General features: G+C 68.4%; 40 protein-coding genes, 3 tRNA genes and 1 pseudogene (1 of these 44 cut by a window edge). 18 read left to right on the top strand and 26 right to left on the bottom strand.

The features are described 5' to 3' along the window. Position 1 precedes the first annotated feature (1 nt). The 5 genes and pseudogenes from tuf to ASC87_RS11570 form a co-directional block, all read right to left on the bottom strand. Positions 2-1,198: an elongation factor Tu gene (gene tuf / locus ASC87_RS11585; protein ID WP_056661182.1), complete on the bottom strand. Its 1,197-nt coding sequence runs from the start codon at positions 1,196-1,198 to the stop codon at positions 2-4. A gap of 7 nt (positions 1,199-1,205) precedes the next feature. Beyond that, a pseudogene (locus ASC87_RS31780) lies at positions 1,206-1,430 on the bottom strand (GTP-binding protein); the annotation flags it as partial. Positions 1,431-1,512: 82 nt separating this feature from the next. Further along, positions 1,513-1,587: transfer RNA gene (locus tag ASC87_RS11580), tRNA-Thr, on the bottom strand. Positions 1,588-1,689: 102 nt separating this feature from the next. Then, positions 1,690-1,763: transfer RNA gene (locus ASC87_RS11575), tRNA-Gly, on the bottom strand. Between the two features lie 74 nt (positions 1,764-1,837). Continuing rightward, positions 1,838-1,923: transfer RNA gene (locus ASC87_RS11570), tRNA-Tyr, on the bottom strand. A gap of 161 nt (positions 1,924-2,084) precedes the next feature. Between ASC87_RS11570 and ASC87_RS11565 the strand changes: the two genes are divergently transcribed. Next, positions 2,085-2,681, top strand: coding sequence for a hypothetical protein (locus ASC87_RS11565; protein ID WP_056661179.1), 597 nt, complete (start codon positions 2,085-2,087; stop codon positions 2,679-2,681). 7 nt (positions 2,682-2,688) lie between these two features. Here the strand turns inward: ASC87_RS11565 and ASC87_RS11560 are convergent, their stop codons facing one another. Genes ASC87_RS11560 through trpE form a run of 5 tightly spaced genes read right to left on the bottom strand, consistent with a single transcriptional unit; the run spans position 2,689 to position 7,332 of the window. Next, complete coding sequence (locus ASC87_RS11560; protein ID WP_369820753.1) at positions 2,689-3,432, bottom strand: uracil-DNA glycosylase; 744 nt, start codon at positions 3,430-3,432, stop codon at positions 2,689-2,691. Beyond that, positions 3,429-4,217, bottom strand: coding sequence for an indole-3-glycerol phosphate synthase TrpC (gene trpC, locus ASC87_RS11555; protein ID WP_056661176.1), 789 nt, complete (start codon positions 4,215-4,217; stop codon positions 3,429-3,431). Before trpC ends, ASC87_RS11560 begins: the two co-directional genes overlap by 4 nt. Then, a complete protein-coding gene (gene trpD, locus ASC87_RS11550) occupies positions 4,214-5,254 on the bottom strand; it encodes an anthranilate phosphoribosyltransferase (protein WP_056661173.1) in 1,041 nt (346 codons plus the stop codon). Before trpD ends, trpC begins: the two co-directional genes overlap by 4 nt. A 1-nt stretch (position 5,255) precedes the next feature. After that, positions 5,256-5,846 carry an aminodeoxychorismate/anthranilate synthase component II gene (locus ASC87_RS11545; protein ID WP_056661170.1) on the bottom strand — a complete coding sequence of 197 codons (591 nt, stop codon included), beginning with the start codon at positions 5,844-5,846 and terminating at the stop codon, positions 5,256-5,258. A 1-nt stretch (position 5,847) separates the two neighbouring features. Continuing rightward, positions 5,848-7,332: an anthranilate synthase component I gene (gene trpE / locus ASC87_RS11540; protein WP_056661167.1), complete on the bottom strand. Its 1,485-nt coding sequence runs from the start codon at positions 7,330-7,332 to the stop codon at positions 5,848-5,850. A gap of 380 nt (positions 7,333-7,712) precedes the next feature. Between trpE and ASC87_RS11535 the strand changes: the two genes are divergently transcribed. Next, complete coding sequence (locus ASC87_RS11535) at positions 7,713-8,297, top strand: chalcone isomerase family protein (RefSeq protein WP_056661164.1); 585 nt, start codon at positions 7,713-7,715, stop codon at positions 8,295-8,297. Positions 8,298-8,300: 3 nt separating this feature from the next. On the opposite strand, the gene gph is transcribed toward ASC87_RS11535, so the two are convergent. The 6 genes from gph to ASC87_RS33715 form a co-directional block, all read right to left on the bottom strand. Next, complete coding sequence (gene gph / locus ASC87_RS11530; RefSeq protein WP_056661161.1) at positions 8,301-8,972, bottom strand: phosphoglycolate phosphatase; 672 nt, start codon at positions 8,970-8,972, stop codon at positions 8,301-8,303. A gap of 118 nt (positions 8,973-9,090) precedes the next feature. After that, positions 9,091-10,437, bottom strand: coding sequence for an adenylosuccinate lyase family protein (locus tag ASC87_RS11525; protein WP_056661158.1), 1,347 nt, complete (start codon positions 10,435-10,437; stop codon positions 9,091-9,093). A 30-nt stretch (positions 10,438-10,467) separates the two neighbouring features. After that, positions 10,468-11,301 (bottom strand): CoA ester lyase, encoded by an 834-nt coding sequence (locus tag ASC87_RS11520; protein ID WP_056661155.1) that lies wholly within the window; start codon positions 11,299-11,301, stop codon positions 10,468-10,470. After that, positions 11,301-12,482, bottom strand: coding sequence for a CaiB/BaiF CoA-transferase family protein (locus tag ASC87_RS11515; RefSeq protein ID WP_056661152.1), 1,182 nt, complete (start codon positions 12,480-12,482; stop codon positions 11,301-11,303). The genes ASC87_RS11520 and ASC87_RS11515 overlap by 1 nt, the downstream gene beginning before the upstream one ends. A gap of 17 nt (positions 12,483-12,499) precedes the next feature. Next, positions 12,500-13,360, bottom strand: coding sequence for a MaoC family dehydratase N-terminal domain-containing protein (locus ASC87_RS11510; protein WP_056661149.1), 861 nt, complete (start codon positions 13,358-13,360; stop codon positions 12,500-12,502). A gap of 13 nt (positions 13,361-13,373) precedes the next feature. After that, complete coding sequence (locus ASC87_RS33715) at positions 13,374-15,434, bottom strand: 4-oxalomesaconate tautomerase (RefSeq protein WP_056661146.1); 2,061 nt, start codon at positions 15,432-15,434, stop codon at positions 13,374-13,376. An 89-nt stretch (positions 15,435-15,523) separates the two neighbouring features. On the opposite strand from ASC87_RS33715, the gene ASC87_RS11500 reads away from it, so the two are divergent. Then, the gene (locus ASC87_RS11500) at positions 15,524-16,489 is read left to right on the top strand and encodes a LysR family transcriptional regulator (RefSeq protein ID WP_056661143.1); all 966 of its coding nucleotides are present in this window, start codon (positions 15,524-15,526) and stop codon (positions 16,487-16,489) included. A 104-nt stretch (positions 16,490-16,593) separates the two neighbouring features. Further along, a complete protein-coding gene (locus tag ASC87_RS11495; protein WP_056661298.1) occupies positions 16,594-17,721 on the top strand; it encodes an NADH:flavin oxidoreductase/NADH oxidase in 1,128 nt (375 codons plus the stop codon). A gap of 46 nt (positions 17,722-17,767) precedes the next feature. Here the strand turns inward: ASC87_RS11495 and ASC87_RS11490 are convergent, their stop codons facing one another. Continuing rightward, the gene (locus ASC87_RS11490) at positions 17,768-18,847 is read right to left on the bottom strand and encodes a hypothetical protein (protein WP_056661140.1); all 1,080 of its coding nucleotides are present in this window, start codon (positions 18,845-18,847) and stop codon (positions 17,768-17,770) included. A 201-nt stretch (positions 18,848-19,048) separates the two neighbouring features. Then, complete coding sequence (rpe, locus tag ASC87_RS11485) at positions 19,049-19,738, bottom strand: ribulose-phosphate 3-epimerase (RefSeq protein ID WP_056661137.1); 690 nt, start codon at positions 19,736-19,738, stop codon at positions 19,049-19,051. 79 nt (positions 19,739-19,817) lie between these two features. Between rpe and apaG the strand changes: the two genes are divergently transcribed. From apaG to ASC87_RS11460, 5 genes are all read left to right on the top strand, one after another. Then, positions 19,818-20,192 (top strand): Co2+/Mg2+ efflux protein ApaG, encoded by a 375-nt coding sequence (gene apaG, locus ASC87_RS11480; RefSeq protein ID WP_056661134.1) that lies wholly within the window; start codon positions 19,818-19,820, stop codon positions 20,190-20,192. After that, positions 20,192-22,228: a site-specific recombinase gene (locus tag ASC87_RS11475; protein WP_056661131.1), complete on the top strand. Its 2,037-nt coding sequence runs from the start codon at positions 20,192-20,194 to the stop codon at positions 22,226-22,228. The genes apaG and ASC87_RS11475 overlap by 1 nt, the downstream gene beginning before the upstream one ends. 114 nt (positions 22,229-22,342) lie before the next feature. Further along, positions 22,343-23,509 (top strand): murein transglycosylase A, encoded by a 1,167-nt coding sequence (locus ASC87_RS11470; protein ID WP_369820756.1) that lies wholly within the window; start codon positions 22,343-22,345, stop codon positions 23,507-23,509. A 61-nt stretch (positions 23,510-23,570) separates the two neighbouring features. Next, entirely contained in the window at positions 23,571-24,587 is a 1,017-nt protein-coding gene (locus ASC87_RS11465) for an HDOD domain-containing protein (protein WP_082568550.1), read from the top strand. A gap of 91 nt (positions 24,588-24,678) precedes the next feature. After that, positions 24,679-25,452 (top strand): sigma-70 family RNA polymerase sigma factor, encoded by a 774-nt coding sequence (locus ASC87_RS11460; RefSeq protein ID WP_056661122.1) that lies wholly within the window; start codon positions 24,679-24,681, stop codon positions 25,450-25,452. 108 nt (positions 25,453-25,560) lie between these two features. On the opposite strand, the gene cynS is transcribed toward ASC87_RS11460, so the two are convergent. The 3 genes from cynS to ASC87_RS11445 form a co-directional block, all read right to left on the bottom strand. Further along, entirely contained in the window at positions 25,561-26,004 is a 444-nt protein-coding gene (cynS, locus tag ASC87_RS11455) for a cyanase (RefSeq protein WP_056661119.1), read from the bottom strand. Positions 26,005-26,134: 130 nt separating this feature from the next. Further along, positions 26,135-27,250, bottom strand: a complete 1,116-nt coding sequence (locus ASC87_RS11450; protein WP_056661116.1) for a GGDEF domain-containing protein — start codon at positions 27,248-27,250, stop codon at positions 26,135-26,137. 109 nt (positions 27,251-27,359) lie between these two features. Continuing rightward, entirely contained in the window at positions 27,360-28,481 is a 1,122-nt protein-coding gene (locus ASC87_RS11445) for a GGDEF domain-containing protein (RefSeq protein WP_235582141.1), read from the bottom strand. A 229-nt stretch (positions 28,482-28,710) separates the two neighbouring features. Between ASC87_RS11445 and ASC87_RS11440 the strand changes: the two genes are divergently transcribed. Then, entirely contained in the window at positions 28,711-32,280 is a 3,570-nt protein-coding gene (locus tag ASC87_RS11440; protein ID WP_056661109.1) for an indolepyruvate ferredoxin oxidoreductase family protein, read from the top strand. Here ASC87_RS11440 and ASC87_RS11435 read toward each other — a convergent pair. Beyond that, positions 32,267-33,361: a phospholipase A gene (locus ASC87_RS11435; protein ID WP_056661106.1), complete on the bottom strand. Its 1,095-nt coding sequence runs from the start codon at positions 33,359-33,361 to the stop codon at positions 32,267-32,269. The two genes, ASC87_RS11440 and ASC87_RS11435, sit on opposite strands and share 14 nt — an antisense overlap. Before the next feature lie 83 nt (positions 33,362-33,444). Beyond that, positions 33,445-34,647, bottom strand: coding sequence for an ABC transporter substrate-binding protein (locus tag ASC87_RS11430; protein ID WP_056661102.1), 1,203 nt, complete (start codon positions 34,645-34,647; stop codon positions 33,445-33,447). Positions 34,648-34,911: 264 nt separating this feature from the next. Between ASC87_RS11430 and ASC87_RS11425 the strand changes: the two genes are divergently transcribed. From ASC87_RS11425 to ASC87_RS11415, 3 genes are all read left to right on the top strand, one after another. Beyond that, a complete protein-coding gene (locus ASC87_RS11425; protein WP_056661099.1) occupies positions 34,912-35,451 on the top strand; it encodes a cytochrome b in 540 nt (179 codons plus the stop codon). Positions 35,452-35,494: 43 nt separating this feature from the next. Then, positions 35,495-36,070, top strand: coding sequence for a YceI family protein (locus tag ASC87_RS11420; protein ID WP_056661096.1), 576 nt, complete (start codon positions 35,495-35,497; stop codon positions 36,068-36,070). An 80-nt stretch (positions 36,071-36,150) separates the two neighbouring features. Next, complete coding sequence (locus tag ASC87_RS11415) at positions 36,151-36,723, top strand: YceI family protein (protein ID WP_056661093.1); 573 nt, start codon at positions 36,151-36,153, stop codon at positions 36,721-36,723. 103 nt (positions 36,724-36,826) lie between these two features. Here ASC87_RS11415 and ASC87_RS11410 read toward each other — a convergent pair whose 3' ends face one another. Next, positions 36,827-38,608 (bottom strand): ATP-binding protein, encoded by a 1,782-nt coding sequence (locus ASC87_RS11410; RefSeq protein ID WP_056661090.1) that lies wholly within the window; start codon positions 38,606-38,608, stop codon positions 36,827-36,829. A gap of 73 nt (positions 38,609-38,681) precedes the next feature. Between ASC87_RS11410 and ASC87_RS11405 the strand changes: the two genes are divergently transcribed. From ASC87_RS11405 to ASC87_RS11385, 5 genes are read left to right on the top strand one after another with little or no spacing between them, the layout of a single operon-like run. Beyond that, positions 38,682-39,260, top strand: coding sequence for a YceI family protein (locus tag ASC87_RS11405; RefSeq protein WP_056661294.1), 579 nt, complete (start codon positions 38,682-38,684; stop codon positions 39,258-39,260). 57 nt (positions 39,261-39,317) lie between these two features. Further along, complete coding sequence (locus ASC87_RS11400; protein ID WP_056661087.1) at positions 39,318-40,598, top strand: glutamate-5-semialdehyde dehydrogenase; 1,281 nt, start codon at positions 39,318-39,320, stop codon at positions 40,596-40,598. Next, the gene (queC, locus tag ASC87_RS11395) at positions 40,595-41,341 is read left to right on the top strand and encodes a 7-cyano-7-deazaguanine synthase QueC (RefSeq protein WP_056661084.1); all 747 of its coding nucleotides are present in this window, start codon (positions 40,595-40,597) and stop codon (positions 41,339-41,341) included. The genes ASC87_RS11400 and queC overlap by 4 nt, the downstream gene beginning before the upstream one ends. Beyond that, positions 41,338-41,916 carry a LemA family protein gene (locus tag ASC87_RS11390; protein WP_056661081.1) on the top strand — a complete coding sequence of 193 codons (579 nt, stop codon included), beginning with the start codon at positions 41,338-41,340 and terminating at the stop codon, positions 41,914-41,916. Before queC ends, ASC87_RS11390 begins: the two co-directional genes overlap by 4 nt. Positions 41,917-41,921: 5 nt before the next feature. Beyond that, entirely contained in the window at positions 41,922-42,737 is an 816-nt protein-coding gene (locus ASC87_RS11385; protein WP_056661078.1) for a hypothetical protein, read from the top strand. Positions 42,738-42,759: 22 nt separating this feature from the next. On the opposite strand, the gene ASC87_RS11380 is transcribed toward ASC87_RS11385, so the two are convergent. Together ASC87_RS11380 and folE are read right to left on the bottom strand one after the other, a co-directional pair. Beyond that, on the bottom strand, positions 42,760-43,185 hold the full coding sequence (locus ASC87_RS11380; RefSeq protein WP_056661076.1) for a BLUF domain-containing protein: 426 nt from the start codon (positions 43,183-43,185) through the stop codon (positions 42,760-42,762). Between the two features lie 19 nt (positions 43,186-43,204). Then, positions 43,205-43,616, bottom strand: the 3' portion of a protein-coding gene (folE, locus tag ASC87_RS11375; RefSeq protein ID WP_056661073.1) for a GTP cyclohydrolase I. The gene runs 317 nt beyond the window's last position; the window shows 412 of its 729 coding nt (coding positions 318-729); the start codon falls outside the window, past its right edge — the gene reads right to left on this strand; its stop codon occupies positions 43,205-43,207.

The raw sequence follows: 43,616 nt of genomic DNA, 5'->3' as shown, positions 1-43,616 counted from the left end.
ATCAGGCGATGATCTTGGCAACCACGCCGGCGCCGACGGTGCGGCCACCTTCACGGATGGCGAAGCGCAGGCCTTCTTCCATCGCGATCGGGTTGATCAGCTTGACCGTGATGCTGACGTTGTCGCCAGGCATCACCATTTCCTTGTCGGCCGGCAGCTCAACAGCGCCCGTCACGTCCGTCGTGCGGAAGTAGAACTGCGGACGGTAGTTGTTGAAGAACGGCGTGTGGCGGCCGCCCTCTTCCTTGCTCAGCACGTAGATTTCGGCCGTGAAGTGCGTGTGCGGCTTCACGCTGCCCGGCTTGCACAGCACTTGGCCACGCTCCACGTCTTCACGCTTCGTGCCGCGCAGCAGAATGCCCACGTTGTCGCCCGCTTGACCTTGGTCCAGCAGCTTGCGGAACATTTCAACGCCCGTGCAGGTCGTCTTTTGCGTGTCGCGGATGCCCACGATTTCGATTTCTTCGCCGACCTTGACGATGCCGCGCTCCACGCGACCCGTCACCACCGTGCCRCGGCCCGAGATCGAGAACACGTCTTCCACCGGCATCAGGAAGGCGCCGTCAACGGCACGTTCCGGCGTCGGGATGTACGTGTCCAGGGCGTCGGCCAGCTTCATGATCGCGCCTTCGCCCAGGTCGCCCTTGTCGCCTTCCAGCGCCAGCTTGGCCGAACCATGGATGATCGGCGTGTCGTCGCCCGGGAAGTCGTACTTGTCCAGGAGCTCGCGCACTTCCATTTCGACCAGCTCGAGCAGCTCGGCGTCGTCGACCATGTCGCACTTGTTCAGGAACACGATGATGTAAGGCACGCCCACTTGGCGGGCCAGCAGGATGTGCTCACGCGTTTGCGGCATCGGGCCGTCAGCGGCCGARCACACCAGGATCGCGCCGTCCATCTGCGCGGCACCCGTGATCATGTTCTTCACATAGTCGGCGTGCCCGGGGCAGTCGACGTGGGCGTAGTGGCGGTTCTTCGTCTCGTATTCGACGTGAGCCGTGTTGATCGTGATGCCACGYGCCTTTTCTTCCGGCGCCGCGTCGATCTGGTCGTAGGCCTTGGCTTCACCGCCGAAGGCCTTGCTCAGCACCGTCGTGATCGCGGCGGTCAGCGTCGTCTTGCCATGGTCCACGTGACCGATGGTGCCCACGTTCACGTGGGGCTTGGTCCGCTCGAATTTTGGATTCAGCGACGCCATCGCCCCNGCGGTTCTTCGTCTCGTATTCGACGTGAGCCGTGTTGATCGTGATGCCACGYGCCTTTTCTTCCGGCGCCGCGTCGATCTGGTCGTAGGCCTTGGCTTCACCGCCGAAGGCCTTGCTCAGCACCGTCGTGATCGCGGCGGTCAGCGTCGTCTTGCCATGGTCCACGTGACCGATGGTGCCCACGTTCACGTGGGGCTTGGTCCGCTCGAATTTGCCTTTTGCCATTTTTTGCTCCTTGCCGTCGACGTCGACCGCCACCCGGGACCGGGCGACACAGTCACAAACAGGTCCACAGGGTCTAACAAATTGGTGCCCATAGCGCGGATCGAACGCGCGACCTCTCCCTTACCAAGGGAGTGCTCTACCACTGAGCCATATGGGCCAAGTATCTCTATCTGAACGATACCGACACAGGCTTGGTGATCACGACCACCAAGCCTGTGCGGGCAAGCGCCACGCCTGACCAAACACCTTCTGCAACCTCTGGAGCGGGAGACGGGAATCGAACCCGCGTCATTAGCTTGGAAGGCTAGGGTTCTACCATTGAACTACTCCCGCCCGGGAGCCTCACGCAAACTGCCTTTCGGGCGGCCTTGCGGGAGTCGAACACCACTCTCTCGAAACTGGCGCTGTGGTGGAGGGGGCTGGATTCGAACCAGCGTACTCGTAAGAGGGCAGATTTACAGTCTGCTGCCATTAACCACTCGGCCACCCCTCCGCAGCGAACTCGGGACTATACATCGTCTGAAGCTGGCTGGCAATCGGTCGACGCGATTCGCGCACCGGCTGGACTTTCCTCACGCGATTTAGAGCCCCTGACGCCCGGTGGGCCTCGATAATCGCAAGCCCGATTCCCTGTCATCACGAAAGCGATTCCCCATGAAAAGAACCATCGCAGTCCTCGGCACCGCCCTCCTGATGGCCGGTGCCGCCCAGGCCCAGAACCAGCGGCCGGGCGCCGACGTGCGGCCGTTCGTCGGCTTCGGCCTCACCTTCGGCGGCGACAAGCTCGAGTCGTTCGACTTCAGCAATGGCACCACCAGCGACGTGCGCGCCAGCGGCCTGGTCGACTTCCGCGGCGGCGTCGACTTCCTCATCTCCGGCCCGTTCTCGGGGCAGGCGAGCGTGGGCTACCACTTCGACTCGGCCAACGGCACCAATGGTGACTACACGTTCAGCCGAGTGCCGCTCGAACTGATCGGTTACGTGAGCGTGGCCCCGTCGTTCCGCCTGGGCGCCGGGCTGCGCAAGTCGCTCGACGTGCGCGTCGAGTCCGACGGCGCCGTGGGCGGTTTCGACTCCAACTTCAAGTCGAACACCGGCTTCATCCTCGAAGGCGAATACTTCCCGTGGCAGCGCGTCGGGATCAAGCTGCGCTACGTGAACGAGAAGTTCACCGGCAAGGACGGCACGTACCGCGGCCAGAAGTTCGATGGCGCCCACGGCGGCATCTACGGCGTCTACTACTTCTTCTGACCCCGGATCACCCGGCCCAGTCGATGGGCCGGCCGTGGGCCGCAAGGTAACGCGCCGCTTCGCCGAAGTGCCCGTTGCCCAGGAAGGGCACCGGCGGCCGCCGCGCCGACAGCGGCGACGGGTGGTTCGACATCAGCACCAGCGGGGCCGGGCCGCCCTCGGGCACGGCCGCGCGGATCATCCCCTCGAACCGCTGGGCGTGCGCGCCCCACAACAGGTACACGCAGGGCGATGGCCGCGAGGCCACCGCCTGCAGCAACTGCTCCGTGAGCGCTTCCCAGCCCTGGCGGGCGTGGCTTGCGGGCTGGCCGTCTTCCACCGTCAGGCAGGTGTTGAGCAGCAGCACGCCCTGGCGCGCCCACCCCGACAGGTCGTTGCCGGCGGGCGCCGCCCCCAGGTCGCGGCGCAGTTCCACCAGCAGGTTGCGCAGGCTGGGCGGCGTCTTCTGCCCGGCGGGCACCGAAAACGCCAGGCCGTGCGCCTGGCCCGGGCCGTGGTACGGATCCTGGCCTACGATGACCACATTCACGTCCGGCAGCGCGGTCAGTTCCAGCGCACGGAACACCTCGGCGGGGTACACGGTGGCGCCAGCCGCCACCCGCGCGTCCACGTACGCCACCAGCGCCTGGCCAGCCGCCGAGGCCCGCCACCGCGCCACCACCGGGCGCCAGCCGTCGGGCACGCGGTCAAGCAGTGCCGACAGCGGCTCGGCCAGGCGTCCAGCCTCGGGGAACAACGGCAGCGCGTTCAACCGAACAGGTCCGCCAGGGCCTGGCCCGGGTCGGGAGCGCGCATGAATGCCTCGCCCACGAGGAAACCATGCACGTTCGCCTCGCGCATGCGGGTGACGTCGGCACGGCCGAGGATGCCGCTTTCGGTGATCAGCAGCCGGTCGGGCGGCACCCGCGGCAGCAGGCCGACCGTGGTGTCGAGCGTGACCTCGAACGTGCGCAGGTTGCGGTTGTTGATGCCCACGAGTGGTGTCTTGAGCTTCAGCGCGCGGTCGAGTTCGGCCCCGTCGTGCACTTCCACCAGCACCGCCATGCCAAGCGCGTGGGCCTGCGCCTCCAGGTCCGCCATCAGCGCGTCGTCAAGGCAGGCGACGATCAGCAGGATGCAGTCGGCACCCATCGCGCGGGCCTCGAACACCTGGTAGGCGTCGACCATGAAGTCCTTGCGCAGCACCGGCAGCGCACACGCGGCGCGGGCCTGTTCGAGGAAGGCGGCCTGGCCCTGGAAGAACTGCACGTCGGTGAGCACGCTGAGTGCGGCGGCGCCGTGGCGCTCGTAGCTCTGCGCGATGTCGGCCGGCACGAAGTGCTCGCGCAGCACGCCCTTGCTGGGGCTGGCCTTTTTCACCTCGGCGATGACGGCAGCGCGGCCGGCGGCGATCTGGCCGCGCAGGCTGCCCACGAAGTCGCGGGTATCCGTGCGGCCTTCGGCGTCGCGGCGCAGCGACAGCAGGTCGCGGTGGCGGCGGGCGGTGGCGATCTCGTCGCGCTTGACCGCCACGATCTTGTCGAGGATGTCGCTCATGGCTGTTGAGGTTGGAGTTGACGGGTGGCCTGGACGAACTGGGCCAGCTTGGCACGTGCGCGGCCCGACGCCACGGCGTCGCGGGCGCGCTCGATGCCGTCGGCGATGGAGCCGGCCACGTTGGCGCAGTACAGCGCGGCGCCGGCATTGAGCAGCACGATGTCGCGCACCGGGCCAGCTTCGTTGCCGAGGGCCTGCTCGATGCAGCGTACCGAAGCGTCCTTGCCGGCCACCTTGAGCGCCGAGATGTCGGCCGTGGCCATGCCGAACTGGCTCGGGTGCAACGCGTACTCATGCACCTCGCCGCCGCGCAGCTCTCCGATCAGCGTCTCGCCGGAGATCGAGATCTCGTCGAGGCCGTTGACCCCGTGCACGATCATCACGTGGTCGGAACCGAGGCGCTGCAGCACCCGCACCTGGATGCCCACCAGGTCGGGGTGGAACACCCCCATCAACTGGTTGGGCGCCTGGGCCGGGTTGGTGAGCGGGCCGAGGATGTTGAAGAGCGTGCGCACCCCCAGTTCCTTGCGCACCGGTGCGGCGTGTTTCATCGACGCGTGGTGGTTGGGTGCGAACATGAAGCCGATGCCGGTCTCGTCCAGGCAGCGGCTCACGTTTTCGGGCGACAGGTTCACCGTCGCGCCAAGCGCCTCCAGCACATCGGCACTGCCGGTGCTGGACGACACGCTGCGCCCGCCGTGCTTGGCCACCCGCGCGCCAGCCGCGGCGGCCACGAACATGGCCGCGGTGGAGATGTTGAACGTGTGCGCGCCGTCGCCCCCGGTGCCGCACAGGTCGACGAGGTGCGTCTTGTCGGGGATGGCCACGGGCGTGGCGAACTCGCGCATGACCTGCGCGGCCGCCGTGATCTCGCCGATGCTTTCCTTTTTCACGCGCAGGCCCATGGCCAGCGCGGCGATCATCACCGGCGACATCTCGCCCGTCATGATGCGGCGCATCAGCGCCAGCATCTCGTCGTGGAAGATCTCGCGGTGTTCGATGACCCGTTGCAGGGCCTGGGTGTCGGTGATCGCCATCTCAGTGCCCCCGGGTGCTGTTCAGGAAGTTCTTCAACATCGCGTGGCCGTGTTCGGTCAGGATGGACTCGGGGTGGAACTGCACACCTTCGAGCGGGGTGGGCGTGCCGGCAAGTTCGGTGTGGCGCACCCCCATGATCTCGTCGTCCTGGGACGTGGACGTGATCTCCAGCAACGCCGGCAGGCTCGACCGCTCGATCACGAGCGAGTGGTAGCGGATCACCGTGAAGCGCTCGGGCAGGTCGGTGTAGACGCCCTTGCGGTCGGTGGTGATGACGTCGGTCTTGCCGTGCATCTGCTTTTTCGCGCGGATCACGTTGCCGCCCAGCGCGGCACCGATGGCCTGGTGGCCCAGGCACACACCCAGGATGGGCAGCTTGCCGGTGAATTCGCGGATGGCGGACACGCAGATGCCCGCCTCGGCCGGCGAACACGGCCCGGGCGACAGCACCAGCTGGGCGGGCTTCAGGTCGGCGATGCCTTCGAGCGTGATCTCGTCGTTGCGGAACACGCGCACGTCTTCGCCCAGTTCGGCGAAGTACTGCACCAGGTTGAACGTGAAGCTGTCGTAGTTGTCGATCATCAGCAGCATGTCAGAAGCCCTCCTCGACGAGTTCGGCGGCGCGCAGCAGCGCGCGCGCCTTCGCCTCGGTTTCCTTCCATTCCAGCTCCGGCACCGAATCGGCGACGACCCCCGCCGCGGCCTGCACGTACAGCATGCCGTCCTTGACGATGCCGGTGCGGATCGCGATGGCCACGTCCATGTCGCCGGCAAAGCTCAGGTAGCCGCACGCACCGCCGTAGATGCCGCGCTTGACGGGCTCCAGCTCGTCGATGATCTCCATGGCCCGCACCTTCGGCGCACCGGTGAGCGTGCCCGCCGGGAAGGTGGCGCGCAGCACGTCGAGGCTCGTCATGCCGTCCTTCAGCAGCCCTTCCACGTTGCTGACGATGTGCATCACGTGCGAATAACGCTCCACCACGAACGCCTCGGTGACCTTCACGCTGCCGGTCTTCGCGATGCGGCCGATGTCGTTGCGGGCCAGGTCGATCAGCATCACGTGTTCGGCACGTTCCTTCGGATCGGCCTGCAGCTCCACCTCGAGGGCCTTGTCTTCCTCGGGCGTGGCGCCACGCGGGCGGGTGCCGGCGAGCGGCCGGATGATGACCTTGTCGCCCTCGGGCGTGTGTTCCTGGCGCACCAGGATCTCGGGGGATGCGCCCACGATCTGGAAGTCACCCATGTCGTAGAAGTACATGTAGGGCGACGGGTTCAGCGAACGCAGCGCGCGGTACAGGCTGAGCGGCGATTCGGTGAACCGCTTTTCCATGCGCTGGCCCACCTGCACCTGCATCATGTCGCCGGCGGCGATGTAGTCCTTCGCCCGCAGCACGGCGGCGATGTAGTCGTCCTTCGCGAACCCGCGCGTCACCGGCTGCACCGGGCCGCGCTTGACGCTGGGAGCCACCACGCTCTCCTGCAGCTTGTCGGCCAGCTGCGCGAGGCGGCGCTGGGCGTTCGTGTATGCATCGGGCTGGCCCGGGTCGGCGTAGACGATCAGGTGCAGGCGCCCCGACAGGTTGTCGATGACGGCCAGTTCCTCGCACTGCAGCAGCAGGATGTCGGGGGTGCCCAGGCGGTCGGGCAGCCGGCACTGCGCGAGGCGGTGTTCGATGTAGCGCACCGCGTCGTAGCCGAAGTAGCCGGCCAGGCCGCCGCAGAACCGGGGCAGGCCCGGGCGCAGCGCCACCTTGAACCGCTGCTGGTAGCCCGCGATGAAGTCGAGCGGATTGCCTTCGGCGGTTTCCACCACCACACCGTCGGTCACCACCTCGGTCTTGAAGCCCGTGGCCCGCAGCAGCGTGCGCGCCGGCAGGCCGATGAACGAGTAGCGGCCGAACCGCTCGCCGCCCACCACGGATTCGAGCAGGAAGCTGTTCTTGCCACCGCCCGCGCCATAGGCGAGCTTCAGGTACAGCGAGAGGGGGGTTTCCAGGTCCGCGAAGGCTTCGGCCGTCAACGGGATGCGGTTGTAGCCTTCTTCGGCCAGGCGATTGAATTCGGATTGGGTGATCACGGGTCAGGGCCCTCCACGGCCCGGCGGGCGGCCAATGCGCGCCCGCGTGTGATTGATCGGCAAGGGGCAGCCTGTTGGCTGCCGATGACGCCGGAGGGCACCGTGGATCCGCCAAGGGAACCCGAGACGCGCCCGCGGCAAACTCAAACCAGCGTGGTCCGGCCCCGCCAGGGCCAGGCTCCCCGGTCGTGCGACCCTTTGGTTTGCTTGCGCGCGATGAACATCGAAAAAGTGTAGCAGGCTCGGCAGAGTCGCCAGGTTTCGCAGCGCAGGCCCCACAAACCCGGGGGGTGCCGCGGCCCGGCTGCTGTCACAATCGTTTGCACCCTGGCCGCTTTTGGCCGGAGCCGTTCGTTCAACCTGATGGAATTGCCTCCGCGATGCGTCGATTTTTCATTGCCGCCAGCCTGGCCCTGGCCTTCCCGCTGACCAGCCTTGCCGCACCCGTCACGGTGGCCGGCGTCAAGTACGACGACACGGCCCAGGTGGCCAACAGCAAGCTGCAGCTGAACGGCGCGGGCCTGCGGCTCAAGGCCATCTTCAAGGTCTACACGGCCGCGCTGTACCTGCCGGCCAAGGCCACCACGCCCGACGCCGTCATCGCGCAGCCGGGCCCGAAACGCATGCACATCGTGATGCTGCGCGAGATCAACGCCGCCGAACTCGGCAAGCTGTTCGCGCGCGGCATGGAAGACAACGCACCGCGCGACGAGTTCTCGAAGTCGGTGGCGGGTGTGATGGCCATGAGCGACATCTTCTTCCAGTACAAGAAGCTCGGCGCCGGCGACTCGTTCACGGTCGACTGGGTGCCCGGCACCGGCACGGTCATCACCGTGAACGGCAAGGTGGCCGGCCAGCCCATCAAGGAACCCGAGTTCTATTCGGCGCTGCTGAAGATCTGGCTGGGCAAGTCGCCCGCCGACTCGCTGCTCAAGGAAAACCTGCTGGGCCGAACGGCGGACTGACGTTCAGGCGATCGCCACGGCGTCCAGCCGGTCGATCACCCCGTCGCAGTCCACATCGGCCACCGGCTGGCCGTGGTTGTAGCCGTACTGCACCAGCACCACCTCGCAGCCCGCGGCACGCGCGGCCAGCGCGTCGTTCACCGAGTCCCCGATCACGAGCACCCGTGACGGCGCCTCCCCCAGCGCGTCGCAGGTGCGCAGGAGCGGCAGCGGGTCGGGCTTCTTGCGTTCGAAGCTGTCGCCGCCGAAACACACCTGGAAAAACGGGGCGAGGCCCTTCTGTTCGAGCAACGTGCGGGCGAACGCCAACGGCTTGTTCGTCAGGCATGCGAGCTTGAGCCCGCTCGCCTGCAGGCGCACGAGCCCTTCCACCACCCCGTCATACACGTTGGCGTACTTGCCGTTGATGCGCTGGTAATGGTGCTGGTACCGCTCGAACGCTTCATCGAAGCGGCCGGCCGGGGCGCCCACCTCGGCCAGCGTCTGGCGCACCAGGTGCTCGGAGCCCTTGCCGATCGTCTGCTCGATGAACGTGCGGTCGACCCGCTCGGCCCCCAGGTCGGCCAGCGAGGCGTTGAGGGCCACCTGGAAGTCACCGAGGGTGTCGACCATCGTGCCGTCGAGGTCGACGATGGCGGCAGCGAAGCGGGGCTGGTTGGACTGAATGGCGTTCACAACTTCGAAATTGAGTTCACCCCACGACCGCTCGCGAGCAGAGATTGCAAACGCACAGGCTTCGTGACGGCACCTCGCACTTTACTGGAGTCGGTATCGGATGCACATGGCAAGAAGTTCAGCGCAGGGTGGCCAGCACCCGGTCGACCATCACCCCTGACTGACCCAGGTAGTTGGCGGGGTCGCACAGTTTGGCCAGCGCGGCACGATCGAGGTGCGGGCTGATCTCGGGATGCTCGGCGAGCAGGTCGAGCAGCGGACGGCGCTGCTTCACCGTCTCGCGGCAGATGTCGTACACGAGGTCGTGCGCATACTCGCGGCCGATGTAGCGGCCCAGCCCCATCATCACCGCCTCGCTCATCACGAGCCCCTGGGTCATGTCGATGTTGCGGCGCATCGCTTCGGCATCGACCTCCAGGCCTTCGAGCACGAAGCGGGATTGCTTCAGCGCGCCTGCCATGAGGCAGAAGGCCTCGGGAAGCACGATCCATTCGATCTCCCACGGGCCGGTGGAACGCTCGTGGTCGGCGACCATCGCGTCCATCAGCGCTGCCGCATGCTGGCGAACGACCGAGATGGCTGCGTGGATGTAGCAACTGGAGATCGGGTTGCGCTTCTGCGGCATGGTGCTCGAGGACCCGCGGCCATGGGCGAACGGCTCGTAGACCTCGCCCACTTCGGTCTGCATCATGAGCTTCACGTCCATGCTGAGCTTGCCGAGCGTGCCGCCCACCAGGCCGAGGAACGTGCCCACCTCCGCGATGTTGTCGCGGATCGTGTGCCAGGCGATCACCGGCTGCTTCAAGCCGAGCTCGGCGCACAGCCCCGCCTGCGTCTCCATCGCCCCGCTCTCCAGCGAAGCCAACGTGCCGGCAGCCCCGGCGAACTCGCCCACGAGAACCCGCTCACGCAGTTGCGTCAGCCGTTCGCGGTGGCGCTCGATGGCAGAGAGCAATCCTGCCATCTTGTAGCCGAAGGTCACCGGAATGGCCTGCTGCAGGTTGCTGCGGCCGATCATCGGGGTGTCACGGTGCACCTTCGCGTGGCGGGCCAGCGCGGCGGAGATGGCAGCGAGCTCCCGGTCGACGATGTCGAGACCCTCGCGGATCTGCAACACGGTGGCCGTGTCGGTGATGTCCTGGGTCGTGGCGCCCCAGTGGCAGTATTCACCGAGCTTGTCGCGGCACAACGCGTTGAGTTGCGACACCACCCCGAGGATCGGGTAGCCGATGCGTTCGGTCTGCAGGCGCAGCTTCGCCATGTCGATCTGGTCGAGGTGGCAGTGGCTGACGATCTCGTCGGCCGCTTCCTGGGGGATGAGGCGCAGGCGCCCCTGCACCTTGGCCAGCGCGGACTCGATGTCGAGGTACTTCTTCGTGCGGTTCTCGTCGGACCACACGTGACGCATCTCATCGCTGGAGAAGATGCCCTGGAAGATGGCCGAGTCGATGATGGTGGCTGACATGATGGGTTCCTCTGGAGGGTGGTGACGGAATCAGTTCCGGGCAGCGCGCTGCAACGTGCGTTGCGCGAGCAGGACGACGGGACGGTCGATCATTCGGCCGTCGAGTTGCGCGGCCCCTGGCGAGGCGGTTTCTGCCGCGAGCACACGCCCGGCCCAGGCGATCGCCTGCGGGTCCGGTGCCATGGCGCCGTGAAGCGGTGCGATCTGCCTCGGGTGGATGCACAGCTTCGCGCCGAAACCGAACCGGCGCGCCCACGCCCAGTCCGCCAGCAGCCGGGGCTGCTCGTCGAGCTGCGGGGTGACGCCGGCCACCGGCGGCGGAAGATCCGCCACGCGAGAGGCGAGCGCGAGCGCTCCTGCCGCATGCGCGAGGCCATCCGCGCTGTCGGCGATGTCCAGGTCGAGATCCAGCGCGTAGTCCAGCGTGCCGAACGCGAGTCGAACGACACCCGGGGTGCGGGCCAGGGTCTGCACTTGGGCAACGCCCCGCGCCGTCTCGACCAATGCGAGAACGGCTGCCTCCGGGACACCCGACAACACGCACCGGACATGATCCGGCGTTTCCGCCTTCGCCAGCATCAACTGCCCGATGCAGGCCTCTCGCAGCAAGCGAAGATCGTCCGGGAAATGCCGCGAGTCCGCCTCGTTGATGCGGATGAGCACACGTTCCCGGTTCCGCTTGTCCGCCCCACCACACCATCGCGCGATGGCGTCACGTGCGGCGCCCTTGTCGTCTGGCGCCACGGCATCCTCCAGGTCGAACACGACGGCATCGGCACCGCTGTCCAGTGCTTTCGCGAACCGTTCGGGGCGGTTCCCCGGCACGAAGAGGTAGGTGCGTGCATCCGTGAGCGAGGCCGGCATCAGATCGCCTCCGCCGCCCGCAGGCGATTGACCGTACCGGTGTCGAGCCCGAGTTCAGCCAGGATCGCATCCGTGTGCTGGCCGAGCGAGGGCACTGGGTCCATGCGGGGTCCCTCGTTCCACGTGCCCGGCGGCAGCATCGCCGGCACGGCGCCGGCGGGCGTTCCCACGTCTCGCCATCGGCTGCGGGCCTGCAACTGCGGATGCGCCCAGACGTCGTGCATCGTGTTCACCCTTGCGTTGGCGATCTGGGCCGCATCCAGCCGCTCCACCACCTGGGCCGCGCTCAACGTCGAGAACGCGTCGACGATGATGTCCCGCAGCACGCCCCGCTCCGCGACGCGCCTGGCGTTTCCTGCGAAGCGAGGATCTTTCGCGAGTTCCGGACGGCAAAGCACCTTGTCGCAGAAGTTGACCCACTCCCGTTCGTTCTGCAGGCCCAGCATGACACTGCCGCCATCGGCGCCGGAGGGAAACGGGCCGTACGGGTAGATGGTGGCGTGCGCCGCCCCGGTGCGCGGCGGCGGCGGCGCACCGCCGAAGGCGTAGTACAGCGGATAGCTGGTCCATTCGGCCAGGGCCTCCAGCATCGAGATGTCGATGTGCTGGCCGCGTCCTGTCTGCGCGCGCTGCAGCAGCGCCGCCAGGATGTTGGTGTAGGCGTACATGCCTGCGGCGATGTCGGCGATCGACGGGCCGGCCTTGCAGGGCTCGTCGGCCGTTCCGGTGACGGACACGAAACCCGCTTCGCTCTGGATCAGCAGGTCGTAGGCCTTCTTGTCGCGGTACGGTCCGTCCGCACCGTAGCCCGAGATGTCGCACACGATGATCGATGGCTTCCTGGCGGCCAGGGCTTCGTACCCCAAGCCCAGTCGCGCAGCGGCGCCGGGGGCCAGGTTCTGCACCACGACGTCGGCTTTCTCGAGGACCAGGCGTTCGAGCACCTGGGCCGCATCGGCATGCTTGACGTCGAGGGTGAGACTTTCCTTCGAGCGGTTGGTCCACACGAAGTGCGAAGCCAGCCCGCGCACACGGTTGTCGTAGCCTCGGGCGAAATCGCCCACGCCGGGTCGCTCGATCTTGATGACACGGGCACCGAGGTCGGCGAGCTGGCGCGTGGCGAACGGGGCCGCGATGGCGTGCTCCAGCGTGACCACGGTGATGCCCTTGAGGGGTTGCATGGTGAGTTCCCTTGATTTCAGCGCAGCGTCGCCACTGCATCCATCGTGAGCCAGCCCTCATGGTCCTGGGCCCACAGCCGAACGCTCTTGCCATCGCCGCCGACCTGGCCGTTGAGCTGGAACGGATTCAGGTCGAAGGTGGGCCGCACCGCCTTGAAGCGGAACGTCGCGATGTCGGCCTGAGGTGCGTTCCTGCGGACCAGGTCCATCAACAGCGTCGCGATCAGCGGGCCGTGGACGATCAGGCCGGGGTAGCCCTCCACCTGGGTGACGTACTGCCGGTCGTAGTGAATGCGGTGGCCGTTGAACGTGAGCGCGGAATAGCGGAACAGCAACACGTCGTCGGGAACCACCACCCGCTGCCAGGCCGCATCGGTCTCGGCGAGCCGCGGGGGTGGTTCGACGTCGCCGGGCCGCTTGGCCTCGCGGTACACGATGTCGTGGAACTCGACGATGGCAGGCGCGGCCGCGCCATTGCATCGAAGCTCGTGCCGCACCTTCACGAACACCAGCTGCCCGGTGCGGCCGTCCTTCACGGAGACATCGGTGATGGTGGACCGGCGTTCCACCACATCACCCACACGCACCGGTGCATTGAACTCGAACTGGCTGCCCGCCCACATGCGACGCGGCAAGGGCACGGGAGGCAGGAACCCGCCGCGACGCGCGTGGCCATCGGCGCCGATGTCGCTCTGCCGGTGCAATGGCAGGAAGTACAGCCAGTGCCAGAGCGGGTGCAAGGGGGTGCCGCGTTCGATGGCACGCGGCGGGTGGTCCAGCGTGGCATCGAGGGCCTTCACGGGCGTCGGGCTGATCTCGTCGTGCGTGGATTCGCTGCGGCCAACCCAGGCCTGCAGGTCGTCTAGGGACGCGTTCATGGCTCGGCCTCCCTTACTCGACGGTCAGCTTGGCCTGCTGGACGACGGCCTTCCATTTCACGATCTCGCCCTTGACCAACGCCCCGAACTGCTCCGGCGTGCTGCTCTCGACCGTGGCGCCGTGATCCTCCATCCGCTTGACGATGTCCTTTTCGGCAAGGACCTGGTTCAACGCCTTGTTCAGTTGATCGACCACGGCCTTCGGCGTCTTCGCGGGAGCGAAAAAGCCGTACCACTGCTGAACCTCCACGCCGCTCACGCCGGCCTCCTTGAGCGTGGGCACGTCAGGCAACAGCGGCGACCGTGCCGGCCCGGCGATGGCAAAAGCGCGCAGCTTGCCGGACTTGACGTGGGGAAGTGCCGTGAACAGGCTCGGGAACATGAACTGGGTCTGGCCGCCGATCGTGTCGCTGATGGCGGGAGCGGCGCCCTTGTACGGAGCTCCGAGCATCACGACACCGGTGCTCAGCTTGAACAGTTCGGCGGCATAGTGCGGCGCGGTGCCGTTGCCGGCGGAGGCATAGGTGTACTTGTCGGGCTTGGCCTTGAGCTGGGCCACCAGGTCCTTCACATCCTTCACCGGGACCGTGTTGTTGGCCACCATCAGGGTCGGCGAGTAGCCCACCAGCCCGATCGGGGCGAAGTCGGCTACCGGGTCATAGCGGAGCTTCTGCAGGGCGGGGTTCATCGCGTGCGTGCCGATGTACCCGAACACCAGCGTGTGGCCATCGGGCGTGGCCCGCGCCACGTACTCGCAGGCGATGGCGCCGTTGGCCCCCGCGCGGTTGTCGACGATGACCGTCTGGCCGAGCAGGGCGCCGAGGCGCTGCGCGATGGTCCGGGCCATGGCGTCGTTGCCACCCCCGGCCGCGGTAGGAACCACGATGGTGATGGTCTTGTCGGGAAAGGCCATCGCCAGCGGTGCGGAGGCGGCGAGGACGGCGGCAGCGACTGCGGGTGCAATGAGGCGTTTCATGGGGCGGTCTCCTTCAACGTGTCTGGAATAGACATAGGACGGGATATGCAGGTCGCCCTGCAGGATCTTGCGCGCAGTTCTCACGAGTGCGGCACGTTGGACGCTGGCGCCGTCGCCGGTGCCCTCGACCGTGACTTCGACGTCGATGCGTCCTTGGGGATGCAGCACGGAGATGCCCCGCGTGCCGCCGCGGTGCGAGGCACCGCTGATGACCGTTCCCGGCAGGGCGAAGGCGGTCGCGACGCCGATGGCGCCGGTCACCGCATGTGACGCATGACAGCGGCGCGGCGTGAAGTAGCGCGACGTCACGCTGTCGGCATCGTCACCCTCGCTGGCGATCACCGGCTTGGGCACGACGCTGCCTGACACGTCGCCCATGCCCATCGCCTCGCCGGCGGCCAGCCGGATGGATTCGATGCGATCGAGCAAGGCGCGGTCGGCGTCCAGCACGGCCGGCGTCTCACGGCCGGTCAGGCCAAGCTCGCTGGCCCGCAGGATCACGAGCGGCATCGCCGCATCGATGCAGGTCACGGCCAGGCCACCGAAGGTGTCGATGCGCCGGCCCGTGGGAAAGAGCGATCCGGTGACAGCGCCCCAGGCATCGAGGAAGTTGAGCCGGACGGGGGCGGCGGTACCCGCCACGCCGTCGATGCCCGTCTCGCCTTCATACGTCACACGCCCGCCAGGGGTCTGCACCGTGACGTCGATGCGCGACCGTGTGTTGACGTTGAACACGCGCACCACGGTCTCGCCATCTTGCGCACGGACGAGGCCTTGCTCGATGGCGAACGGGGCCACCCCGGACAGCATGTTGCCGCAGTTGGGGCGGGTGTCGACGGACCGCTGGCCCACACCGACCTGCGCGAACAGGTAGTCCACATCGCAGCCCGGCTCTTTCGACTTCGAGACGATCGCGACCTTGCTCGTCAGGGTGCTTCCGCCGCCGACGCCATCCACCTGCAACAGGTCGGATGCACCGATGGCGCCGATCAATGCCTCGTCGCGGGCCACGTCGTCGGCAGGCAACCACTCGCGGAGGAAGAAGGGGCCTCTCGACGTGCCGGCACGCATGAGGACGCAGGGGATGACTTGGTTCATGGACTGAATAGTGGTCGACGGCATTGCAAAAGTGAATTGCATCTTTAAGATCAACTGATCCGCTTTGAACATCAATCGAGGGGTTCACCATGGCCATCAACTTCGACCTCAACGACTTGCTCGCCTTTCGCGCCGTGGCGGAACTGAGCAGCTTTCGCAAGGCGGCGGAATCCGTTCATCTGTCGCAGCCGGCCTTCAGCCGGCGGATCGACAAGCTCGAGCAGGCACTGGGGGTGAGGCTTCTTGAACGCACCACCCGGCGGGTGACGCTCACGGCAGTGGGCCGTGACTTCGAGCGCAAGGTGCGAGAGCTGCTGGACGAGCTCGACGCCACGCTGCTGGGCATCCGCGGCGTGGCCGCGACGCACATGGGCGAAGTGACGGTCGCATGCGTCCCGTCGACCGTCTACTACTACCTGTCAGAGGTGATACGCCGGTATCACGTGCTATGCCCGAAGGTGCGGGTCAAGGTGCTGGATGCGGGCGCGAACGAGGTGCTGGCGGCGGTGGGCCGCGGCGAGGCCGACTTCGGGCTCAACTTCATCGGATCCCAGGAGGGCGAACTGGAGTTCAAGCCGCTGGTGGAAGAGCGCTTTGTTGCGGCCTGCCGGCGCGATCATCCGATGGCGAAGCTGCGCCGCGTGACATGGGCACAACTTGCGGAGTACGACTTCATTTCGGTTGGGCGCGCTTCGGGCAACCGTGTCCTGCTGGATCAGGCGCTGGCCGGCGTGAGCGGCAGACCGCAGGCGATCTACGAAGCGCAGCATGTGACGACGATGATCGGTCTGGTTGAAGCAGGCCTCGGCGTCGCCGCCGTCCCGTCCATGGCCATGCCGGGTCCTGATCACCCGTTGCTCGTCAGCCTTCCTCTTGTCGACCCCGTGGTCACACGCAAGGTGGGGTTGATTCGGCGCCGCGGGCGTTCATTGTCGACCGCCGCCCAACAGCTGTATGACCTGTTCGAGGACGTCAAGCGGCCGGCACGCTCCCCATCGAAGGCGAGGGCGGCGCCACCCACGACACCGAGGGCTGCGGGTTCGAGGCGCACGTGAAGAACCTCGAACGGCTTCGCGAGGTGCTCACCAAAATCCCCCACCGCCCGCGCGGGGCGGAAACACGGCACAGTGCGGTGCATCCCGCCATCCGGAGCCCGCTCGTGTCCCGCCTGTTTTCCCCCCTGCCGCTGGGGTCGCTCACGCTGCCCAACCGCATCGTCATCGCCCCGATGTGCCAGTACGCCGCGGTCGATGGCAACGCCACCGACTGGCACCTGATCCACCTCGGGAGCCTGGCGCTCTCGGGCGCGGGCCTGATGGTGCTCGAGGCCACGGCCGTGTCGCCGGAAGGCCGCATCTCCGCGGCCGACCTGGGACTCTGGAACGACGCGAACGAAACCGCGCTCGCGCTCGTGCTGGCCTCCGTGCGCCGGCACGCTGCGATGCCGCTGGCCATCCAGCTCTCGCACGCCGGCCGCAAAGGCTCCACGCAGGTGCCGTGGGAAGGTGGCTCGCAAGTCCACCCGCACGAACCGGCGGGCTGGCAAACCCTGGGCCCGTCGGCCGTGCCCCACGCAGCCACCGACACCCCGCCGCACGCCCTCGACGCGGACGGCTTGCGCCGTGTGCGCGACGACTTTGCCCGGGCGGCGCGGCGGGCCGCGCGGCTCGGGTTTGACGGCATCGAGCTGCATGCGGCGCACGGCTACCTGCTGCACCAGTTCCTGTCGCCGCTGGCCAACCACCGCACCGATGCCTACGGTGGACCGCTCGAGAACCGCATGCGCTTCCCGCTGGAGGTATTCGAGGCGGTGCGCGAGGCGTTCCCCGCCGGCCGCCCGGTGTGGATCCGCCTGTCGGCCACCGATTGGGTGGAGGGTGGCTGGGACCTCGACGGCACCGTGGCGCTGTCTCACGCATTGAAGGCGCGAGGTTGCGCTGCCATCCATGTGTCGAGCGGCGGGGTGTCCACGGCGCAGGCGATCCCGCTCGCGCCCGGCTACCAGGTGCCACACGCGCGCCGCGTGAAGGCCGAGGTGGGCCTGCCCACGATCGCCGTGGGGCTCATCACCAGCGCGGCCCATGCCGAAGCGGTGATCGCCGACGGCGAGGCCGACGCGGTGGGCCTCGCACGGGCGATGCTCTACGACCCGCGCTGGCCGTGGCACGCCGCCGCCGAACTCGGCGCACGGGTGGCAGCGCCGCCGCAGTACTGGCGATGCCAGCCGCGGGAGGCCAAGGACCTGTTCGACATGACTCGCCAGGGGCCGGGCGGCCGCACCATGTAGCGGGCCTCGTCGCCGTGCGAGGCCAGTTGCCGGCCTCCGACCGCCATCAGCACGCCTGGCGCGCCCCCCGCCGCAACAGCGGCCAGGCCACCAGCGCCAGCAGCCACGCGGCGGGCTCCGGCACCGGCGCGGCCACGGCGCTCAGCACGAAAGCACGCTCCGCACCGCCGAACAGGCCGGTGCCGACGATCTGGCCCGCGTTGTTGATGTCGCTCACCTCCAGCAGCGTCCAACCGGCCCCGGTCGACGGGTCGAGCAGGGTGTTGAGGTCGATCAGGCCCGACGTCGCGCCGGCGATGAAGGCACGCTTTTCCGTGCCGTCACTCGTCGTCCAGAACGCCCCACCGACCAACCCCTGGTCGTTGATGGCTTCGGCCATGCTGTGAAAGAGGCCCGACGGGTCGAGGTCCACGATGCCGCCCGCGTCGGTGTACCGGAAGGCGTGCACCAAGTCGCTGCTCACGCCCGCGTAGCCAACGACATCGCCGCCGTTGTTGATCGCGGTCGACTTGCTGAACCCCCCACCGAGATCGCCCAGGAGCTGCACGCCATCCGCGTCGAGCCGCGCGGCGTGGTCGATGCTGTCGTCGGTGTAGGCGGCGACGCCGGCGACCTGCCCATGGTTGTTGATGTCGGCGACCAGCGAGTACAACCCCGGCAGCAGTTCGATACCAGTGCCCGGCGTGTACCGATAGCCGAACCCGGCCGACCCGTCGTAGCCTTCGCCGATGTACTGGCCCGCGTCGTTGATGCGGCGGACACCGAGGCCGTCGGCCAGGTACTCGGTGCCGATACCGGGGCGATACACGACCGACGACCCGGCCCCCACCGACCCCACGACCTGGCCAAGGCCGTTGATGCCGTACACACTGCTGGTGGCGCCGGCGGGCTGGCCTGCGAGCGTGGCGAAGTCGGTGACGCCCAGGCCCGGCGTGTACACGAACGCGTTGGCGCCGAAAGAACCGATCACCTGGCCGGCATCGTTGATCTGCGCGGCGGTCGAGCTGCCGCTGCCGAGCGCCCCGAGGTCGAACAAGGTGTACTGCGGGGCGGCCTGCAAGGGCAGGCTCGCGAGGGCGAACACGGCCGCCGCCGCGATGGATACGAGCCGGGTAGGTACGCGCATGGGAGCTCCCTGTGGTGGTCGGTCCACGCACGGTACGGGCCATGGCGCGCGCCGGCATCCTCAGGGCAGGGGAAGGACAAGGGGACACAAGGGCCGGGGTCGTGTCGGCGGCTGCCCAACCGCATCGTCATCGCGCCGATGTGCCTGGCCCTCGTCGAGACAACGCGTCAGGCGCCGGGCGGGCGCCCCGGGTCGTGCCGCTCAGGCACGCGCCAGTTCGGCGCGCATCGCGTCGATGGCGGCCTTGTAGTCCTTCTGCGTGAAGATGGCGCTGCCGGCCACGAACGTGTCGGCGCCGGCGGCGGCCACCTCGCGGATGTTCGAGGCCTTGATGCCTCCGTCCACCTCGAGGCGGATGTCGCGCCCGCTCGCGTCGATGAGGCGGCGCGCCTGTTCGATCTTCTTCAGTGCCGACGGGATGAAACTCTGCCCGCCGAAACCCGGGTTGACGCTCATGATCAGCACGAGGTCGACCTTGTCGATCACCCACTCGAGCACGTCGAGCGGCGTGGCCGGGTTGAACACGAGGCCAGCCTGGCAACCTTCGGCCTTGATCAGCTGCAGGGTGCGGTCCACGTGGGTGCTGGCATCGGGGTGGAAACTCACCAGGTCGGCGCCGGCCTTGCAGAAGGCCTGGGCCAGCGCGTCTACCGGCTGCACCATCAGGTGCACGTCGATGGGCACCCGGGCACCCGTTGCGGTGACCGCGTGTTTGCGCAACGCCTCGCAGATCATCGGACCGAAGGTCAGGTTGGGGACGTAGTGGTTGTCCATCACGTCGAAATGGATCCAGTCGGCGCCCGAATCGATGACCTGGCGCACTTCGTCGCCCAGGCGGGCGAAGTCGGCGGACAGGATGCTCGGGGCGATGCGGTAGGTGGTTTGACTCATCCCGGCATTTTAGGATTTCCGACCAGCGCCCTGGGGTCTGCCCGGATGTGACTTTCTTCGCGCTTCTAGAATGGCCTGCATGAGCCAGCCCGAATTCACCTGCAGTGCCACCGTCCGCCACCTCCCCGAACAATCGGAACCGGAGACCGGCCGGCACGCGTTCGCGTACACGATCACCATCCGCAACACCGGTGACATCGCGGCGCAGCTGATCGCGCGGCACTGGGTCATCACCGACGCCCACGGGCACACCGACGAGGTGCGCGGCCTCGCCGTCGTGGGCCAGCAGCCGCTGCTGCAACCGGGTGAACGGTTCGAATACACCAGCTGGACCACCATCGCGAGCCCGCAAGGCAGCATGCGCGGCACGTTCTTCTGCATGACGGAGGACGCCCACCCGTTCGACGCCCCCATCCCGGAGTTCGGCCTCACGCTGGCCTCCGCGCTGCACTGATGCTGTCGAAGCTGAAGCTGACCCTGCGCGGCCCCCTGCCCGGGGCCGAAGGGCCGTGGGACCTGAGCGCCCTGCTGACCGTCGCCGACGTGAACGCCTCGCAGCCCGAGCGCCACCTGTGGCTCGTGCGCCTGCTCGAATGGCTGAGGCATGCGCCGCTGCCGCAGCAGCAGACGCCCACCCCCATCCTGCGGCTGCGCCACTTGCTGAACGTGCTGGAGCGCAACCCGGAACACGAGGTGCAGGTGCGCGCCGTGCTGCGCCGCTTCTGGACCGATGTGGACACCGCCGCGCTGCTGGCCGACTTCGGCTTCGCCCCGCGCATGGACCTGATCGGCGAACTCGGCCAGCGCCTGCGGTTGCGCCTGCTGCCCGGCACGCCCGACACCCGCGACCTGGCCGAACTGTTCTACCTGCTGTTCCCGGTGGCGAGCGATGCCGACTGGCTCGATGCCATCGACACGCCCACGCTGACCCGCCTGATCGCGCTGCTGACGCCACAGGACGGCACACGCATCGACTGGCAGGCCCCGTTCCTCGACGCGATCATGTTCCTGGCGGCCTCGGTGCGGGCGCTCGGGTTTTCGCCGTCGATCCGCGCGCGCATGAGCCGCGACCTGCTCGTCGACCGGCCCTTCCGCCAGCTGGCCCGCGTGGCCGAGGACGTCTGCGATGCCGCGGAGGCGGGCAACGCCGAGTTGCTGTTCACGTCGGCCCAGTACCTGCGTGCGCTGCTCGACACGTGCCGGCGCTGCGCCGACAGCGTGCACGAGCACCTCGAGGACCACGGGGTGTCGGTGGGGCTCGTGTTCGAGCTCGACCAGCTCGACCGCCGCTCGCGCCGCATCGAAGACCTGCTCACGTGTGTGCTCAGCACCACGCCCGGCACCGAAATCACCCGGCTGCTCGCTCAACTGGTGCGCACGGCCGATGAACGCCGCAGCCTGCGCGCGCTGTTCGCGCGCCATTACTCGATGCTGGCGCGCAAGGTGGCCGAACGCAGCGCCGAAACCGGTGAGCACTACATCACCCGCGACCGCAGCGCCTACGGGCGCATGCTGAAAGCCGCGGCCGGTGGCGGTGCGGTGCTCGCGGGCACCACGCTGATGAAGTTCTTCGTGCTGGCGCTCGGCCTCACGGCGTTCTGGGCCGGCTTCTGGGCCGGCATCAACTACGCGGGCAGCTTCGTGCTGATCCACCTGGCGCACTGGACCGTCGCCACCAAACAGCCCGCGATGACCGCGCCGGCGATGGCCGAGAAGCTGCGCGACGTGTCGAACGACGACGCCGTGGAAGGGTTCGTCGACGAGGTGGCCCACCTGATCCGGTCGCAGTCCGCCGGCATCCTGGGCAACCTGTCGATCGTGGCACCGGTGGTGCTGGTGGCACAGCTCGCGAGCGAGGCCGTGTTCGGCAAACCGCTCGTGGGCGTGGAGGCCGGTGCCCACGTGCTCGACTCGCTGACGCTGCTGGGCGGCACGCCGCTGTATGCTGCGTTCACCGGCGTGCTGCTGTTCGCCAGCTCGATCATCGCGGGCTGGGTGGAAAACTGGTTCGTGTGGCACCGCCTCGACAGCGCCATCGCCTGGAACCCGCGCATCGTGGCCGCGCTCGGCCGCACGCGGGCGCAGCGCTGGGCCGAGTACTGGCGCCACAACATCTCGGGCTTCACGTCGAACATCTCGCTGGGCCTGATGCTGGGCATCGTGCCGGTGGTTGCCGCGTTCTTCGGGCTGCCCATCGACGTTCGCCACGTCACGCTGTCCACCGGCCAGCTCGCGGCCGCAGCCGGGGCCATGGGCGCGGACATCGTGAAGCTGCCGGCGTTCTGGTGGTGCGTGGCCGCCATTCCCGTGACCGGCCTGCTGAACCTGAGCGTGAGTTTCCTGCTGGCGTTCAAGGTGGCGCTGCGCTCGCGCGGCATCCGCTTGCGCGACCGCAGCCGCATCTACCGCGCCATCCGGCAGCGCCTGTGGCGCAAGCCGCTGAGTTTCATCGTTCCGCCCCGCGATGCACAACCGCCTCGGGGTCAGTGACCGGAATCGTCATCGCGCCGCTCGCCGCCGCGGCGGCCCGAGAACATCGTCCACCAGACGATCAACACCAACACGACAAGCGCACCGAGCGCTTCCAGCAAGATCAAACCCATGATGCAGTTCCTTCGCCCGTTCCGCGGGGTGCGGCCGGCCCTGACCGCGCTGATTCTAGGAGTGCTGGGCGCGTGCGCGACCGGCCCGTCCTCGCCGCCTGCCCCGGTGGAAGACCGCGGCGCCACGCCGGCCCCTGCCGCCCGCCCGGCCGCCGAACCGGGGGCCACGCTGATGCGCCAGCGTGCCCGCTGGGTGTCGGCCCAATGGACCGACCTGCCCGGCTGGGAACAGGACACCACCACCGAGCTGTGGCCGTCGCTGCTGCGGGGCTGCGAGAAGCCCGCGTTCGACTGGGCCCGGGTGTGCGTGGATGCCCGCGCCGCAGGCCCCATGACCGACGCCGCGGCCCGGGCGTGGTTGCGTGCGCGCCTGCAGCCGTGGCGGGTCGAAACACTCGAAGGGGCCAACGAAGGCCTCGTCACCGGCTACTTCGAACCGCTGATCGAAGCCAGCCGCGTGGCCCGAGGCCCGTACCGTGTGCCGCTGTACGGCCCGCCGGCCGACCTGGCCTTGCGCAACCCGTACTGGACACGCCAGCAGCTCGACACGGTGCCGGCCGCGAAGGCCGCGCTGCACGGCCGGGAGATCGCGTGGGTGGCCGACCCGCTCGACGCGCTGATCCTGCAGATCCAGGGCTCCGGCCGCCTCCAGGTGCAGGAAGCCAATGGCACGCAGCGGCTGATGCGCGCGGCGTTTGCGGGGCACAACAACCAACCGTACAAGTCGGTGGGCCGCTGGCTCATCGAACAGGGTGAACTGCGCGCCGACCAGGCCTCGTGGCCCGGCATCAAGGCGTGGGCGCAGAAGAACCCGCAGCGCCTGAACGAACTGCTGTGGAGCAACCCGCGCACGGTGTTCTTCCGCGAGGAAGCGCTGGCCGACCCGTCCATGGGGCCGAAGGGCGCCCAGGGGGTGCCGCTGACCCCGGGCCGTTCCATCGCGGTCGACCCGCTGAGCATCCCGTACGGCACGCCGGTGTGGCTCGACACCACCGAACCGCTCTCCAGCCAGCCGCTGCAACGGCTCGTGATGGCGCAGGACACCGGCAGCGCCATCGTCGGTGCGGTGCGGGCCGACTACTTCTGGGGTTGGGGCACCACCGCCGAACAGCAGGCCGGGCGCATGAAACAGCCGCTGCGCCTGTGGGTTCTGTGGCCCAGATCCTGACGCGCCCCGCACACGGCGCGGCGATACTCGAGGCAACCTCATTCCGGACCGTGTTGCCGCCATGACAAGCTGGGTGCGCCGATTCAGCAACCTGCTGTCGAAAGACCCCTCCCCGCGTTCCGCCACCACCGCCGCCAACGCCACCGCCGCTGGCAGCAGCCCACTGCCCGACCGAAGGGCGGCCGCACCGCTCCTCGACCTGGACGGCGAGCTTTTCAGCTGGCTGCTCGGCGAGTTGCCGGCCAGCGAGCACCCGCCCCACCCGGACGAACCCCTGTGGCTCGCCGAGCTGGACGCGATGATCGCCGCCGACAAGGGCCGCGGCGAGTTGCTGCCGCGGGCGGCCGGTGTGATCCCGCAGCTCCTCAACAGCTTGCGGGACGAAGCGCAGTCGGACGGTGAACTCGCCCAGCGGGTGGCCCGCGACCCGAACCTCGTCGCCGAGGTCACGCGGCTCGCCAACAGCATCGCGTTCCGCGGCACCGAGCCCGTCACCGAGCTGGCCGGCGCGATTCGCCGTGTCGGCACGACGGGCGTACGGCAGGCGGTCGCGAAGGTGGTGCTCAAGCCCATGTTCAGCGCCCAGGCCGGCGTGCTGTCGTTGCGCGCCACGGGCCCGCTGTGGGCCCACTCCCAGGCCCAGGCCGACCTGTGCCGCGCGCTGGGCCGGGAACGCGGGGTCGACCCCTTCGAGGCGTACCTCGGCGGCCTGCTGTTCGATGTGGGCTGGACCGCCGGCCTGCGCGCACTCGACCGCATCTTCGACAGCCACACCCCACCGGCCGGCCTCGCGTTCAGCAACGGCTTTCGCCAGGCCTTCCAGGTGCGGCGCGAGCGGTTGTTCGCGCAGTTCATCACGGGCTGGCGGCTGAGCCCGACGCTGCATGCGGCCGCCCGCTCGGTGAAGGCGGCACAGGGGTTCGCCGCCGCGGAAGACCCGCTGGCGCAGCTGCTGCTCGCGGGCAACCGCGTGGCAGCGTTGCGGGTGCTGGTGTCGGCCGGGCGGGTCCACGAGAACCCCGACCAGGTGGCCCAGTGGACCCCGGGGGTGCAGGCCGCCTACACCGCGCTCGCCTGACGCCGCACACGGACGCGCGGGGCCCCTCGCGCCACCGCGCGGTAGTGAAACACCAAACCCCTGCCCGGCGGCGGGGTGTAGGCCGAACGATATGCTGGACGCCCGTTCACCCCAACCGGCCGCCCAGTTGAACCCGAACGTCCTCCCCCCCGATCCCGACGAACGCAACGTGCGCCTTCTGGCCCACCGCCCGCTCGTGCGGCGCATTGCGAGCCGCATGCTGTCACGGCTGCCGGCCAACGTCGCGATGGACGAGCTGGTGCAGGCCGGCATGATCGGCCTCAACGAAGCCCTGACGCGTTTCGAGGAGGGGCGCGGTGCGACTTTCGACACCTACGCGTCGCGCCGCATCGAAGGGTCGATGCTCGACTCGCTGCGGTCGTCGGACGAACTGTCCCGCCACGTGCGCAGCCAGCAGCGGCAGATCCGGGCCGCGGTGCAGGCGCTCGAACACCGCCTCGGACGGGCCCCGCGTGCGAAGGAGGTGTCCAACGAACTCGGCTGGACGCTGGAGGTGTTCTACCGCGCCATGCTCGACGCCGGCGCGGCCCCCACGCGGCTCGAGGACGAAGCCCTCGAGCCACCTTCCGACGACAGCAGCCCGAACGGCCACGATGCGGCCCACGCGGCGGTCGACGAACATGCCGACCCGCAACGTGTGTTGCAGCGCCGGCAGCGCCACGAGGCCCTCGCCCAGGCCTTCGACGCCCTCGAACCCCAGGAGCGCGCGGTGATGGACATGATCTATGGCCGCGAACTCGACCTCGCCGAGATCGGCACCGCGCTGGGCGTCAGCGCATCCCGCATCTCGCAGATCCACCAGGCAACCGTGGCCAAGCTGCGCGTACGCATGCGCGACTGGTAAAGAAAAGGCGAGCGGAAGCGAAGCCGCAGATCAAGCCACCCGCGAGGTCCGGCTCCGCCGGCCGACCCGGGGTCGCCCCTCGGGGGCAGGAGCGAAGCGACTGGGGGGCTAATAAGTCCTATACGGGAGAAACTTGCCGGACATCAAGATGCGCACGCGGTCGCCATTCGGATCCGCCTCCCGCTTCAAGTCCATCTTGAAGTCGATCGCACTCATGATGCCGTCGCCGAACTCCTCGTGGATCAGTTCCTTGAACGTGGTGCCGTACACGCTCACCAACTCGTAGAAGCGGTAGATCAGCGGGTCGGTGGGCACCGAGGTGGGCAGCGATCCCTTGTACGGCACCACTTGCAGCCACTTCTGCTCGGTGTCGGTCAGGCCGAAGATGTCGCCCACGATGGCGGCCTGCTCGGCGGTCATGGTCATCTGGCCCAGGCAGGCGGCGGTGACCCACTCCTTGCTCTTGCCCACACGTTCGGCCACGTCGGACCATTTCAGGCCCCGGGTGACCTTCGCGGCCACGATCTTCTCGGTCACGTCCAGACGGCTCATCGTCAGTTCCTTGTGGTGGGTTGGGAAGTCATTGCAACGGGTGGCCGCCAGCGGCGGGACAGCGGCTTCCCCAGCACCGGATCGGTGCCGCGGCCGCGGGCAACAGGCCCCCGGAGGGGCAACGCAATGCCTATGCCACCACGGTGCAGTTGCGGCCCTGCACCTTCGCACGGTACATGGCCTGGTCGGCCCGTTCGATGGCGGCCTCGAATTCGTCGGCGCTGTTGACGGCGGCCACCCCTGCCGAGAAGGTCACGCGCAGGCCCGGGGCGATGGCATCGGCCGACAACCGTGCCAGCTGCGTGCGCATGCGGTCGACACAGGCCATTGCGTCGGTGGCCGTGGTGTCGGGCAGCATCAGCAGGAACTCCTCGCCCCCCCAGCGGCCCATCACGTCGGTGGTGCGCAGGCTGTCGCGGGTGAGCTGGGCGAAGGTCTTGAGCACCAGGTCACCGCCGCTGTGGCCGTAGGTGTCGTTGATGCGCTTGAACCAGTCGATGTCGAGCAGGGCCACGGCCATCGGCTGGCCCGTGCGGCGCTGGCGGGCCTTTTCGATGGCCATCAGCTCGTTCATGTGGCGGCGGTTCGACAGGCCGGTGAGTTCGTCGCGGCTGGCGAGGAGGCGGATCTGTGCAAGCGCGTGTTCGAGGTCGGCCTTCTGGCCGCGCAGGCGCGCACGGATCACGGCCATGCGGGCGGTGAGCGTGCCCACCGAGGCGAGGATGATCACGGCGAACAGCAGGTGCACCGCCTCCACCGCCGGCGGGTAGCGCGCCGGGTCGGTGATGCCCTTCCAGACCATCGTGGCGCCCAGCAGCGCGCAGGCAAAAAGCGCCAGGTCACGCGCCTGGCGCGGGCGAAGCGCAAACATGCCGAACACCAGCACCAGCACCAGCAGCGACATCACCGCGCCCCGGGCCGGCCCGGTGATCGCATACGACCCGACCGCCGCGAGCACCCCCAGCACCATCTGCGGCAACGTCAGCGACGGGTCGCTGCCCAGCCGCTCGTTCAGCCCCGAGCGGACGACCGCGTAGAAGCCAAGAGACCCACCCAGGTAGAACGCGCTCAGCCACATCGACGCATGCAGGTCCACGAGGCCCGCGAGCACCTCGGCGTGCTGTACCGCGGCGAATGCCACGTAGATCAGCACGGCGAGCAGCGACTGCGACGCGCGCACGCGCTGGGCGCTGCTGCTCGGCGCGAGCCACTGCGAGAACACGCGGGAAGCACTGAGGGACACCATGGCGGACTTATCGTCGGGCGGGGAATCGACTTGAGAGGGGGGCACCGGGGCGAGGCCGTCCGGCGTGCGCTTTCCACGAATGCGGGTGGGCATGCATCCTGGCCCTCGTTCAGGTCAGCACGACACGGCTGACGCCGGCCGCCTGCGCATTCTGCAACGCCAGTCCGGCCCGCTCGATGGTCTGTGCCACGGTCTCCCCGGCGCGGTGTTCGGTGACCCCCACCGAAAAACCGGTGTGGGACTGCAACGCCGCCGGGTCGGCGCACAGGTTGCACACGCGGTCGCGCAAGCGCTCGAGGCTCAGCCGCGCCAGCGACGACCGGGTGTCCGACAGCATCAGCAGGAATTCCGCGCCGTTCCAGCGCGACAGCAGGTCGGAGATCCGGATCACCGCCAGCGCTTCGCGGGCGAAACACTTGAGCAGGTCGTCACCGTACCCGGCCCCCCGGGCCGCCGACAGCGCCGCGTACTCGTCGAGGCTCAGCATCGCGATGCAGAAGGTCTGGCCGGAACGCACGCCACGCTGGCGCTCCTGCTCCATCAGCTCGACCATGTGGCGCCGGTTGATGAGGCCGGTGAGTTCGTCGCGGGTGGCCAGGTCCTGGATGCGGGCGAGGGCGATGGCGATGTCCTTTTTCTGGCGGCGCAGCCGCTCGCGCATGCGGCTCAGCTGGCTCGTCATCATGGCCACCGCGGGCACCATCACCGCGATCATGAAAAAGTGGCTCGACTCGACCGCCGGCACATGCACTTCGGGCCGCAACCGGCTCATGATGGCCATCATGGTGCCGAGCACCGCCACCGTGAACACGCCCACGCGCCAGATCTGCCGCGCGGTGAGCGCATACATGCCGAACATGAAGATGACCATGACGATGGGGAACACCCCCCCGCGGCCCTCACCGGCGATGGCGTAGGCGGCTGCCCCGCAGACGATGGCGAACACCATCTGCGGCACCGTGAGCGACGGCTCGGCGAACCTCTGGTTGCGCCCGCTGCGGATGACGACGTAGAACACCACGAACCCGCCAGCCAGCACCAGCGACCAGACCACCACGGGGACGAACGGCGCGATGCCGAGCCACACCAGGTAGAACATGTTGACCACGCTGCACGTGACAAGCAGCATGGCCACGCTCCACTGGGCCAACCGGAGGCGCTGCTTGGGCTCGATGCCCATCGCCCGCCGGCACAGGGCCGAGCGGCCCACCCGCTGCCTCAGACTCGCCACTTGTGCACCGCAGCATGAACCGGGCGCAGTGCGGCCGCCATGTGTCGTTCGGACGTCGTGCAAGGCGTGGGTGGCATGGCGTCGGGCCTTTGCAGAGGAGAGCGCTGATCGGGGGATTATTGCCGCAGGGGCGACGGTACCTAAAAACGCGCCGCGACACCAGTCATTCGAAATCCCTACACTGGGTAGAACTGCCCGCCGCGAAGTCAGGAAAGTCAGGAGTCAGCTGATGAATGCACCGCTTCCCGAAGCCGTCCGCCGTGCCCTCGAGCAGGTCACGCTGGACGACAAGTACCGCCTCGCCGAGGGGCACGCTTTCATGAGCGGGGTGCAGGCGCTCGTGCGCCTCCCCATGCTGCAGCGCACGCGCGACACGCTCGCCGGACTCAACACCGCGGGGTTCATCAGCGGCTACCGCGGCTCGCCGCTCGGCACGTACGACCAGGCCCTGTGGCAAGCCAGTGAACACCTCGCGGCCAACCGCATCGTTTTCCAGCCCGGGGTCAACGAGGAACTCGGTGCCACCGCGGTATGGGGCTCGCAGCAGCTCGACCTGTACCCCGAGGCGCGGAAGTACGACGGGGTGTTCGGCCTCTGGTACGGCAAGGGACCGGGCGTGGACCGCTGCGCCGACGTGTTCAAGCACGCCAACATGGCCGGCACCGCGAAACACGGCGGGGTGGTGGCCGTGGCCGGTGACGACCACATCGCCAAGAGCAGCACCGCCGCCCACCAGAGCGACCACATCTTCAAGGCCTGCGGGCTGCCGGTCTTTTTCCCGAGCAGCGTGCAGGAGATCCTCGACCTCGGCCTCCACGCGTTTGCGCTGAGCCGTTTCTCCGGCGTGTGGGCCGGCATGAAAACGATCCAGGAGATCGTGGAGTCGTCGACCACGGTGGACGTGAACCCGGACCGTGTGCGCATCCTGCTGCCCGAGGACTTCACGATGCCGCCCGGCGGCCTGCACATCCGCTGGCCCGACCCGCCGCTGGAGCAGGAAGCGCGGCTGATGAACCACAAGTGGTACGCCGCACTCGCGTACATCCGCGCCAACCGGCTGAACCACAACGTCGTCGACACCCCGGACGACCGCCTCGGCCTGATCGCCAGCGGCAAGGCGTGGAACGACATGCGCCAGGCGCTGCACGACCTTGGCCTGACCGACACCGACTGCCGCCGCCTCGGCATCCGCCTGCACAAGGTGGGGGTGGTGTGGCCGCTCGAGGCCACCATCACCCGCGACTTCGCGCAGGGCCTGCAGGAGATCCTGGTGATCGAGGAGAAGCGCCAGGTCATCGAGTACCAGCTGAAGGAGGAGCTCTACAACTGGCGGCCTGACGTGCGGCCGAACGTGCTGGGCAAGTTCGACGAGGCCGAGGACGACCGGTCCGGTGGCGAGTGGTCGCAGCCGAACCCCAGTGGCAACTGGCTGCTGCGGGCGCAGGCGGACCTGACCCCGGCGATCATCGCGCGGGCGATCGCCCGCCGCGTGAAGAAGCTCGGGGTCGATGCCGACACCGCGGCCCGCATCGACGCCCGCATGGCATTGATCGACGCCAAGGAACGCAGCCTGCAGGCGCTCGACCTGGGCAGTGGCGCCGACCGCATGCCGTTCTACTGCAGCGGCTGCCCGCACAACACCAGCACGAAAGTGCCCGAGGGGTCACGTGCGCTCGCCGGCATCGGCTGCCACTACATGGTGCTGTGGATGGACCGCCAGACCACCACGTTCACGCAGATGGGCGGCGAGGGGGTCACGTGGGTGGGCCAGGCCCCGTTCACGACCGATCGCCACGTGTTCGCGAACCTCGGCGACGGCACCTACTACCACTCGGGGCTTCTGGCCATCCGCCAGAGCATCGCGGCGAAGGTCAACATCACCTACAAGATCCTGTTCAACGACGCGGTGGCCATGACCGGCGGCCAACCGGTGGACGGCACGCTGCGGGTGCCGGAGATGACCCGGGAGCTGGAGGCCGAAGGGGCCCGCCGCATCGCCATCGTCACCGACGAGCCCGACAAGTACGACGCGGTGCGCGGCCGGCTCGCCCCCGGAGTCACGGTGTACCCGCGCAGCGAACTCGAGGCCGTGCAGATCCAGTTGCGCGAGGTCGAGGGCTGCACGGTGCTGATCTACGACCAGACCTGCGCCACGGAAAAGCGGCGCCGCCGCAAGCGCGGCACGATGGCCGATCCGGCACGCCACGTGGTGATCAACGAACTGGTCTGCGAAGGCTGTGGCGACTGCTCCACCAAGAGCAACTGCTTGAGCGTGGAGCCGGTGGAAACCGAGTTCGGCCGCAAGCGCCGCATCAACCAGAACACCTGCAACAAGGACTATTCGTGCCTTGATGGTTTCTGCCCCAGCTTCCTGACGGTGGAGGGCGGCAAGCTCAAGGGTGCGAAGGCCGCCGCGCGGCCCGATCCGTTCGCCTTGCCCGAGCTGCCCGAGCCACAGCTGCCCGATGCCACGTCCGCCTGGGGCATCGTGGTCGCCGGCATCGGGGGCACCGGGGTCATCACCATCGGGCAACTGGTGGGCATGGCCGCGCACCTGGAAGGCAAGGGCGTGATCACGCAGGACGCCGCGGGCCTCGCGCAGAAGGGCGGCAGCACCTGGAGCCACATCCAGATCGCCAACACGCAGGACGCGATCCACACCACGAAGGTGGGCACGGCCGAGGCCGACCTGGTGATCGCGGGCGACCCCATCGTGGCCGCCGACCGGCAGACTCTCGCCACCATGCGCCAGGGCCGCACTTACGTGGCCCTCAACACACATGCCACACCCACGGCCGCATTCGTGAACAACCCGGACTGGCAGTTCCCGTCGGCCCATTGCGAGGCAGCCATCGCCGACGCCGTGGGCACCGATCACCTGGGCCGCTTCGATGCCGACCGGGCCGCGGTGCAGTTGCTTGGCGACTCGATCTACACGAACCCGCTGATGCTGGGCTATGCGTGGCAGATGGGGCGGGTGCCGCTGTCGCTGGTGTCGCTGATGCGTGCCATCGAGCTGAACGGGGTGCGCCCGGAACTGAACCAGAAGGCGTTTGCGTGGGGCCGCCGGCTCGCCCATGAACCCGAGGCGGTGGCGGCCCTGATGGCACCCGCCACCCAGCCCATCACGTTCCTGCACAAGCCGCGGCTCGACGACACCATCGCCCGGCGCATCGAGTTCCTGACGCAATACCAGAACCGGGCGTGGGCCAACCGCTACGAGGCGTTCGTGAAGCGGGTGCGCGCGGCCGAGACTGCCGTCGGCGGCCAGCAGCTCACCGAAGCGGTGGCCCGCTACCTGTTCAAGCTGATGGCCTACAAGGACGAGTACGAGGTGGCGCGCCTGCACACCGACCCCACGTTCGTGCAGCAGGTGCGCGATCGCTTCGAGGGTGACATCACGCTGCACCACCACCTGGCCCCGCCCATCGGGTCACCGCGCAACGCACGGGGCGAGCTGGTCAAACGCCCGTTCGGCCCGTGGGTGCGCGGCGTGTTCCACGTGCTCGCCCGGCTCAAGGGCCTGCGCGGCACCCCGTTCGATGTGTTCGGCTACACGGAAGAACGCCGCACCGAACGCGCGCTCATCGCCGACTACGAGGCCCGCATCGCGGCGCTGCTGCCGCAGCTGACTGCCGAGAACCTGCCGCTGGCCGCCCGCATCGCCCGGGTGCCGGAGGAGATCCGCGGGTACGGACATGTCAAGCTGCGCCACCTGGTTGCGGCGCGCGCGCACGAAGCGGCGCTGATGGCCGAGTGGGACGAAGCGCTCTCAGGGAAGGCCCTCAAAACTGCATGAAGGACACGCCCGCGCCGAAGCTGTTCTGCTTGAAGTTGTAGTCGGTGAGCGTTTCGCCATAGCCGCTGAACCCCTGCACGAACCAGCGCAGGCCGTTGGGCTGGTCGCTGAAGACCGGGTAGGACCATTCGAGTTGCAGGTTGCCGCGCTTCGTGTTGTTGAACGACGAGCGCCACTGGAGCGTGGTGGTGGCCGGCCCGGCGCTCCATGCGAGCGCCAGTTCCCCGCGGCCCCTGAAGTGCTGCAGGTCGGGGTTGTTGTCGGTGTCGGGGCCTTCGTCGAGGCGGTGGTTGTAGCGCGCCGTCAGCGTCCAGTTGCCACGCTCGAACCCGGTGCCGAAGTACACGCGGTTCCAGCTGCGCGACAGCGGGTCGGACTGGCCGTTCGACTGGTGCGCCAGCGCCACCTGCCCGAACCGCCACGTCACGCCCCCGGGCAACTCGCGCAGGCCCTTGGGCACCGGCACCATGTAGATCAGTTCAGGCTCGTAGTCGGTGTTGCGGAACGGCTTCGAGTCGGCGCCGTTCCAGATCTGCCACATGGCCTGCTGCGTGAACGCGAGCCAGACGTCGGCGTTGTCGATCAGCAGGTCCTGGGCCACCTTGGTGCGCAACGACAACTGGAACTTCGCCTCCACCTGCCGGTACGCCGGCAACGACACCACCGCCTGGGTGGGCGACATCGGCGACCGGTTGATGCGGCTCGTGTAGTGGAGCGGCATCACGTAGTTGGGCCGGTAGCCGGTGAAGTTGAAGGTGCCGCGCTTGTCCTCGGGGTCGAGTTCCCAGTACTTGGACAGCAGGCTGCCCGAGCCCGACGTCCCCGACACCGCGGCCTGGGCGGGCGCCGCCGCCGCGTCCTTCGGCGCCAGCAGCGAGGTGGACGGCTTCGGCTCGTCGGCTGCCAGCGGTACCGGTGCAGACGGCGCACGGCCGGCCAGCTTGTCGTAGCAGGCGAGGCGGTCGGCCGCGGGACCGATGGCGGCGCAATGTTCGAGCGTGGGGGTGTCGCCGGCCGAGGCCGCGCTGCAGGCGGCGAGGAAGGCCAGGGCCGGGAAGGTGTGTCGGACGGAAGGCGGCATGGCAGCAGGGCAAAATGCGATGGCCCCGATGGTAGGGGCTCCGCGGCCCCGCTCGCCGCACGGCGCGCCGTCGTCCTACACGTTCACTTCCACAGCGGGCACTTGGACTCCGCCTTCGTGGTGTAGGCGTCATCGCCCTTGATGGTTTCGATGATCTTGTAGTAGTCCCACGGCGCCTTCGATTCCTCGGGCGTCTTCACCTGCATCAGGAACATGTCGTGCACCATGCGGCCGTCGGCGCGCACGTAGCCGCCCTTGGTGAACATGTCGTTGATCTTCGCCTTCTTGAGCTGGGCCATCACCGCATCGGCGTCGTCGGTGCCGGTGGCCTTGACGGCGTTGAGGTACTGCGCGGTGGCCGAGTAGTCGCCCGCCTGGACCATGGACGGCATCTTCTTCATCACGCCGAAGTACCGGCGCGCCCAGGTGCGCGATTCGGGCGATTGGTCCCAGTACCAGCCGTCGGTGAGGTACAGGCCCTGCGTGGCCTTCAGCCCGAGCGCATGCACGTCGGTGATGAACAGCAGCAGGCCGGCGAGTTTCATGGTCTTCGTGATGCCGAACTCGTTGGCCGCCTTGATGGCGTTGACGGTGTCGCCCCCCGCGTTGGCCAGCCCGAGGATCTGCGCCTTGGACCCCTGGGCCTGCAGCAGGAACGACGAGAAATCGCTCGCCGACAGCGGGTGCCGCACGGCGCCGAGCACCTTGCCGCCCGCGGCGTTGACCACCGTGGTGGTGTCGTTCTGCAGCGACGTGCCGAAGGCATAGTCGGCCGTCAGGAAGTACCAGGTCTTGCCACCCGACTTCACCACCGCGTTGCCCGTGCCCTTGGCGAGTGCCACCGTGTCGTAGGCGTAGTGCACGATGTAAGGCGAACACTGCTCGTTGGTGAGCGCCGCACTGGCCGCCCCGAGTGAAATGAACGGTTTCTTCTTTTCAGAGGCCACCTTGGCCATCGCGAGGTTGGTGCCCGAGTTGGTGCCCCCGAGCAGCATGTCGAGGCCCTGGGTGTCGAACCACTCACGCGCCTTGGCGGCGGCGATGTCGGGCTTGTTCTGGTGGTCGGCCACCACGAACTCGACCGTCTTGCCGTTCACCTTGCCCCCGGCATCGGCGATGGCCATCTTGACCGCCTCGGCGCCACCGGCGCCGTCGAGGTCGGCGTAGAGGCCGGACATGTCGGTGATCAACCCGATGCGGATCACATCACCGGAGATCTGGGCCTGTGCGGCACCTGCGGACAGCAGGGCGCAGGCGGCCAGGGCGGTTGCGGTCATCTTGTTCATGGCGGTTCCCCGAGGGCGGCGTTCACGGCCGGACGCGGGTGCGGCGGATGGAACGGCGCCAGACCAGTCTACGGCGGGCCACCTGGCGCCCGCGTGTCCCCAGCGCCACGGCGGGGAAACTCCGGACAGGGTTTCCACCGCCGCGGTGGGGCCGATCCGTGGATTTTTTTGAACGATCACAACAAGCCGCGTGAAAGCGCTGTGGGCGGGAACCCTCTACATTCCGTTCCTGAACTCAACATCCTTCTCTTCACAGGTGACCCGATGACCCCCTCTCCCGGCCGATACACCCCGGTGGCCAAGGCCCTGCACTGGCTGCTCGCGCTCGGCATCATCGTGTCCTTCTGCGTCGGGGTGTACATGAGCGGCCTGCCGTTTTCGCCCCAGCGCCTGAAGCTCTACAACTGGCACAAGTGGGCCGGCGTGACGATCCTCGCGCTGTCGGCCATCCGCCTGTTGTGGCGCCTGACCCACCGCCCGCCGGCCGACGTGCCGATGCCGGCATGGCAACGCATCGCCGCCCACGCCACCCATTACCTGCTGTACGCGCTGTTCTTTGCAGTGCCGCTCGTGGGCTGGGCCTACAGCTCGTCCGCCGGGTTCCCCATCGTGCTGTTCGGCGTGCTGCCCCTGCCCGACTTCGTGTCGCCCGACAAGGCGCTGTCAGAGATGATCAAGCCGTGGCACGGCTACCTGGCCTACACGATGGCCGCGCTCGTGGTGTTGCACGTGGCCGGCGCGCTGAAGCACCAGTTCGTCGACCGCGACGGCCTGTTGTCCCGGATGCTGCCGTCCGGCCGCTGAACAAACACTGAACTTTTCCCGCCCGCCTTGCACTGAGGACTCCATGAACCTCTCCAAATTCGCTGCCTTCGCCGCCGTTTCCGGCGCCCTCGTCTCCGTGGCCCTGCCGGCCGCGGCCCAACAGAAGCTGGTCCCTGCCCAGAGTGAAATCGCATTCACCAGCCGCCAGATGGGCGTGCCGGTGGACGGCAAGTTCAAGAAGTTCGACGCCCAGGTGACGTTCGACCCCAAGAAGGCTGACGCCTCGAAGATCGCGTTCACGGTCGACCTCGGCAGCGTGTCGCTCGGCGCCTCGGAAACCGAGGCCGAAGTCGTCAAGCCCGAGTGGTTCGACACCAAGGCGTTCCCGCAGGCCACGTTCCAGTCCACCACGGTCAAGGCCGTGGGGGGTGGGAAGTTCGAAGTGGCGGGCAAGCTCGCGATCAAGGGCGCCTCGAAGGACGTGGTGGTGCCGGTCACCATCGCGCAGGCCGGCCCCACCACCACCGCCACCGGCGCCTTCACCATCAAGCGTCTCGACTACAAGATCGGTGACGGCGACTGGAAGGACACCTCGATGGTGGCTGACGCCGTCCAGATCAAGTTCAAGCTCGCCCTGACCGGCGTCGCCCCCCTCTGACGGACGGGGCCCACGCCCCGGCCGCCTGGCAGTTCCCCCCGGCTCCGGCCTCCGCTCATCCCTCCAACCAAGGACACACCATGTTCACCAAGACCATGCTCATCGCCGCCAGCCTGCTGGCCATCACCGGCGCCGCCCAGGCCGAAAGCACCACGTACAGCGTGGACCCCACCCACACCTTCGTGACCTTCGAGGCCCGCCACTTCGGCACCAGCACGAACCGCGGCCGCTTCGACAAGAAGGAAGGCTCCGTGACGCTCGACAAGGCCGCGAAATCCGGCAAGGTCGAAGTCACCATCGACACCACGTCCATCAACACCGGCGTGGGCCCGTTCGACGGCCACCTGAAGAGCAAGGACTTCTTCAACACCGCCGAGTTCCCCACCGCCAAGTTCGTGGGCGACAAGTTCACGTTCGACGGCGACAAGGTCAAGTCCGTCGCCGGCACGCTGACCCTGGCCGGCCAGTCGCAGCCCGTCACGCTGGCCGCCAGCAACTTCAACTGCTACACGAACCCGATGCTCAAGCGCGAGGTGTGCGGTGGTGACTTCGAGACCACCATCAAGCGCAGCGAGTACGGCGTGAAGTACGGCCTGCCTGGCATCCCCGACGACATTCGCCTCCTGATCCAAGTCGAAGCCGTGAAGCAGTAAGCCCCCCACGTCGCTTCGCTCCTGCCCCCCAAGGGGGGCGCCCGCGGTCGCCCGGGGGACCCGGGCTCGGCGGTAGCTTGATCTGCGGCTTCGCTGTGCTCGCCTATCGGGGGCTCAGGTACTTGGCTAGTGCCCTTGTCAGGTCGTTGTCCTTGAACGGCTTGGCGAGGTGTTCGTCCATGCCGGCGGCGATGCTCTGGGCGCGGTCCACGTCGAAGGCGTTGGCGGTGAGCGCCACCAACGGCGTGCGGGGCCAGCCCTGGGCGGCCTCGTGATCGCGCATGCGGCGGGCGGCCTCCAGGCCGTCCATGACCGGCATCTGGCAATCGAGCAGCACCAGGTCGGGCCGGTGGTTCCGGAACGCGTCCACGGCCTGAAGGCCGTCGGGCACCACCACCACGTCGAGGCCCAGCTTGTGCAACACAGCCTCGGCCACGAGCGCATTGACGGGGTTGTCCTCGGCCAGCAGCACCCGGCCCGACAGCACCTGCGGCAGCGGCGTGGCTCCCACGTCGATGGGCACGTCCACCTCCGGGCGCGGCAGGTCGAGCTTGAGCGTGAAGCAGGACCCCTTGCCCAGCTCGCTCGTGACCCGCAGGTCCCCGCCCATGGCCCGCGCCAGTTCGCGCGCGATCGTCAGCCCGAGCCCGGTGCCGGCGAAGCGGCGGGTGAACGAGCCGTCGGCCTGGTGGAAGGCGTCGAAGATCACCGACAGGTGCTCCGGCGCAATGCCCACCCCGGTGTCGTACACCGCAATGCGCGCCCGGCCCTGTTCGGCGTTGTGCTTGGCCACCACGGTCACGCTGCCCATCTCGGTGAACTTGATGGCGTTGCCAACCAGGTTGTGCAGGATCTGGCGCAGGCGTGCCGGGTCGCCGACCACCGGGCAGGGCCGCGGCATGTGCAGGCGGGCCGTCAGCTGCAGCCCGGCCTCGGTGGCAGGCGGCACCGACAGCGACACCACGTCGTCGATCAGCGCCGCCAGGTCGAAGTACTGCGGCGACAGCTTCACCTGGCCGGCCTCGAGCTTCGAGAAATCGAGCGCGTCGTTGATGAGCGTGAGCAGGTGTTCGCCCGCCCGCTCGATCAGCGCCAGCTGGGGCACCGCCGGGTCGGCCTGTCGCAACCCGCGCGCGAGCCCCAGGATGCCGTGCAGCGGGGTGCGCATCTCGTGGCTCATCGTGGCAAGGAACTGGCCCTTGACGTTGCTCTGGCGCTGCGCGAGCCGCAACGCCTCGGCCCGCTCCTCGGCGATGCGGTCGGTCCAGAAACGCAGCCGCAGCAACTCGCCGATGCGCTGCTCGGAGTGCCGCGCCTCGATCAGCATCAGCGCCAGGTAGAGCGTCAATCCGGCGCCCACGTACAGGCCGGTGCGGGAGTCCAGGGCCAGCTCCAGCGCGGCGATGGGCGCCAGCAGCGCCGTGAGGAACACGGCGCTGGCCCGCCAGTTCGATTGCAGCACGAAGATGCCCACCGACCCCACGCCCACGAGGGCGGTCAGCACCAGGATCGACACGGCGGGCAGGTCCTGCGGGATCACCCAGAGGCCCACGATCGACCAGGCCAGGCCGTCGATGCCGATGCCCACGACAAACGCGGACTCCCAGCCCGGCCGGCCCCGGTCGGCGGAGGCGCTGTAGCGCAGGTTCAACCACAGCCGCGACACCGACACGAGGCAGCGCAGCGCAAACCACGCCCAGACCCCGCGCGGGTTGACATGCGGCAGCAGCCCGAACGACAGCAGCAGCGCAAACGCCGCACCGGCCCAGTTGACCATCTGCGACCGCTGGTAGAGCAGTGCGATGCGCGCCTCGCGCACGCGCCGGTCCAGCCCGCCATCGCCGTCGGCAGCGGCCGCCCCGCCGGGCGACGAGAATTCGGTCATCGAGGGCCTTTCGAGCCGTGTCATGTCATTCGCACCCCATTATCCCGACCCGTCCACCGCCCAAGGAACCCGCATGTGTCCTAACCTCCGAATGTTCGGCCTGGCAGCACTGGTGGCTTGCGCCGGCGCGTCTGCACAAGCACAAAGCCTGCCCTACCAGCTGGACCCGTCGCACACCAAGGTCTTCTGGGAGGTGCGGCACTTCGGCACGTCCACCAGCCGCGGCCGCTTCGATGACGTCCAGGGCCAGGTGTCGCTGGACCGCGCCGCCGGGCGTGGCGAGGTGGCCATCACCGTGGGCACCGCCTCCGTCAGCACGGGGGTGCCACCGCTCGATTCGATCCTGCGAGGTGAGTACTTCTTCGCATCGGCCGCGCACCCACGCGCCTACTTTGTGTCGCGGCAGCTGGTGTTCAAGGACGGCCGGCTGACACAAGTGGTCGGTGAACTGACCCTGCGCGACGTCTCGACCGGGCTGACCCTCACCGCCACCCGATTCAACTGTTACACGCACCCACGACTGCAGCGCGAGGTGTGCGGCGGCGATTTCGAAGGCGAACTGAGCCGGGGTGAGTTCGGCATCACCTACGGGTTGCCGTTCGTGGCCGACCGCGTGCGGCTGGTCGTGCAGATCGAGGCGATCGCGCCCTAGAAGCCGGGCCGCGGAGAGAAGGGCCCGCCCGGCCCCGGTTTTTGGGACAATGCAGGGATGACCTCCACCGACCTCCAGGCCACCGTCGCCCACATGGGCGCGGCGGCACGTGCGGCCAGCACAAAAATGGCCGCGGCCCCCACCGCCGCCAAGAACCAGGCGCTGTCGGCGCTCGCCCGCCTGCTGCGCGGCGACACCGCCGCCCTCGCCGAGGCCAACGCAAAAGACATCGCCGCCGCCGAGGCCGCCGGCCTGGCCGCACCGCTGGTCGACCGCCTGCGCCTCACGCCGAAGGTGCTCGCCACCGTGGCCGAGGGCTGTGACCAGATCGCCGCGATGCCCGACCCGGTGGGCGAGATCACCAACCTGCGCCGCCGGCCCACGGGCATCAGCGTGGGCCACATGCGCGTGCCGCTCGGGGTGTTCGGCATGATCTACGAGAGCCGGCCCAACGTCACCATCGAGGCCGCGTCGCTTGCCATCAAGAGCGGCAACGCGTGCATCCTGCGCGGGGGTTCGGAAGCCATCCATTCGAACCTCGCGCTGTGGAAACTCGTGCAGGCCGCATTGTCGGAAGCCGGGCTCCCGCCTGACGCCGTGCAGCTCGTGCAGACCACCGACCGCGCCGCGGTGGGGTTCCTGATCGCTTCGCCCGAGTCGGTCGACGTCATCATCCCGCGCGGCGGCAAGGGCCTGATCGAACGCATCAGCCGCGAAGCGAAGGTGCCGGTCATCAAGCACCTTGACGGCAACTGCCACGTGTTCGTCGACGCCTCGGCCGACCTCGAACTCGCGCTGCGCGTCACCGACAACGCGAAGACGCAGAAATACAGCCCCTGCAACGCGGCCGAATCGCTGCTCGTGCACGAGGCCATCGCCGCCGCGTTCCTGCCGCGCATCGGCGCCGTGTTCGCCGCCAAGGGCGTGGAAATGCGCACCGACGACCGTGGCCGCGTGCTGCTGCAGGGGGTGGCCGGGGCCACCGTCGTGCCTGCCACGGAGCAGGACTGGTCCGAGGAATACCTCGCGCCGGTCATCAGCGTGAAGGTGGTGTCCGGCCTCGACGAAGCCATCGCGCACATCAACCGCTACGGCTCGCACCACACCGACGCCATCCTCACCGAACACCACTCGAACGCCATGCGGTTCCTGCGCGAAGTCGACTCGGCGAGCGTGATGGTCAACGCCAGCACCCGTTTCGCCGACGGCTTCGAGTACGGCCTCGGCGCCGAGATCGGCATCAGCACCGACAAGTTCCACGCCCGCGGCCCGGTGGGCCTCGAGGGGCTGACGTCGATGAAGTGGGTGGTGCTGGGCCAGGGCGAAGTGCGGCAATGAGGCCGTCGCGCCGCGCGCTGGTCCTGTTCTCGGGCGGGCAGGACTCCACCGCCTGCCTCGCGTGGGCGCTCGAACACCACGACCACGTCGAGACCATCGGCTTCGACTACGGCCAGCGCCACGCCATCGAACTCGAATGCCGCAAGGCCGTGCGCGAGCACCTCGTGGCCGGCTTCCCGCAATGGGCCAGGCGCCTGGGTGACGACCACCTGCTCGACCTGTCGCTCCTGGGGCAGATCTCCGACACGGCGCTCACGTCCGAACGCGAAATCGAGATGACCCGCAACGGCCTGCCCAACACGTTCGTGCCGGGCCGCAACCTGCTGTTTTTCACGTTCGCGGCCACCGTGGCATACCGCCGCGGACTCAACGTGCTCGTGGGCGGCATGTGCGAGACCGACTTCTCCGGCTACCCCGACTGCCGTGACAACACGCTGAAGGCCCTGCAGGTGGCCATCAGCCTCGGCATGGACACGCCCATGACCGTCGAGACGCCGCTGATGTGGCTCGACAAGGCCCAGACCTGGGCCTTCAGCGCCGCGCTCGGGGGTGAAGCGCTGAACGCGCTGATCGTCGACCACACCCACACCTGCTACCTCGGCGACCGCAGCCAGCGCCACGAATGGGGCTACGGCTGCGGCCAGTGCCCGGCCTGCGCGCTGCGCCGCCGCGGCTACAAGGGCTGGCGCGAACGCGGCCAACCCGAGTTCGCCGATACCGACCCGCTGGGCCTCGCGCCATGACCACCTCGCAGGCCGTGGCGGTCATCGTCGCGGCGGTGTTGCTGTTCTGGGGGGTGGGGGCCTACAACCGGCTGATGTCGTTGCGCAATGCGATGCGCGCGGCCTTCAGCCAGCTCGACGCGCAGGTGCGCCGCCGCCACGACCTGATTCCGCACCTGGCCGAAGCCGCCCGCACCGACCCCGGCACCGACACCGACGTGCTCGATGCCGCGGTGGCCGCCCGCCACCAGGCCCATGCCGCACTCGACCTGGCGCGCGCCCACCCCGGCGCCCCCGGGCCCATGGTGAGCCTGGCGATGGCCGAGCAGGTGCTGGAAGACGCCTGCCGCCGCCTGCAACAGGCCATCGACCGGCAACCGGCCCTGAAGGGTGAGCCGGCCGTCCAGGCCGTGCGCGACGACCTGCTCGGCGCCGAAGGCCGCCTCGGTTTTGCGCGGCAGATGTTCAACGACACCGTGACCGCGTACAACACCGCGGCCCAGGAGTTCCCCACCCGCGTGTTGTCCAGCCTGTTCGGCTTCCGCGAAGCGGCGCTGCTGCCTGCGCCGGTCGACAGCGGGCCCCGGACCGTTTGACACCCATGGCCGATCCCGCCCTCCACCTGCCCCGCGCAGCGCTCACCGACGATGAACGCGATGCGTTCGACCACCTGGCCCGCCTGCACGGCCCCGGCGAACTGCGTGCCACCGTGCTCGCACTGCTGCTCACCCCCGAAAGCCAGCGCGAACGCCGAGCCTGGCAGGCCGAGACCCGCGGGCTGAGCACGGCCCGGGATTGGCATGCCACGGTCATGCAGCTGTCGCGCGCGTCGCGCCTGCCATGGCTCGAACGCCTGCTGGGCCGCCTGGCCAAGGCCCCGCTCGGCGATCGCCAGGCCCTGGTGGAAGCCGCGCGCCGCGTGATGGCCGCCGACGGCCAGATCCGCCCCATCGACCGCCTGCATTGGCTCGTGCTGCGCCACCGCCTCGGCGACCCGGTGAGGGCAGTCGCCCAGCCCGCAGCGCACAACGAGATGGCCGAGCTGTCGCTGCACACGCTGCGCGAGGTGGCCCGCGTGACCGCGTTCCTGTCGCGCCTCGTGCCCACCGGCGAAGCGGTGGCCGGACAGGGCTGGTACCTTGCGGTGATGTCGCCGTGGCTCACGTCACACGATCTCCCCGCGTGCCAACCGCCCGACGCCGACGGGTTCTTCAACGCACTGGCCGAAGTGCAGGCGATGCCGTGGATGCTGCGGCCGGTGCTCGTGCGCGGCTGGCTCGAGCAGGCGCTGGCGTTGAGCCCGTCGCGCCGGTTGGTTCCCGATGCGGCCGACGCACTGCGCCTCGCCGGCCAACTGCTCGATTGCCCCATGCCGCCGGAACTGGCCCGGCACTACGCCGAACCCGACGCGGACTGACGGGCACCAGAGGCTGAGTTTTTCAGCCCTGGCCCACGATGGACGCGGTGGCCACCAGTTCGTCGAACAGCGCCAGCGACACCTTGCCCGACACCGCGAACGGGTCGAGCGCGGCCGACTCCGAGTACTTCAGCAGCAACGCGGGGTTCAGGCGCGACATGTTCACCTGGCCCATCGACCACACCGCGAACCGGCGTTCGTCGACTTCCTCGTAGCTCAGCAGCACGACCTCGCGGTGGCGCGGGTCGGTGGCGATGCGGTTGTAGAGCGCGCTCACGGCCGAACGGCCGCCTTCCAGCACCTGCAGGAAGACGCCCGACGAAAAGCACAACACCCCGGTGATCCCGACGGCCGGGTTGTGCACCTTCGAGCGTTTCAGGATCGCGACGAGCGCGTCCTGGTCCACCGCGCCGGTGGCCCGGCTTGCATACATCAGTCGTACCAGCATGGCAGCCCCTCCGTTGGGTTCAGTTGCGTTGCCCGATCAACGACAGGAATTCGCGGCGCAGGTTCGGGTCCTTCAGGAACGCCCCGCGCATCACGCTGTTGGTCATTTTCGAGTTGATGTCCTTGACACCGCGCCACTGCATGCAGAAGTGGTCGGCCTCCATCACGATGGCGAGACCGTCGGGCTTGACCCGCTCCTGCAGTTCGTTGGCGAGCATCGTCACCGCCTCTTCCTGGATCTGCGGGCGGCTCATGATCCAGTCGCAGATGCGTGCGTACTTCGACAGCCCGATCAGGTTCGAGTGTTCGTTCGGCAGGATGCCGATCCACACCTTGCCCATGATGGGGCACAGGTGGTGAGAGCAGGCGCTGCGCACGGTGACCGGGCCCACGATCATCAGCTCGTTCAGCCGTTCGACGTTCGGGAACTCG

The organism is Rhizobacter sp. Root1221 (assembly GCF_001425785.1).
Lineage (GTDB): Bacteria > Pseudomonadota > Gammaproteobacteria > Burkholderiales > Burkholderiaceae_C > Rhizobacter.
The sequence above is the reverse complement of the archived record's forward strand: the minus strand, read 5'-3'. Positions and strand labels throughout refer to the sequence as shown.

Excerpts from the sequence above, each read along its gene's own strand:
- ASC87_RS11385 (WP_056661078.1), top strand. The coding sequence starts at position 41,922 with ATGGCCGATCCCGCCCTCCACCTGCCCCGCGCAGCGCTCACCGACGAT.
- apaG (WP_056661134.1), top strand. The coding sequence starts at position 19,818 with ATGAGCCAGCCCGAATTCACCTGCAGTGCCACCGTCCGCCACCTCCCC.
- ASC87_RS11450 (WP_056661116.1), bottom strand. The coding sequence starts at position 27,250 with ATGGTGTCCCTCAGTGCTTCCCGCGTGTTCTCGCAGTGGCTCGCGCCG.
- ASC87_RS11500 (WP_056661143.1), top strand. The coding sequence starts at position 15,524 with ATGGCCATCAACTTCGACCTCAACGACTTGCTCGCCTTTCGCGCCGTG.
- cynS (WP_056661119.1), bottom strand. The coding sequence starts at position 26,004 with ATGAGCCGTCTGGACGTGACCGAGAAGATCGTGGCCGCGAAGGTCACC.
- rpe (WP_056661137.1), bottom strand. The coding sequence starts at position 19,738 with ATGAGTCAAACCACCTACCGCATCGCCCCGAGCATCCTGTCCGCCGAC.
- ASC87_RS11410 (WP_056661090.1), bottom strand. The coding sequence starts at position 38,608 with ATGACCGAATTCTCGTCGCCCGGCGGGGCGGCCGCTGCCGACGGCGAT.
- ASC87_RS11475 (WP_056661131.1), top strand. The coding sequence starts at position 20,192 with ATGCTGTCGAAGCTGAAGCTGACCCTGCGCGGCCCCCTGCCCGGGGCC.
- ASC87_RS11460 (WP_056661122.1), top strand. The coding sequence starts at position 24,679 with ATGCTGGACGCCCGTTCACCCCAACCGGCCGCCCAGTTGAACCCGAAC.
- ASC87_RS11425 (WP_056661099.1), top strand. The coding sequence starts at position 34,912 with ATGACCCCCTCTCCCGGCCGATACACCCCGGTGGCCAAGGCCCTGCAC.
- ASC87_RS11520 (WP_056661155.1), bottom strand. The coding sequence starts at position 11,301 with ATGCCGGCCTCGCTCACGGATGCACGCACCTACCTCTTCGTGCCGGGG.
- ASC87_RS11470 (WP_369820756.1), top strand. The coding sequence starts at position 22,343 with ATGCAGTTCCTTCGCCCGTTCCGCGGGGTGCGGCCGGCCCTGACCGCG.
- ASC87_RS11405 (WP_056661294.1), top strand. The coding sequence starts at position 38,682 with ATGTGTCCTAACCTCCGAATGTTCGGCCTGGCAGCACTGGTGGCTTGC.
- ASC87_RS11465 (WP_082568550.1), top strand. The coding sequence starts at position 23,571 with ATGACAAGCTGGGTGCGCCGATTCAGCAACCTGCTGTCGAAAGACCCC.
- ASC87_RS11435 (WP_056661106.1), bottom strand. The coding sequence starts at position 33,361 with ATGCCGCCTTCCGTCCGACACACCTTCCCGGCCCTGGCCTTCCTCGCC.
- ASC87_RS11440 (WP_056661109.1), top strand. The coding sequence starts at position 28,711 with ATGAATGCACCGCTTCCCGAAGCCGTCCGCCGTGCCCTCGAGCAGGTC.
- ASC87_RS11545 (WP_056661170.1), bottom strand. The coding sequence starts at position 5,846 with ATGCTGCTGATGATCGACAACTACGACAGCTTCACGTTCAACCTGGTG.
- ASC87_RS11430 (WP_056661102.1), bottom strand. The coding sequence starts at position 34,647 with ATGAACAAGATGACCGCAACCGCCCTGGCCGCCTGCGCCCTGCTGTCC.
- queC (WP_056661084.1), top strand. The coding sequence starts at position 40,595 with ATGAGGCCGTCGCGCCGCGCGCTGGTCCTGTTCTCGGGCGGGCAGGAC.
- ASC87_RS11415 (WP_056661093.1), top strand. The coding sequence starts at position 36,151 with ATGTTCACCAAGACCATGCTCATCGCCGCCAGCCTGCTGGCCATCACC.
- ASC87_RS11565 (WP_056661179.1), top strand. The coding sequence starts at position 2,085 with ATGAAAAGAACCATCGCAGTCCTCGGCACCGCCCTCCTGATGGCCGGT.
- ASC87_RS11420 (WP_056661096.1), top strand. The coding sequence starts at position 35,495 with ATGAACCTCTCCAAATTCGCTGCCTTCGCCGCCGTTTCCGGCGCCCTC.
- ASC87_RS11400 (WP_056661087.1), top strand. The coding sequence starts at position 39,318 with ATGACCTCCACCGACCTCCAGGCCACCGTCGCCCACATGGGCGCGGCG.
- ASC87_RS11535 (WP_056661164.1), top strand. The coding sequence starts at position 7,713 with ATGCGTCGATTTTTCATTGCCGCCAGCCTGGCCCTGGCCTTCCCGCTG.
- trpC (WP_056661176.1), bottom strand. The coding sequence starts at position 4,217 with ATGAGCGACATCCTCGACAAGATCGTGGCGGTCAAGCGCGACGAGATC.
- ASC87_RS11490 (WP_056661140.1), bottom strand. The coding sequence starts at position 18,847 with ATGCGCGTACCTACCCGGCTCGTATCCATCGCGGCGGCGGCCGTGTTC.
- ASC87_RS11380 (WP_056661076.1), bottom strand. The coding sequence starts at position 43,185 with ATGCTGGTACGACTGATGTATGCAAGCCGGGCCACCGGCGCGGTGGAC.
- ASC87_RS11525 (WP_056661158.1), bottom strand. The coding sequence starts at position 10,437 with ATGTCAGCCACCATCATCGACTCGGCCATCTTCCAGGGCATCTTCTCC.
- ASC87_RS11515 (WP_056661152.1), bottom strand. The coding sequence starts at position 12,482 with ATGCAACCCCTCAAGGGCATCACCGTGGTCACGCTGGAGCACGCCATC.
- trpD (WP_056661173.1), bottom strand. The coding sequence starts at position 5,254 with ATGGCGATCACCGACACCCAGGCCCTGCAACGGGTCATCGAACACCGC.
- ASC87_RS11510 (WP_056661149.1), bottom strand. The coding sequence starts at position 13,360 with ATGAACGCGTCCCTAGACGACCTGCAGGCCTGGGTTGGCCGCAGCGAA.
- ASC87_RS11390 (WP_056661081.1), top strand. The coding sequence starts at position 41,338 with ATGACCACCTCGCAGGCCGTGGCGGTCATCGTCGCGGCGGTGTTGCTG.
- ASC87_RS33715 (WP_056661146.1), bottom strand. The coding sequence starts at position 15,434 with ATGAACCAAGTCATCCCCTGCGTCCTCATGCGTGCCGGCACGTCGAGA.